Source organism: Parabacteroides sp. MSK.9.14 (assembly GCF_019041495.1).
Classification (GTDB): Bacteria; Bacteroidota; Bacteroidia; order Bacteroidales; family Tannerellaceae; genus Parabacteroides; species Parabacteroides merdae.
Genome location: NZ_JAHPXO010000001.1, coordinates 57672 through 115342 on the forward strand (window position 1 = coordinate 57672; position 57671 = coordinate 115342).

Here is a 57671-nt window from a genome sequence, read left to right on the forward strand (position 1 = left end):
TGTCTTAGGTGGCTCTTTAGCTCCGGGAAAAGGATTAGGTAATTTAGGGAACAATGCTCTTACTTGGGAAGAAACAAAGCAACTGGACTTAGGTGTCGATATCGGTTTCCTAAACGATCGTATCTATTTGATGTATGACTATTATAATAAAAAAGTCGATGGACTTTTGTATCAAGTCGATATTCCAAGAGCTTCCGGCTTTTCCAACATTTATTCCAATATCGGTGATTACAAAGCATGGGGACATGAAATCACTTTGCAATCTCGTAATCTTGTCGGTGATTTCAAATGGACTACCAACTTGAATATAGCCTTCAACCGGAATGAAATAACCAAAATGGGAACAAACAACACCCCAAAAGGTGGATATTCCAATCAGGAAGATTTCAACCGTTTAGCAGTAGGAGAACCTATCGGTATATTCATGGGATATGTATTTGACGGCGTATATATGACCGAAGAAGAGTTTAATTCCCAACCAAAGCACGCCTCATCTGAGATCGGAACGGTCCGCATGAAAGATGTCAGTGGTCCTAACGGTGTTCCTGACGGTATAATCGACAACAATGACCGTGTAAAAATTGGTGATCCGAATCCGGATTTTATTTATGGTATGACAAATGAATTTTCCTGGAAGAACTTCGATCTGAGCATTCTGATCAGTGGACAAGTAGGTGGTGACATTATCAATTCAAACTACGAACATACCTTGAATATCGACGGTTGTTTCAATGTATTGAAAAAAGTTGCCAATCGTTGGCGCTCTCCGGAAAATCCGGGTGACGGACAGGTTCCGAGAACAAAAGCCGGTACCACGGAATTATTCCGCTTCAATAATAGCAGTTGGGTATATGATGCTTCTTATTTGACCATAAAGAATATCACTCTGGGCTATACAATTCCGATTAAACCGAGTCAATACCTCTCTAAACTCCGGGTATATGTAACAGCTCAGCAATTAGTCACATTCACTAAATACCCAGGTATGAATCCGGAAATAGCCATGAATGAAGATATGGGATGGAACGGTTTAGGAGTAGATCGTACAACTTACCCGGTTCCAAGAACATTCAGTATCGGATGTAACATTTCATTCTGAAAGAAAAACAAATTATAAATTTAAAGCGAAAGATCATGAAAAAGATATTTAGTTTAGTTGTTGCATTGTTGACTTTGGTTTCTTGTTCGGAAGATTTTCTGAATCTGACGCCTCAATATTATCCGAATGATGCGACATTCTTTAAAACTCAAGAGCAATTCACTCAAGCAGTGAACGGAGCCTATTCCGCTCTACGGGGAGTATCGGCAAGACAAGGATACCTGATGGGAGAAATGCGTTCCGACAATACACATTACACCCGCTATAAAGCAGACCGTGGTCTACACATCTTGTATCGTGAAAATATCGCGGATTTTGTTGTAGATGACCAGAACCAATGGACAAATGAAATGTATTATGCATGTTATACGGGCATTTCAAGAGCCAACACCATTCTGAACCGCATTGAAGGGACGACTTTTCCCGATGATTTCAAAAATAAAACGATCGGAGAAGCTAAATTCATCCGTGCTTTCATGTATTTCCAATTGGTGCAATGCTACGGAGACGTCCCTTTGCATCTGGAAGAAGTGACAGGAGCAGACAACGCATTCTTACCTCGTTCATCTGTTAACGATATCTATACAGCCATCGTTGATGATGTGAAAGATGCCATAGAGAAACTTCCTACGGTCAAATTCCCGCAAAATGGTGCTGCAACCAAAGGAGCTGCCAAAATGCTCTACGCTTATGTATTAATGACAAAGCCAGATCGAGATTATGCAACAGCGGAAACGCAGTTAAAAGATATCATGAATATGGGATATGAATTACTTCCCAATTATGCCGATATATATGACACATCCAAAAAGAACGGAAAAGAATCGATTTTCGAAATCCAGTATCAAATGGGAGATCAGGGACAGCAAAGTGATTGGTTATACTACTTTATTCCCAAAACAACGAATGCAGAAATTATTACAGGTGTTCCGGATTGTAGTACGTTACTGACAGGAGGCTGGAATGTTCCGACACCGGAAATGATCGCTTCTTACGAACCTGGAGACCTGCGTGTCGACCCATCTATCGCTGTTGCAGTCGGTACACTGGATGCAGCAAACGCCTTAGTCGTAGCTGATGTACTAAAAGTCGGTGATCCCAAGATCAATGATTATCAAGTTAATTATCCATTTATCAATAAATACCGTCACGCACACTCCAAAATAGAAAATACAGACGATAACTGGCCTGTTTACCGCTATGCGGACTGCCTGTTATTGTTAGCTGAATGTCTGGTGGAGCAAGGACGTGCAGGAGACGCAGCACCCTATGTCAATCAAGTACGTGCGCGTGCAGGTTTACCTGCTGTTACAACAATCAATGCCGAGGTAGTTGCCAATGAGCGACGTCACGAACTCGCATTTGAGAACCATCGTTGGTATGATTTATTGAGAACAGGAAAAGCTATTGAAGTAATGACTGCCTACGGAAAATATATCAAAACGATTGATACGGAACTTCCTGAACGTACCTATCAGATAAAGCCGGAATATTTGCTTTATCCGATACCTTATAACGAGTTGCAATTAAATGACCAGCTCAAACAAAATCCAGGTTATTAATTATCATATTAACAAAAAGACCTTTACTTTTGTAGTAGAGGTCTTTTTACTATTAGCACCATGAATACACAACGTATTATCAAAAACTTTATATATACCGTCGCAGGAGGTATCCTGTCTCTCGGAACGACTGGTTGCAGTGGCAACAAAGCGGAAACGACAGACAGTTTTTCCACTTTGGAAGCCCAGTTTTCCAACCCTTCACCCGAGTACCGTACAGCCCCTTTTATGGTTTGGAACGGAAAAGTTACAGAAATTGAAATCGACCGTATGCTGAAAGACTTTAAAGATGCAGGCTGCGGAGGTGCGTTTATCCATCCCCGTCCGGGCATGATCACGGAATATATGTCGGACGAATGGTATTCCCTCTACCGTTATGCCGTCGATAAAGGAAAAGAGATGGGACTGGACATCTGGATTTACGATGAAAACTCCTATCCCAGCGGCTTTGCCGGAGGACATGTTCCCGAAGATATGCCCGAATCCTACAACCAAGGACAAGGACTTGAGTTGACAAAAACAGATCTTCTGCCTGACAAGACAGACGAATATTTCATCATCCTTAAAAAAGAAGGGGACAAATGGGCAGATATCACGAACGCCCTGAGCCAGCATAAAAAAGCAAAAGGAGAATATTACCTCTACAAAAAGACCTATTTAGGCAAATCAGACTGGTACGGAGGGTATTCTTACGTAGACCTGCTCGTACCCGGTGTGACTGAAAAGTTCATCGACCTCACGATGAAAGGATACGAAAAAACAATAAAGGACGAATTTGGCAAATCTGTTTTCGGTATCTTCACAGATGAGCCCAACATCAGCAGTCCCGGAGGCTTGCGCTGGACACCAGACTTGTTCGAAGTATTCCGGAAACAGTGGGGATACGATCTAAAACCACTACTTCCCCTTCTGGACGAAGAGACGGGCAATTGGAAACAGGTACGTCATAACTATATGGAAACCCTGTTGCAAATGTTTGTCGACCGCTGGTCCAAACCTTGGCACCACTACTGCGAGACGAACAACCTGAAATGGACCGGACACTATTGGGAACACGGTTGGCCGCAAATGAACGACGGACCGGACAATATGGCAATGTACGCCTGGCATCAGGTACCCGCTATCGACATGCTGTTCAACCAGTTCGACGAAACCAACCCGCAAGCACAGTTCGGCAATATCCGTGCAGTAAAAGAATTGCGCAGTGCCGCCAACCAAACAGGTTGTAACCGTACCCTCAGCGAAACTTATGGTGGTGGAGGTTGGGACGAAACTTTTAAAGATTTCAAACGGTTAGGCGATTGGGAGTATGCACTCGGGGTCAACTTCATGAACCAACATTTAGCCCATATGACACTAACAGGAGCACGCAAATACGACTATCCGCCGGTATTCACCTATCATTCTCCCTGGTGGCCCGACTATCGCGAACTGAATGACTATTACGGACGCCTTTCATTTGTTATGAGCAAAGGCATCCAGAAAAACGATATTTTGGTTCTGGAACCCAACTCGACTTTATGGAGCTATTACGTCCATGCAGGAAGTTCCCCGAAACTCATGGAGATAGGAACCAATTTCCAAGCTTTTGTTACAACTTTGGAAAAGAACCAGGTAGAATATGACCTCGGTTCCGAAAACATCATCAAAGACCTCGGAAAGGTAGAAAACGGGCGTTTCATCGTCGGCAATGCCTCCTACTCGACTGTCGTTCTGCCTCCCATGATGGAGACCTTAAACAAGCCTACCTTCAACCTCTTGCAACAATTTGTAGAACAAGGTGGACAGATCATAACCTTCTCCGCTCCCACCCGGATAGACGGGGCTGTCAATGACGAACTGGCCGGACTGTTGACCGGTACAACCGTCACATCACTCCCGGAACTATCCAAAGATGTAATCGCCCGGTATTTCTCTTCCGATAACTTCAGGATTACTTTCAACAGTGGTAACCTGTATCACCATCGTCGCCGGTTTGCAGACGGAGAATTGGTTTTTCTCGTCAACTCTTCTATGGATGAAGTTGTTGATGGCACCCTTTCGACGCAGGGAAAAGCCATGTTGGAAATGGATGCTCTGAACGGGGAAATCTATACGTATCCGTCTTCAAAAGAAAAAGGCATACTAAGTACATCTTTCCGGATCGAACCGGCAGGAAGCCTCTTGCTTTACTGTTCTGACAAGAACCCTAAAAACTATCCGGAACGCCCCGGAAAAGCGGGAAGCAGCCCGGTGACGGCAACAAGCCGGACCACCGTCAGCCGTTTACGCGACAATGCTCTGACAATTGACTTTTGCGATGTTACGGTTAAAGGAAAGACTTACAAGAAACAACATTTCTCCCGTGCCGCCGATATCGCCTTCAAAGCGCACGGATTCACCAACGGCAATCCTTGGAATACCTCCGTACAATACAAACGGAATATCCTCGACCGCGACCACTTTAAGGATGGCGGCTTCACGGCCTCCTATCATTTTACGGTAAACGATGCTTTCGACTATTCCGGTATCAAACTGGTTTCCGAACGCCCCGAACTATTTACCGTAAAAATCAACGGAAATCTCGTGAACGCTCTTCCAGGTGAATGGTGGCTGGACCGTTCTTTCGGCGTTTATCCGATAGGCGGACAGGTGAAAAAAGGTAGCAATACGGTAGAACTCAGCATCAACCCGATGCGTATTTTTGCAGAGATAGAACCGGTCTACATCATCGGAAACTTCTCGGTCGTACCCGAACAAGAGGGATGGAGCATCGGTGCACCACAGGAATCGTTCACACTGGGTAGCTGGAAAGAACAAAAGCAACCGTTCTACTCATGGGATATGAGCTATAGCAAAGAATATACCCTCGATGACCTTACAGGCAGATATGCCGTCAAACTGAACAAATGGAACGGGACGGTAGCAGAAGTATACGTCAACGGACAGAAAGCCGGTATGATCGCCTTCGACCCCTGGCAACTGGATGTAACATCCTACCTGAAAGAAGGCAGCAACACGATCGATGTACATGTGATCGGCAGTTTGAAGAACCTGTTAGGCCCGCATTACCGGAATCCGGCTCCCGGCCTGGCATCTCCCTGGCATTGGAAAAACGTAGACAAACCAATATCCGGAAAAGAATACCAGATGATGGATTACGGGCTGATGGAAGATTTTGAATTAATTCATTAAACATACACGAAAAGAGGGTGCGTGCTTTTCCGGAAAAGCATGGCACCTTTTTCAAAAAAGGACGGCAGCATGAAAAATAGACTTTTAAACATTTGTATCTTATGTATGGTTTTTCCTTTCTTTCTACAGGCAGCGGACACACATTCCGTTTATAACCTGCGATGCGAACAGGAAGAAAACCCGTTAGGAATCGAAACAGGACAACCTTGTTTCAGCTGGCAGATACAGGCACAACAACGGAACTTCGAACAATCGGCCTGGCAGATATTAGTGGCCGATTCTCCGGAAAAACTACAGGCCGGCAATGGAAATATCTGGGACAGCGGAAAAACGCTTTCTTCCGCCTCGATCCTTGTTCCTTTCAAAGGAAAAGAATTGAAAGCAGGACAGACCTACTACTGGAAAGTAAGGAGTTGGGATAAGGAGGACAGCCCTTCCCGCTGGAGCTGTATCCATACCTTCGGCATGGGGCTTCTTTCGGAAAAAGACTGGAGCAATGCCAAATGGATTGCACTGGAAAAAGACAGGAAAGACGAAATCGTCACGATAGGGCTGCACGGACTGGCCAACGTGGACCGGGAACTCAAAGGCAAAAAGATCGGTATGTACCGCCTCCCCCAATTCCGAAAAGAATTTACGGTTCAAAAACCGGTAAAACGAGCGACCGCCTATGTCTCCGGACTCGGACATTTCGATATGTTCCTGAATGGAGAGAAGGTGGGTAACAACTTTCTCGATCCGGGATGGACAAAATATGATAAATGTGCGCTGTATGTCACTTTCGATCTGTCCGGACAGCTAAAGCAAGGCGGAAACGCAATAGGCGTCATGTTGGGAAACGGCTTTTTCAATATCCCGCGGGAACGTTATTTCAAACTGCTTGCTTCATATGGCGCTCCGCGCCTCTTGATGAAAATACAAATCGAATATGCAGACGGCAGTACGCAGGACATCGTAACCGGCACAGACTGGAAAACAACCGAAAGCCCCGTTACCTACAGCAGTATTTACGGCGGTGAAGATTACGATGCCACGAAAGAACAGACCGGATGGATGCAACCCGGTTTCGACGACCGTACCTGGAACAAAGCCCTCGACACAGGCTGGAAAACCCGGCTCCTCTCCCAACGCTCCGCACCGCTGACCGTACGTGACCGAATCCCCACCGTCCGTCTTTTCAAGACCCGGAAAGGACAATGGGTGTACGATTTGGGACAAAACTTTTCCGGCATCATACGGCTTTCCCTGCATTCAAAGGACACGCACCCGGTTAAGCTCTATCCGGCCGAACTGCTGAATCCGGACAGTACCGTAAACCAAAGCGCGTCCGGCGCTCCTTTCTGGTTCGGTTACACACCGAAAGGAAAAGGTATTGAAAGTTGGCAACCCCAGTTTACCTACTACGGTTTTCGTTACGTGCAGGTCGAAGGTGCTGTTCCCGCCGGACAATCCAATCCGGACGGACTACCTGAAATAACGGAAATCACCGGTCTTCATACTTGCTATTCGGCCGAAGATGTCGGCAGTTTCCATTGTTCCAAACCGTTGTTCAATCAGACATACGAACTGATCGACTGGGCGATCCGCAGCAATATGGCAAGCGTGCTAACCGACTGCCCGCATCGTGAGAAGTTGGGTTGGCTAGAAGAAGCGCACCTGATGCAATACTCCGTACAATACCGCTACAACCTGGCACGCCTGTACGAAAAGACATTCAACGATATGCGCTCCACACAAGCAGCCAACGGCATGATACCGACCATTGCTCCCGAACTAGTCGAATTCGAAGGAGGCTTCAAGGATACGCCGGAATGGGGAAGCACATTTGTCATCAGCCCTTGGTACATCTACCAATGGTATGGCGATACGCGCCCGATCGAAACCTATTATCCGGATATGCAACGCTACATCGACTACCTTTCCTCGAAAGCCGATAACCATATTATCGCCTACGGCTTGGGAGACTGGTTCGACATCGGTCCGGAAAGTCCGGGAGAATCGCAACTGACCTCCAATGGCGTAACGGCAACGGCTATCTACTATTACGACGTCACCCTGATGGAGAAAATGGCAAACCTTTTAGGGAAGCCGGACGATGCACGCAAGTACCAGGAACTGGCGGCCCGGATCAAACAAGCCTTCAACCGGACTTTCTGGAACCCGTCCACCCGTACCTACGACCGCAACAGCCAGGCGGCAAACGCCGTCGCACTCTACATGGGACTGACGACTCCGGAAAACAGGCAGCAGGTATTCGATAACCTGATAGCCGATATCCGCGGACGCAACAACGCCCTGACGGCAGGCGACGTCGGCTACCGCTATGTCTTGCGTGCCCTTGAAGCCGGTGGCGCTTCGGATGTCATTTACGATATGAACTGCAAGTACGACACACCGGGATACGGTTGGCAACTGGCACACGGAGCTACTGCTCTCACCGAATCCTGGCAGGCATACGGCTTCGTATCGAACAATCATTTTATGTTGGGTCATCTGATGGAATGGTTGTTCAGCGGCTTAGGAGGCATCCGTCAGAAAGAAGATTCCTTCGGGTTTAAGCATATTGTCATCAAACCCGAACCGGTCGGTGATGTCCGCGACGCACAGGTTTCCTACGAATCGCCTTACGGACAGATTGTTTCCGACTGGAAAGACAACGATAAAGAATTTATCATCCGAGTGGAAGTACCGGCAAACAGCAAAGCCTCCGTCTATCTCCCGTCTGCCGACACGAAACAAATAACCGAAAGCGGTGTACGATTGGAAGATGTCCCCGGAATCAGTTGCAAACAAGAAGGAAATCGGTATGTCGTAGCAACAACAGGTTCCGGTACTTATACTTTCAAAGTGAAGAAAAATAAATAATGAAGAATACCATGAATACAACAAAAAAGGAAGTTAAAGTCGGACTGATCGGAGTCGGATTGAACACCTATTGGAATCAATTCGAAGGGCTTCTCTCCCGATTGACGGATTACCAAAGAATGATAAAAGAACGTATGTCCGGCTTACAGGCAACCGTGATTGACGGGGGAATGGTAGACAGCCCGGAAAAGGCAGCCCGGACAGCAGAAGTTTTAAAAAGTGAAGACATAGAAATCCTCTTCATCTTTATTTCGACCTATGCCCTTTCCTCAACGATCCTTCCGATCGCCCAGCGCATCAAGATTCCGGTTATCCTGCTCAACATACAACCCGTAGCCGCCATAAATTACGATTATATCAACGGATTAGGCGACCGTGGAAAAATGACCGGCGAATGGCTGGCTCACTGCCAAGCCTGTTCCACTCCGGAATTTGCCTGCGTATTCAACCGTGCCGGCATCAAATACGACATCCTGACCGGTTACCTCGAAGAACCATACGTATGGAACGAAATCGAAAACTGGATCGATGCGGCAAGGGCCGTACAAGGGATGCGTAACAACCGGATGGGTATTCTCGGACACTATTATTGCGGTATGCTGGACGTTTACACCGACATTACCCGGCAATCCTTCACTTTCGGCACTCACATAGAGCTTCTCGAAATGTGCGAACTCAAAGCTTACCGGGATGCTGTAACGGAAGACGAACGAACAGCAAAACGTCTGGAATTTTCCATGAAGTTTGAAGTCGACCCGCATTGTGAAGAATACGAATTGGATCGTGCTGCCCGCACCTCTGTCGCACTCGATAAACTGGCCGAAGCCCACAACCTCAGTTCAATGGCCTACTACTACGAAGGTTGGAAAGGAAACGATTATGAAAATATCGTGACTTCCGTAATAGCCGGCAATACCCTGCTTACAGGACGCGGCATCCCGGTAGCAGGCGAGTGCGAAGTAAAGAACGTACAAGCCATGAAGCTCCTTTCTCTTTTAGATGCCGGAGGTTCATTCTCTGAACCGTATGCCATAGACTTCAATGACGATGTTGTTTTATGGGGACATGACGGGCCAGCTCATTTCGCCATTGCTGAGGGAAAGGTCAGCCTCGTACCGCTACCCGTATATCACGGTAAACCGGGCAAAGGATTGTCCATTCAGATGCGCGTCAAACAGGGACCTGTCACTTTTCTTTCCGTATGTGAAAATAATGATGGCGTATTTTTACTTATCGCAGAGGGAGAATCGACCGACGGACCCACCCTGCACATAGGAAACACGAACAGCCGCTACAGGTTCAGTTGCGGAGCCCGCACCTTTATGAACCGATGGAGTAAGGCGGGTCCTTCACACCACTGTGCAATCGGTATCGGACATGTTGCGGATAAACTAAAAAAGATAGCTTTCCTGTTAGACATACCTGTTATCCAGGTTTGTTAAAAGATAAGAAAAAAAGAGAGAGGCTCTTTATCTATCACGATCTTTTAGACACGGATTTCACGGATAAATTATTTTACTTCCGTGTAATCCGTACTTAAATTATGGCTATCAGTATGCAGGATTTTGTTTCGACATACCTCTCAGATAAATACCCTATGCGACATAAGAGAGACCTTATCTTTTATGGTGAGAAGATCCCCAGATAAACACCAGTAGTCGTTTTTATTTCCCAGTAATAATCCTTCGTATCTCACTCAGCTTATTCAACGCTTCCAGAGGTGTCAGGTTGTTGACGTCCAGGTTCTTGATCTCATCCCGCACCTGGCTGAGTACCGGATCATCCAATTGGAAGAAGCTGAGCTGATAGCCGTCTGCCGATGAAGCGATTCCTTTTACAGGCTTGCTTTTGATACTGCCTTTGCGTTTTTCCGTGACAATCCCCTCCTGACGGTTTTCCGTTTCCAACTGTTTCAGGATTTCGTTGGAACGCTTTACGATGCTTTTCGGCATACCCGCCATCTTGGCCACATGGATACCGAAACTGTGTTCACTGCCTCCGGGAACCAGTTTGCGCAAGAAGATCACTTTGTTATTGACCTCCTTCACCGAAACATTGTAGTTCTTGATACGCTTGAAAGAAGCCTCCATCTCGTTCAACTCATGATAATGCGTGGCAAACAGTGTCTTCGCACGGGCATTGGGATGTTCGTGGATATATTCGACAATCGCCCAGGCAATAGAAATACCGTCGTATGTGCTTGTCCCGCGTCCCAATTCGTCAAACAGGACAAGACTGCGGGAAGACATGTTGTTGAGGATATCCGAAGCCTCGTTCATCTCCACCATGAAAGTGGATTCTCCGACCGAAATGTTATCCGAAGCTCCCACACGTGTAAATATCTTATCCACAATCCCGATACGAGCGCATTCGGCTGGGACGAAACAACCGATCTGCGCCATCAGCGTAATCAGAGCCGTCTGGCGAAGCAAAGCGGACTTACCGGCCATGTTCGGTCCGGTGATAATGATAATCTGCTGCTTTTCATCGTCCAGATAGACATCATTGGCAATATAAGGTTCGCCGATAGGCAATTGTTTTTCAATCACCGGATGGCGGCCAGCCTTAATATCGATCACCTGCGAATCATTCACATCCGGACGGATATAACGGTTGCTTTCAGCTACCTTGGCAAACGAGAGCAAACAATCCAGACGGCCGATCAGGTTCGCATTCATCTGGATAGGCGGAATATATTCGGAAAGACAAAGCACCAGTTCGTTAAAGAGACGGGCTTCCAACGAAAGTATCTTCTCTTCCGCTCCCAATATCTTCTCTTCGTATTCTTTCAGTTCTTCAGTAATATAACGTTCGGCATTCACCAAAGTCTGTTTGCGTATCCATCCGGCAGGGACTTTGTCCTTGTAGGCGTTACGCACTTCGATATAATACCCAAAAACATTGTTGAAACCGATTTTAAGGCTCGATATACCCGTCTGTTCTATTTCCCGCTGTTGTACCTTCAAAAGATAATCTTTACCCGAATAAGCGATTGCACGCAACTCGTCAAGCTCGGCGTTCACGCCTGTCGCAATCACGCCGCCCCGGTTCAGCAAGGAAGGCGGATCGTTGTTGATCTCTTTTTCTATCCGGTCACGGATCAGGGCACAGGCATTCAACTGTTCGCCGATACGGCAAAGGCTCGGCTCATCGCTTGCCGTACAAGCCTCCTTGATCGGCTCGATGGCACGAAGGGCGACTTTCAACTGTACCACTTCGCGGGGAGAGACGCGACCGACCGCTACTTTGGAAATAATACGTTCCAGATCACCGATCTGTTCCAGTTTCTCTTCCAGCAGCTCCTTCACTTCGGGATGGCGGAAGAAATATTCCACTACGTCCTGACGCTCATGGATCGGTTTCACATCCTTCAAAGGGAACAATATCCAACGGCGCAACATACGCGATCCCATCGGGGAAACGGTCTTGTCCAGCACATCCAGCAAGCTCGTCCCCTCCTCGTTCATCGTGCTGACCAGCTCCAAGCTACGCACCGTAAACTTATCGAGGCGTACATAGCGGTCTTCTTCGATACGGGAAAGAGAGGTGATATGCGAAATATGGGTGTGTTGCGTCTGATCCAGATAATACAGGATGGCTCCCGAAGCTACGACTCCCAATTTCAAATGCTGGACACCGAAACCTTTCAGGTTCTTCGTTTCGAAATGTTTCAGAAGACGGTCGTTGGCAGCTTCCGAAGTAAACACCCAGTCATCCAGTTCAAAAATAAAGAACCGAGGACCGAAAGCCTCTTCAAAACGTTTACGGCTACCCCTTTCGACCAATACTTCTTTCGGTGAAAAATTATTCAGCAGTTTATCCACATAATCAACGGTTCCTTCGGCTGTCAGGAACTCGCCGGTAGAGATATCGAGAAATGCAATTCCACAGACATCCTTACCAAAATGAATGGCAGCAAGGAAGTTGTTTTCCTTATGGTTGAGTATATTGTCATTGATAGAAACACCCGGAGTTACCAATTCGGTGATACCGCGTTTCACTAATTTCTTTGTGAGTTTCGGATCTTCCAGCTGGTCGCAGATAGCTACGCGCTTACCGGCACGCACCAGTTTGGGCAGATAGCTGTCTAATGCATGGTGAGGGAAACCGGCCATCTCGATCGTTTGCCCCGGTCCGTTCGCTTTTTTCGTCTGTACGATACCCAGTATTTCGGCTCCGGTCACAGCGTCTTCGCCATACATTTCGTAAAAGTCGCCTACACGGAATAACAGGATTGCATCAGGATGTTTTGCCTTTATATCGAAATACTGCTTCATTAAAGGTGTTTCCACTATCTTTGCCACTGTTCTTTTCTTTTTATCTGTTCGACTGTACAAAGGTACGATTTTTCATCTTTCAAAAAATTCACGGATTGCTTTTTCATTTATTCCTTAGAAAAAATATAACTTTGTAAGCATCCTAACAAAAAACATATATCATGAAACAGGCAATTCTAATTTCGACCGGCCTTTTGCTGACAACTCCTTTCATTCACGCAGAGAAGAATAAGGACAAGAAACCGAATGTCGTTTTTATCCTTGCAGACGATTTGGGTTATGGCGATCTAAGTTGTTACGGACAAGAAAAGTTCGAGACGCCCAACATCGATAAGCTGGCACAAAGCGGAATGCGCTTTACGCAGTGTTATTCGGGGACAACTGTCAGTGCCCCTTCCCGCTCTTGTCTGCTGACAGGCACGCACAGCGGACATACCCCTGTACGTGGCAACCTCGAACTCGATCCGGAAGGGCAGTTTCCGCTTCCCGACGATGCCCGCACCATCTTCGAAGTAATGAAAGATGCAGGATATAAGACATCCGCTTTCGGCAAATGGGGACTGGGCTATATCGGTTCAACCGGCGATCCTAAAAATCAGGGTTGCGATACTTTCTACGGATACAATTGCCAATTGCTGGCACACAGTTATTACCCCGACCACCTCTGGGACAACGACAAACGAGTGGAACTCGAAGACAACAACCTGAATGTACAGTACGGAAAAGGGACTTACTCTCAAGATCTTATTCATGGAAAGGCACTAGAATATCTGGACAATATGAATCCGGACGAACCGTTCTTCATGTGGTATCCGACCATCATTCCGCATGCGGAGCTGATCGTTCCGGAAGACAGCATCATACAGAAATTTCGCGGTATGTACCCGGAAAAGCCTTACAAAGGAACCGAACCGGGCAGCCCGGCTTTCCGCAAGGGAGGTTACTGTTCGCAGTTCCATCCACATGCAACTTTCGCCGCTATGGTCTACCGTCTGGACGTCTATGTCGGGCAGATCATCCAAAAGTTAAAAGACAAAGGTTTATATGATAACACCATCATCATCTTTGCGAGCGATAACGGCCCTCATATGGAAGGGGGCGCCGATCCCGATTTCTTCAACAGCAACGGCATTTATCGCGGATATAAACGGGATCTGTACGAAGGCGGTATCCGTGTCCCGATGATCATTTCCTGGCCCGGACATGTCCAACCGAATACGGAAACCGACTTTATGTGCTCTTTCTGGGATGTATTACCGACCTTCGAAGAAATCATCCATCCGAAAGCCAAACAGAAGGAAATGGACGGCGTCAGCATGCTTCCCCTCCTGGAAAACCGGAAAGGACAGAAGGAACATGAATTCCTGTATTTCGAATTCCAGGAACTGAACGGTCGCCAAGCCGTACGCAAAGGACCGTGGAAATTGGTCCACATGAATATCCGCGGCGACAAGCCCTATTATGAACTGTATAACTTGGCGTCCGACCCGTCGGAACGGCACAATATATTGGACCAGTATCCTGAAAAAGTAGCAGAACTGAAAGATATCATGGTCCGTGAACACAGACCGGACCCGAACTGGCCGCTATTGAAAGAGGAAAAGGCGAAATAATAGGGAAAATTTATAGAAAAGGATGTCAAAATCCAAGACAACCGCATCAAAATTTTCCAAGGTTGTGATCTACATACGAAGTTTTCTGCAAATCTTCTATCACTCTATCACTACAAAAGTTTCAGATATTGATATTCAAGTGTTATAGCAGTGATACAGGATGTTTTCCTGTATCACTGCCTCTATCACTCCTGAAACAGGACATTTTATCATATGATTGGAAACCTACATATTACCTTCTGTTACTTTTGAAAAAGCATATAAAATAATCGAATAAACAAATGTAAAAACGAATATAATAGGTATTAAATTGACAAAATACGGTTCTTCATTCCACAAAAGCCTTCTCTTTTTTTAGCAGAAACAAGCAGATAATTCCGTAAACACCCCCATGTTGCCATCCTTTACATCCGGGTGTAGGGAGCCGGTACATCCGGGTGTAAAAGGGGGTAACATGGGGGTGTCCGGCAACTAAAGTGCCTTGCCGGACAATAAAAACTACCCGGTTTCACCTATTTTATAGCCGTTTTTACACAAAATAATCGAGTGGTTTGCAGGGATGGGAATCAAGTGTTTATTGTTTGTTTTATTTGTAATATACTAATATACAGATATGTATAAGCGGTATACCTGTTTCCCATCCAAGTTGCCAGTGATAGGGTTGTGATACCGTAGTGATAGAGAAAACGGGCATATATCACTAATCAAACAAGTTGAATATCAATTGGTAAAAAGAAATCAGTGATACAGTGACAGAGGAAATGGGAAAAACTTGAATCTTCGTCAATTTCGGAGCAGTTCAAGTGTTCAAGCTAATAAGTTTATTGACTAGCAAAGTAATGTTTGCCCTGTTGAACATTTGTCTTTTGATAGCTTTAGTTTTATTAACTGTCCTTTCCAATACTCCATTGTTCAGATAGATATCCATTGCATTTTGGACAGCCTCCTTGTCTCTCTTTATGCCTACGGCAAATTCTCTTAAGGTCTTCAGATCACTTTTTCAAATCATGTATCGCCTTTACAGAGGCGTGGTTTTTATTTTTTCTACCTGCCACACTTCTGTTGTATTCCCTTATTTTCCATTGTCCCTCTTTGATGTCATTACTGATTTCTTGAGTCGCACGCTCTACGTCACGATCGTCCATTATCCCCTTCCTCATACAGTCCTCTGCATCAATGAACCGTCTCAGTCTGCGCCGGTGCCTTTCGTCCCCCATATTATAAAAGGACTCCATTATGACGGACATTGGCACGTCTCAGGCAAGAGGACTGGCTGCAGACGATGTTTTGTTCATGCAGCAGATTACCGGCGATACGGGAAGTGGTCTTCAAGGATATGCTCCGGATGCGTTCCTCCACTTTCCGGGTATTTCGCGCGTGCGAAGAAGCCAGCGGGGGAGAGGGGTTCGCTGAAGACTTTTCTTTGACACGCGATATTTCTGCAGCGGAACTTACGCACATTGACCATAAGCGTAAGCGGATGCCCCGCTATTTCAAGCCCTTGCAGGGAACATAGATAATGGCCCTTCACATGATTACTAAACTGACCGCAGACCGGACAGCGGACTCCTTAATGCGTACCGGACAATGTTACATAATAAAATGTGTATGGATTGTGAACTGTTCCGTTATTTAAACTATTGATTTGTAAATTTTATCAATTTGGGAATTGAGTTTCCTGACTATCTCTCTCAAATTCTATCCTGGATACTGAATTCCGAAATGGTCAATAGGGAATGTATGCATGAAAAGGCAAAAACAATTTATTTTGTAATATGCACACTGAATATACAATAGGCATTTCTCTTCCAATCTTATTTTTCATGTGGGATAATTTAAAAGAGGTATTATGTTCATTGTCTATGCCCTTGCTTATTTGAGTGATATAGAATTATGTTATGTGCAGATTAGAATTAAAATGTCTGAGAGAATATATAATATTAGAAAGTGGTATTGTTTTTAACGAGCAAAGTTAAAGTCAAGAATCATAGTTCTATGGGAACTATGTCTTTATGGATATTTCATGTCTGGGTCAAAGATATGATTTTTTTTATTTCGTTACACGTTTTTACGAGAAAAATCACATTGATCTTATTTTTAACAGTTGAATTGTAAAATTCTTAGCGATTATTGGATAATACTATCAGCGATAATCAGGCTATAAGCCTGATTATCGCTATGTCGATTGCAAAAGTTTTAAATTTATCACAGGTCATATTTTAGAAAATGCCATAGTTCCCATAGGACTATGGTTGATTGTTGGTATTCCGACAAGTTATTCTAAAGAGTGATGTTATTGTAATGCAGATATAAATCTAATAATTCAAATTTATGAACAACGCTTTACTGAAAGACAATCTTGCTGCAAGAGCAGTGGATTCTCAGACGCGGAAGGTGTTTTCAAGGTCCGGTCTTATAGCTGGATTATGTTTATCTTCCCTCGTTTCTTCGTATGCTATTCCAGGTGGAGTGGATGCAACGAAAGCAAAGAATGAAAGTGTTATGATCACTCAACAGGCTAAAAGGGTGTCGGGGGTTGTAACGGATAGTGCCGGAGAACCTATACCTGGTGCTAATGTCGTGCAGAAAGAAACCACAAATGGTACAGTTACCGATATGAACGGTAAGTATACCCTGGATGTACCTAACAATGCAACTTTGGTTATTTCTTTTATTGGTTATACTACGAAAGAAATTAAAGTAGGTAGCCAGTCTGTGTTGAATGTCAGTTTAGTAGAAGAGGCAATCGGTCTGAATGAGGTGGTTGCCATTGGTTATGGTTATGTAAAGAAGAAAGACCTGACCGGTGCTGTTTCGACTGTATCGGCAGATGACATGGTGCTGGGTGGTACGGTGAGTAACGCAGCCCAGGCATTGCAAGGTAAAACGGCCGGTGTGCAGGTATCGCAAAGTTCAAAAGCACCGGGTGGTACTATTGCGGTACGTGTCCGTGGCAATAACTCAATCTCGTCTACTAACGAACCGCTTTATGTGGTGGATGGTTTCCCTTCTTCTGAAGGCTTGAATCTGAATCCGAATGATATTGAATCCATGCAAATCTTAAAGGATGCGTCGGCCACGGCTATTTATGGAGCACGTGGTGCGAATGGGGTCGTATTGATTACGACGAAACGAGGAAAAGCAGGCGAAAACAAGATTTCTTACAGTGGTTACTTGGGAACTCAGAAGGTGGATAATCCGTTTGAGTTTCTCAATGCAAAGGATTATATGAACTTGCAAAATGCATTGTATCAGGAAATTGATGGCCAAGAAGGCAACCCTAACGGAGTTTATACGCCCTCTCAATTACAGTCTACCGTAGATACCGATTGGTTGGATGTTTGTACACGCCTAGCTTTGGTACAAGATCATAATATCCAGTTCCGTGGAGGTTCTGAAAAGACAAAGGTATTGACCAGTTTAGGATATTATAAGCAAGAGGGTGTTTTGAAGAATACGGATTTTAACCGTATTTCAGGACGTGTGAATGTAGATCAAACCATTAACGATTTCATTAAAGCCGGTGCTACGATGTATGCCCACCGCGAACGTTCGAATGCTCAAACCTATAGCGGAAATATTTTGGGTGAGAACGTCATGTTGAGCGTGATGGAGTATGATCCTACGGTAAAACCTTATAATGAAGATGGTACGTATGGACGTGTTCCAGGTGGTCGTGGGGATAATCCATTGGCCAATTTGCTGGAACGTAAAAAAGAAATGGTAAATGACAAGTTCAACGGAACAGCTTTCCTTGAAGTCAATCCATTTGATGGATTTACGGCTAAGGCTACAGCCGGTGTCGAATTGTTGCATAATTTCAAAGGTTCTTATTTGCCGAAATCTACTACTTATGCAGGAGAAATAGAAGGGGGTATTGCTTCTACGTATGATTTCAGGTCAACTCGACAGGTGTTTGAAGGTATTTTAAATTATATGAAAACTTTCAACAATATACACGACTTGAATGTAATGTTGGGGTATTCGTATGAGAAGTACAGTGCGGAGTCTCGTTCGGCAAACGGAAAAGGTTTCTCTACCGACTTGTTTGAATGGAACAATTTGGGGGCAGCTTCGATTAAAGGAGTCTCTTCTTCTAAGACAGAGAATTTGTTGGCCTCATTCTTTGGTCGTGTAAATTATACGTTCAATGATAAGTATTTGGCAACGGTAACAGTTCGTCGAGATGGTTCTTCTCGGTTTGGAGCTAACAATCATTGGGGAACATTTCCTTCAGGATCTTTGGCATGGCGTGCCAGCGAAGAAGATTTTGTGAAGAATTGGGGTGTTTTCAGCAACTTGAAAGTACGTGCCGGCTATGGTGTTACTGGGAACGAACGTATTGGCGATTATGCATCGTATGCGTTGGTTTCTACCAATCATGTCACTTTAGATGGTTCAAACAATATGCCGGGTACGCATCTTAACCAAAGCAGTCCTGAAAATGCCAGTTTGAAGTGGGAAACGACAACTCAGTATAATGTCGGTTTCGATATGGGCTTTTTTAACAATCGTTTGTCTGTTACTTTAGATGGTTACTGGAAAAAAACAAAAGATTTGTTACTGAAAGTTTCCTTACCTTATTATACCGGTTTTACTTCCGGTCAGCAGAATGTTGGTGAGATATCGAATCGCGGTTTTGAATTGGATATTACTTCTCATAATTTGACTGGTGATTTCGTTTGGGACACAAAGTTTAATTTAGCACTCAACCGGAATAAGGTATTAGACTTAGGAAGTAGTGGTGACATACGTATCACTTCTTCAAAACCGATGGGAACTGTATCGGAAAATGATTATGCTATCGTACGTGAAGGAGAGCCTCTGGGCTCTTTGTATGGATGGAAGTATATAGGTGTATTGCAAGAAGGTGAATCGTATGCTGCTCAACCGAATTCAAAACCAGGTGATCCGAAATTCGAGGATGTGAATAATGATGGTAAAATCGATGCAGATGACCGTACAATTATAGGCAATGCCAATCCTGATTTGATTTTTGGTTTGACCAATAACTTTGCCTGGAAAGGATTTGACTTGTCAATTTTCTTCCAGGGATCTATTGGCAATGATCTGTTAAACATGACACGTATGAATTTGGAGTGGAAACGTACTACAGACGCATTGAATCGTTGGACACCTTCAAACAAGAATACAGATATCCCGCGTAACGGTTTCTACTATTCGCAGTATGGCGGATATGTGAACGACCATTTTATCGAAGATGCTTCATTCCTTCGTTTGAAGAATTTGACATTGGGTTATACGATTCCGTTTAAAAAGATAGTAAGTTCTTGCCGGGTTTATTTCTCAGCCGAGAACTTGTTTACAATCACAGGTTATTCCGGTTGGGATCCGGAAGTGGATACAAAAGCTAACGAGGCTGCCCAGTCAGGTGGAAGCCAACAAACGGCAAATGCTGGTGCAGGTATGGATTTCAATGCTTATCCTGCTATGCGTACTTATACGGTAGGTTTGAATATTACGTTCTAATGGAAAGGAGAATTTGAAAATGAATTGTAAGAAATATTTATTAGGTCTGGTTACGATGGGGTTGGTTACGGCTTGTACCGATCTGGATCCTGAAATATATAGTAATTTGACGACAACGAATGCTTATAGTACGGAGTCGGATATTGAAGCAGCCGTCGTGGGTTTATATTCGGATATGAATCCTTATCCGGGAGATGCTTGGTTATATTACGGGGGGTATATGATTATGATTACCGATTATGCTACCGATATAGGTTATTCTACAGCGGCTGGCGACCCGACTAAACTGAGTAATATGACGTATGATGCCAGCAACCGCTATTTCAGTAACAACTGGAGGGATATGTATAATGTGGTATCGAATGCCAATACGATTTTAGATAATGTGGATGCTGTCAATATGTCGGAAGAAAAGAAGAATCTGGTGAAGGGGCAGGCTAAATTTTTGCGTGCAATGGCTTATCGTGATTTGACAGATGCATGGGGAGCAGTTCCTTTTATCACTTCGTTGGTGAAGAATCCTTTTACAATGAATGATGCGACATTGACTCCGGTATCCGAAATTGAAGCGACATTGATTTCTGATTTGAAAGAATGTATCAACCTTTTACCTGCTAGCTGGAGTGGTCAGGATTTGGCTCGTGCCACGAGTGGAGCCGCCGCTACGTTGCTGGGAAAGATCTACTTGCGTAATCATGATTATGCGAATGCGAAAACATATATCGACATGGTGTTGAACAGTGGCCAGTATGAATTGGAAAGTGATTTCAAATATGTATGGTCGGAAAACAACAAATATGGAAAGGAAATGATTTTTGCTTTATTGCATGAAACGGGAAATAATGCTGCCGAGATTGCCTGTCACTTTGGTCCTTCGGATCATCCGGAAGTACCGGGGCGTTGGCAATATTATGGCGTATCCCTTCCGTTTTGGCGTAGTTATGACAAAGAAGATCCACGCCGTGAGTTCTTTTATTATGATTATACGGGAGATGCAAAACGGGATGATCAATCTGATTACGGTTTCCATTACATGGTTCCGGAAGAGGGGGTAACGGTTGTTCCGAATGATACGACCAAGTATATGCAAAATGTAGCTACCATGAAATATACGTACGACATGATTTCAGATGCTTATTATGATGGGCGTACGATTTGTATTTTCCGCTTGTCGGATGTGATCCTTTGTAAGGCGGAAATCGAGAATAACTTGAATGGTCCGGCTGCAGCTCTTCCTTACTTGAATCAGATTCGTGCTCGTGCCGGTGCTCCGGAATATGGAAAGCATAATCGTTTCCCAGCTCCTTCAACAAAAGAAGCAATGAATGATGCTATTCTTAAAGAACGTGGTTATGAACTTGTGTTTGAATTCCAGCGTCGTGCAGACTTGATTCGTTTTGGAAAATATGAGGAAGTCGTAAATGCGCATTTAAAGAAGCTGGGTATCGCTCAGCCGACAAATGTAACTTCTAGCTTGCGGTATTTCCCGTATCCGTTGAATGATGCTCAATTGAATCCGAATTTGGCAGCAGAGAATCCTTCACGGTTGCCGAAATAAATAATCTTCAAGGGGGGGGTCTGTGTTCCTTAATTCCGACTTTTGACATGCCCCCCTTACATTTAATTAATACATAAGATCGATATGAAGCGTTTGATAGGAATTGTTGTTGCCATCTGTTTGTTGTCAGCAATTTTTATATGGATTGAAAAGAATACATTGAGATCCATAACTCTGACTTCACCTCGTAATACAGCCATGTATAATAAGGTAGATGTTTCAATAGCCAAGCCAGCTCCTGTATATATTGAATATACGGAAAAAAAGACCGGGAAGTCTTATCGGACCCGAACTTCTCCGGCGGATACGCTTCATCATTTGGATTTGTTACTTTTGAAGGCTAATACCGAATATACTTATCGAGTGGTTATCGATAACCTTTTTAAGCAAAAATCAAAAGAACTGACTTTTAAAACTCGTGAGCAGTCTTCTTGGTTGGTCAATCATTGGTTTAATGAACTACATCCGCATGACACAACGGCTTTGGGGGATGGGATGATATTAATTTGTTTTGGTCGTTTGCCTGGCTACATGGCATTGATTGACAATGAGGGTGAAGTACGTTGGGTTTGGCAGGTGGATGATATTGGAGTACGTGCAGCTTCTATTACGCCGAGAGGTACATTCCTGGCAATGCTGCGTCCGTTTGTGAAGGACGTAATAGATGATTATACGATGACTCCGGAGCAAGTACGCAACGATGAACATAAAAAACCGATGCGTCGAGGTTCGATTGGGTTTGCCGGCGGAACCGGGCTGGCGGAAGTATCTCTGACGGGCGAAACGATGTGGCGCCTAGACTTGGATAAGATAGAAAAGGAATCGGATTATCAGGTGATTCATCATGATGTATTAATGGATAAAGACCATCATATACATACATTGTACCGTCCGAAGAAGATTGCTACAATATCCGTAAACGGTAAAATGGAGACGGATACGTTAGGGGGCGATGGCATTATGGTTATCGATACACTGGGGAATGTGTTAAAGACATGGTCTGCCTGGGATGTATGGGATATAGAGAATGATCCGTATATCGGAGAATACCGATACGATCGTTTTCATATCAATGGGCTTTGTTTTGATAGAGACGATAATTATTTATTATCGGCCCCTATTGAAGATCAGATTTGGAAGGTGGATGCCAAAAGCGGTGAACTGGTCTGGCGTTTTGGGAGGGACGGAGACTTTAGAATGGATACAACGGCTTATTTCTCTTTCCAACATTCACCTTATATTATGGAGAATGGCGATCTGATGCTTTTCGATAATGGTTTACATAATCAACGTTCCGGAGGTAAGGCTTTCCGGTTGGATGAAGAGAACCGTACGGCCCAAATAACAATCAATGCTTTATTACCTGCCGATAAATATACTTCGCGGATGGGCAATGCCTCTATTTTGCCGAATGGGAACTTACTGCAATGTAGCTCGAAGACCGGTTCGGTGATGGTTACGGATAAGGAAGGAAAGGTTCTTTGGGAAAGTGTCCTGCATTTTGCTCCTTATCGGGCAGTGTATGTTCCGGTAGAAACCTGGGATAAATATTTTAAAGAAATCAAGTAATATGGAACGTGCATCGCTATCCTATATCTTCTTTACATTCCTGAAATTGGGAGCTACGGCATTTGGCGGTTATATGTCGCTAGTGGCTATCGTACAGAAGCAGTTAGTGGAAGTAGACAAGAAACTGAAAGAAGAAGATCTGCTGGATGGGATTTTCCTGACCTCCGTACTGCCAGGACCCGTAGCCGTAAATACGATTGCCTATGTCGGGTACCATTTAAGGGGGATACCGGGGGCGGTTGTGACTTTTGCCGGAATCATTATTCCCTCGTTCTTACTGGTTATATTTCTTTCGTGGTTGTATTTCTCCTACGGAAATATACCTGCGGTAAAGAATGTGTTCAGCGGAATCACTCCGGCTATTACTGCTTTGATCGTTACGGTGGCTATCGGGATGACACGTAAGACGATCAAATTACCTGCCCAATGGGTTCTTTGCCTGCTGGCGGCTTTGTTGCTGATTTTTATCGGTGGTTTTACGGTTACTTTTCTGTTGATTATCGGTAGCGGGATAGTCGGCGGTTTCTTGTTTCGCCAGTCTGTGGGACAAGAGTTGATATCAGATGGGGAGAAGCGGACGGGTAGCAGGCAGCTGATGACTTCCGGGATTGTTCTTTTGCTATTACTCTGTATCTTACTTTGGGGAGGACAATATCCGGGTGCTCCAGAAGGTATTCAGATTGTATCGACCTTCTCCGGTATCAGCCTGACTTTGTTCGGAGGAGGATATGTTGTTATTCCGGCTTTGCATGAGTTGTTCGTGGATAACTTGAACTGGCTGACCTCGGCTGAGTTTGCCGACGGGATAGCGATAGGGCAGATCACTCCCGGACCGATATTTATTACAGCGACCTTCATCGGGTATAAAGTGGCAGGTATCACGGGGGCGTTGCTGGCAACGTTGGCGATGTTCACTCCGCCGGCTGTATTAACCGTCTTATTATCCCGTTTTGTAAAAATACTGAATCAGTCATCCGTTGTAAAAGCAGCCATGAAAGGGGTACGGGCGGCTGTTATCGGAATGATCTTTGCTTCAGCCGTTACGATCGGACAGACGATTATGCTGTCGGTTGTTTCGGTTATTATCTTCCTGGTTACATTTTTTATTTCACTAAAATACACAATCAGTCCGGTTTACCTGATCATCGGAGCAGGTGTGGCGGGCTTTATCTTATTCTAATTCTATGAATACAATACAAGGTATACAAATGATTGGAACCCAGCGATCCGGATCCAATCTGTTGCGTGTCATGCTAGATGGAATCCGGGAGATCGCTGCTCCCCATCCTCCGCATATTCTTCAGCGTTTCTTACCATTGCTTCCCAAATATGGCGATTTGACGGATCAGTCTAATTTTTATCGGTTGGCACAGGATGTGTGCGAGTTAGTCACAGTGAATCCGGTTCCCTGGGAAGGTATTACGATTCGTGCAGATGAAGTGGTAGCAGCCTGCAGGCAACAAACGTTGTATGAGTTGTTCCGGGTGATTTATGAATCAGCAGCCCGTCAGACCGGAGCTTCTTTCTGGCTATGTAAAAGCATGAAAAATATGCTGTATGCAGAAGGCATTGAATCTACCGGGATTTCTCCTTATTATATCTATCTATACCGGGACGGTCGTGATGTCGCTCTTTCGTTTAAAAAGGCTATTGTCGGAGAGAAACATATTTATGCACTGGCTGAAAATTGGAAAAAGGATCAGGAAGCTGCTCTCCGTTTGAAGGACAGGACGGCGGCCGATCATTTCTTTATGCTGAATTACGAAACACTTATTGCCAGTCCGGAAAAAATGATGCGGCAGCTTTGCAATTTCCTGCATCTTCCTTATTCTGATAGGGTGATGGATTATTATAAGAGCCGCGAGTCTGAAAATACAGCGGTTGCAGGCAAAATGTGGGCAAATGTAACCAAACCGATCCTGAAAGACAATACAAAAAAGTTTCTGCGTGAATTATCTTCCGAAGATATTGCTATCTTTGAATCCGTAGCCGGAGATCTATTGCAGCAACTGGGGTATTCCTTATATACTCCCCTTGATCTGTTAAAAGGCAGTTTCTCTGACGAGGAAATAGTGTTTTTTAATGAGGAAAACATACGTTTGAAGAATGTCTTTATCCAGCAGGCTGATCCGGCCGATCTGGCGAAAAGACGTCCGCAGGATGAATTGATCAATCGTATAAAGCAATATTAAAGATAAATACTAGTACACATGAAACAATTGCTATTTACACTTTTTTGCCTGTTTGCCTATAGTAGTTTGCAGGCACAGGCTGTACCCACAGACGAACTTTATGGGGTAGGTATATGGAATGCCGATTCATTGGGAAACCATCGGGTAATTGTCTCTGTAGATAAACCGGCCGATGCTGTATTGGCAACGATCGACTGGCGTCGCCGCGATCTGAACCCGGAAGCAAAAAATCTGATCGTTGTGGATGCTGCAACCGGTGAACGTATTACGAATGTATGCCGCTTTACTATCGACCGGGAGCGGGGAGAGGTGGTTTTCCAGCCGCAGACTGTTCCGGGAGAATATTATATCTATTATCTGAAGAATGTAATGAGCGGTAGTCCTTACTATCCGACCGTTAATTATCCGGCTTTCGAGAATACGGCTTCGGCTGACTGGGTAAAGAAAAATAAACTGTCTGGGAAGAAAGCACCTGCCCTTCCGGCGGCTAAAGTCGTACAGTTCCAGGCAATCAATGAGTTGAACAGCTTCTATCCGATGGAAGTGATCGCTACATCGAACGAGACTGCCCGATTATTAAAAGAACATCCCGGGGAGAAATATATTCTCTTTACGGAAGACCGCAAATTCCCCATCCGTATGACAACGGATATTCCTTATAAATGGATTGCTGACAATCGGCATGATTTCTTTTACGGGCAGGCGGATAAGGGAGAGTATTATGTCTTTCAGTTAGGTGTTTGGGCGGCACGTTCGAATGTAGAGAATCTGCATGTCGATTTCTCTGCCCTTACGAATAAAGCGACCGGCGAGCAGATACCAGCCTCCTCATTTACCTGTTTCAATACGGAAGGAACGGATGTGACCGGTACCGTCTTTGAAAAGAATTGCTCTGTGGATAAGGGTAAAGTGCAGGCATTATGGGTTGGAACCCAGTTGCCGGAGCATCTTTCTGCAGGTACTTATCAAGGAACAGTGACTGTCTCTGCCGCCAATGCCGAAAGCAAGACCGTACAGGTCTCTCTGAATGTTTCGGAAAATGTAATTGCCAATCATGGAGATAATGAACCTTGGCGTCATTCTCGTCTGCGTTGGCTGAACTCGCAGATCGGTTTTGATGATGAGGTGATTGCCCCTTATACGCCGCTAGTGATGAAGGATAAAACGATCAGCTGCCTAGGACGCGAGATTAAACTCTCTGACTTAGGTTTGCCGGAACATATTACCAGTTATTTCAAAGAGACTATGACGGGCATCGGTACGAATGGCCGTAGTGTATTGGCTGCTCCTATGGAACTGGCTGCCGATGGCGGTGCATGGGAAAACCTGAACTTCGAAATCACCAAACATAAACAAGGTGCAATCGCCTGGAAAGCCCTTAACCAAAACAGCCGTTTCCTGATGGACCTGGAAGGAGAGATGGAATCGGATGGAAACATAGCATATAAAGTGACATTGGTCGCCCGTGAAGATGCTTCTGTGGAGGATGTAGCGTTGCGGACACATTTAGCATCCGGTGTCGGACGTTATATGATGGGTTTGGGAGAGAAAGGCGGTTATTGTCCGAATGATCTTCGCTGGAAATGGGATGTAGAGAAAAACCAGGATGCTGTTTGGGTGGGTGATGTCAATGCCGGTATCCAGATCCGCCTGTATGATAATAAATACGAACGTCCGCTGAATACCAATTTCTATCATCAGAAACCGTTGCACATGCCGGTATCCTGGTGTAATGCCGGAAATGGAGGTATCGATATTCATAATGCTGCCGATGGAACACGTATTAATGCTTATTCCGGTAAGCGCAGCGTGAAAAAAGGAGACCGGCTGTATTATTATTTCAACCTGGCGTTGACTCCGTTCCGTCCGATTGATACGGATAAACAATGGCGCGAACGCTATCATCATAACTATGAGTTCCTGGATGGTATACAAAAGCGAGGTGCCAATGTCATCAATATCCATCATGCGAATGCTATCAATCCGTTCATCAACTATCCGTTCCTGCGTACCAAAGAGATGAAAGCGTACATCGATGGTGCTCACGCCCGCGACATGAAGGTGAAAATTTACAATACCGTTCGTGAGTTGTCCAACAGCTGTGTGGAAATGTTTGCTTTGCGTAGTCTGGGGAACGAGATCTTCTCGGAAGGTCCCGGTGGCGGCTTCTCCTGGTTACAGGAACATTTGGACCAGAATTATATCGGCGCCTGGTTTGTACCCGGACTGAAAGATGCAGCGATTGTGAACAGTGGCATTTCCCGCTGGCATAACTATTATCTGGAAGGTCTCGACTGGCTGATGAAGAACGTCGGTATCGACGGGCTGTATATCGATGACCTGGCTTTCGACCGGATGACGATGAAACGTATCCGCAAAGTGATGAACCGTACGAATCCGGGAGCTATGATCGACCTGCATTCTGCCAATCAGTATAACCCGAAAGACGGTTTTGCCAATAGTGCCAATCTGTATCTGGAACATTTCCCCTACCTCGACCGTCTGTGGTTCGGTGAATATTTCAATTATGATTTCCCGCCGGAGTTCTGGCTGGTTGAAGTTTCCGGTATTCCTTATGGTTTGATGGGCGAGATGCTGGAAGGAGGCGGTAATCCGTGGCGCGGCATGCTGTATGGCATGACAGGACGTAGTCCTCGTGTGGATAACGGACCGCTGTGGAAACTGTGGGATTCTTTCGGTATGCAGAATAGTGAAATGATCGGTTACTGGGTGAAAGACAATCCGGTGAAGACGGGTAGCGAAAAGACGTTAGCGACCGTTTACAGCCACATGGGTGATAAAGCACTGATCTCATTGGCTACCTGGGAAGATACGGATGCCAAAGTGAAGCTTTCCATCGACTGGGCTAAACTGGGTCTCGATCCTTCGAAAGTGACATTGCATGCCCCGGCTATCGAGAATTTCCAACAGGAAACAACCTGGAAACCCAGCGATGAGATTGTTGTTCCGAAAGGGAAAGGCTTGTTAATTATTGCAAAATAACCTCTTCCGATATAGTATAATTTACCGGAAATATACTCTTTAATCGTATATAAGGAGGATTAAACTCCTTATATACATTATTGTCCATATAAATGAATTACCATGAAAAAGATGCTCATCCTTCTTTGTGCAACCTCTTTGTTGCAACCCTTGTTTGCACAGCAAGCGACTGTAACCGAGACAGTAGAGACAGTTAAAACCTATCCTTTCTCTGATCCTGATCCGGTGGCTGATCCCTCCGATCTGTTTTATCCTTATTTCCGTTTTGATGGTTTTTCTGCTAAAGGAACCGACCGGCAATGGAAAGTAGTCTCTCTTGAAAATGATTATATCAAACTGACCCTCTTCCCCGAGATAGGTGGAAAGATCTGGGGAGCCGTAGATAAAACGACGGGTAAGGAGTTTATCTACAACAACCACGTCGTGAAATTCCGTGATATTGCGATGCGTGGTCCGTGGACATCAGGCGGTATCGAGTTCAACTTCGGTATCATCGGTCATGCACCGACTTCCAGTACGCCGGTCGACTATGTGACCCGACAGAAACCGGATGGAAGCGTGAGTTGTTATGTATCTTCCTATGAACTGGTTACCCGGACACTGTGGACTGTGGAGGTGAATCTTCCGAAAGATAAGGCTTACTTTACGACGACAACGACCTGGCATAACAGTTCATCCATTGACCAGCCTTACTATCAATGGATGAATGCCGGCTACCCGGCAGCGGGGAATGTCGAGTTCTGCTATCCCGGAACCAATTATATCGGACACGGAGGCGAACTCCATTCGTTTCCTTTGGATGAACAGGGCCGGGATATCTCCTGGTATGAAAAGAACGACTTCGGTAATTCCAAATCGTATCATATTGTAGGGAAGTATAACGATTTCTACGGTGCTTACTGGCACGACAACGATTTCGGCTCTATCCATCATGCGGATTATGACGAGAAACTGGGAATGAAAATTTTCCTTTGGGGACTTTCCCGGGAGGGAGGTATCTGGGAAGATTTGTTGACGGATACGAACGGGCAGTATATCGAACTGCAATCGGGTCGCATGTATAACCAGCCGGCTTCCAATAGTAGCTTAACTCCTTATAAACATACGGCATTCGGTCCACAGGCGACCGACAGGTGGACTGAGTACTGGTTTCCGGTAAAAGGAATAAAAGGAGTCTCAAAGGCGAGCCGTATCGGAGCGCTTAACGTGTTGAGGGAAGATGGCTTTCTGAAGTTATATTTCTCTCCTTTGCAGAAATTATCTACAACCATAAAACTCTATGAAGGAGAAAAGGAAATGAACTCCATCCCGTTGAACTGCGGTGTACTGGAAACCTGGAAAGATTCTATCCCATTGAATAAGGCTGTTGCCGCCGGTCGACTGAAAGTCGTGGTAGGCGAAGACTTGTTGGTGTATTCGGAAGTACCTTCGGATAACATCACCAGTCGCCCAAAACAACTGCCTGCCGATTTTGACTGGAGTTCGGCATATGGTCTTTATACGCAGGGAGAGCAATGGATGAATCAGAAAGTACTCGACAAGGCAGAAAAGTTTTTACTGGCTTCCCTCGAAAAAGATCCTTATTTCGTGCCTGCACTGACTGATCTGGCTTCCCTCTATTATCGTCAGGGACGTTATGACGAAGCGCTTGCCCGTTGTGAAACAGCGTTAAGCATTAACACGTACGATGGAGATGTCAACTATCTGTATGGATTATGCAACATGGCATTGGGAAATCATACGGATGCCAAAGACGGCTTTTCTGTAGCTTCTTATTCTCCGGGAGTCCGTAGTGCAGCCTATGAGAAATTAGCTGAAATGTACCTGATGGATAGGAACTGGACAAAGGCTGAACATTATGCCTTGAGAAGTAAAGAGTTCAATCAAATGAATCTGAGTGCTGACCATGTTTTAATGGTGGTTTATCGTAAGACGAACCAGCCGGAGAAAGCTAAAGCGCTTATCGATCCGTTGCTGGAAGACCTCCCGCTGTATCATGCAGCACGTTTTGAACAGCTCTACCAGGGGGAAGGCTCCGGTCATCCTATCGATGATCTTCAGTCGTTGATTCGCAACGAACTACCTTTCGAAACCTATATGGAACTGGCTGAATGGTATGAATCGGTCGGTTGCACAGAAGAAGCATTGTCTCTCCTGTCATGTGCAGGTAACTATCCGATTGCTCTTTACAAACAGGCTTATTTATTGCATCAGGCTGGCAACGACGATGAAAGCCGCGGAATGTTGCAACGCGCCGGAGCTCTCTCTCCGGCAATGGTATTTCCTTTCCGTCCTTCTTCTTTAAAAGCGTTGGAATGGGCGAAGACGGTACAGCCGGACTGGAAGATCGATTATTATGAAGCTTTGATCCGGTGGGCTAACCAGGATAAGGCAAAGGCGTTGGAGCTGCTGGAGAATTGTGGTGAAGCCGACTATGCACCATTCTATTTAAGCCGTGCCTCTTTAAAAGAGGGCGAATCCCGGTTGGCTGACCTGTTGAAAGCAGAGCAGATCGAGATGTCATGGCGTACCGGATTTGCTTTGATCAACCACTATGTCGCCAATAACCAGTGGCAGAAAGCTGTTGAGACAGGAAAGAAGTATACGAAGAAGTATCCGTCGAACTATTATATTGGTTTGAAATATGCAAAGGCTTTATGTGAGACAGGCCAGTATCAACCTTGTATCTCTCTGTTGAGCCGGATGCAGGTTCTTCCGAATGAAGGTTCGTATGCAGGACGCGCTGTTTATCGCGAGGCTAATTTGTACCGGGCAATGGAACAACTGAGCCATAAGAATTATAAACAGGTAGTGAAGAGTGTGGAGACATCAAAAGAATGGCCGGAGAATTTGGGTGTCGGAAAACCATACGACAATATGATTGACAACCGTCTGGAGGATTATTTGGAAGCAAAAGCAGCGGCAGGGCAGGGAGATAGCCGAAAAACATCTGCTTTATTAGCTGCCGTAGCCGACTATACGATATCCCGTTCTCATTTTGAGTCTGGTAATCTGTTAAGTGCATTGGCTTTGCGCGAGTCAGGAAAAGTGCAGGAAGCAGATCATATGGTAGCTGCTTGGAGCACAGATTTCCCTGAAAATCGTGTAGTCCAATGGTGTACGGCTATTTATCGGGGAGAAAAAGAAAAGGCTGTGGGAATGCTTCAGTCGCGTAATGACCAAACGAATACGACACCCTGGGAGGCATCTTTCCGTGATTCTAATTTCGATTTGATCGTTCGTTTGTTTTCAACAGAACAGTGATATTTATATGATGGTCGTATAGAAATTGAATTAAATGAATATCATGTATAAAATAATTAATACATTATTTACTCTGCTGTTGATCTTGCCGGTAATGGGACAAACGTCTGATCTCAACAATTCTTTTAGGATAACAGCAAATCGTGAAGATGGTCGTTTCTCAAGTTCAAGAGGAGCTGTCCAATATATGTTGAAGCAGAAACCTGCGTTTACTTTCAATCCGGCATTTACGGCGACGGAGTTTAAGAAATGGCAGTTGGGCTTGTGTTCCACTATGAAAGAATTGATACGTTTTCCGGAGGTGAAAGACCAGCCCGCCCCAGTACGTATCAAAATGGTACAGAGGGATGGCTATCGGGTGGAGAAATGGGAGTCTTATCCGTTGCCAGGAAGTGTTGTTCCTTATCTGGTATTGATACCTAACGGGATCGATACTACTCAGGATAAGGTGCCTTCTGTGCTTTGTATACCGGGTTTTGGTGGCAGTAAAGAGGAACTGGCGGGTGAGACGGAGGGTGATTACGGTTTGACATCGTTGCCTGTTAAGCCGGTACGAAAGAATGCGATGGCTTTGCGTTATGTAAAGAAAGGTCTGGTTGCGGTTGCTGTAGATAACCCGTCGTGCGGCGAGCTTTCTGACAACGGGTATTTCGATTATCTCAATACTTCGCGTATCTTATTGGAAGTGGGATGGAGCTATCTAGGGCTGACTGCTTGGCAAGACTGGAATATTCTGAACTGGATGAAAGCACAGAGCTATATAGATAAAGAACGAGTCATTATCAGTGGCTTTTCTTTGGGGACCGAGCCGTTGATGGTCTTAGGAGTTTTGGATCCGTCTATCTATGCCTTTGTATATAACGATTTTCTGTGTCGTACACTTGAACGGATTTTGGTGATGACAAAACCAGATGAGAAGGGGAGGCGACCTTTTCCGAATTCTATCGAGCATTTGATACCTGGTTTCTTGACACAGTTTGATTTTCCTGATTTGGTCGCTGCCTTGGCTCCCCGCCCTGTTATTTGTACCGAAGGAGGACTTGACCGTGACTTTGAGCTGATAAAGGAAGCCTATCGGATAGTAGGTAAACCGGATAATTTTACGTTCTATCATTATAAGAAGTTTGCCAACCCGAAAGACCGACAGCAGATAGATCGAGTACCCGAGGGCATTGATCTGGATACATTCTTCCAAGTAGTTAATGTCGATCCAAAGAATCATTATTTTAAAGTAGAATTGGTGTTGCCATGGATAGACAAGGTGTTGAAATAGATTTTTTAATTTATTTTAGTTCTTCGTCACTTTCGGGGCAGCAAATATGCTAAAGGGCTTTATATATGGACTATGCCAGCATATTTAAGGGAATAAATATTCAGTGTTATAAAATGGAGTTAGGGACATTTACTGAATATCCCTAATTAATAATATGTTGTTTATGTGAATTATGCCCCCAAAAAACATATGAACAAACAGAAGCAGTTTTTGTTAAAAACGAAATATTTCCCCGAATAGAAAAACAGAGTATAAAATCCCTCCAAACAAGGCAGAAAAGCAGTCCGACATCCCTGTCACAGTTCCTTGACATCCGGATCTCCCACCTTCCAGCATCTGGATCTCAAAGCTCCGACATCCGGGTCTCAGGAAACTTTTCAAATTGTTTTCCCAAAAAGGCTTGATTATGTGACAAAATAAATGGCTTTAGCATATTTTCCATCTAAGGAATACTGATCTTTAATTTGATATTTGACTGATCTATAGCTATTTTTCGTTTTAAATCATGATGGTATATGATGAATAATAGTTAAAAATTAAAACCATCATACCTTAACATGTTGTTTTCAAACAATATAACTTCATTTATGATCGTATAATAGTTATTGTTCCCGAAAACTTTTATTAATAAGAAATCTCGTTCACATAGGCACGTTGACCTTCCATATAGCTCACCCCAATCAAGTGCCCATCAAGGAAGAGAGCGATCTCTTCTATAACACATACCCTAAATCGTTCGTTATATGACGTAGACTATCAAAGGTTTCCACCGGGCTCGCAATCAAACAAACTTCTCCCTCTTCTGCAAGTTCAGAAGCCCGATCAGCATCCAGATGGTACTGGCGACCAGGAGGAAGATGCGACTTTTGATGATGATGCTTTCCCAGATGACCGGCAGGGAATTGCGGGGGATGGAGAAAGGATTGAGGAGGATATTCCAAAAAGAACGCTCAATAAGAGGCGTATTGCTGAAGATCAACAGGGCGATGCCGATGATAATCATCAAAACGGCAGTTCCGTTACCACTGCGGGTAATGGTGGAAAACATGAAGGCGAGGTTCCCGAAAAAAAGGATCGGGAACATCAGCTGAGCCGACATCTCAAGAAGGTTGACAGGATAAAGCAAGAGCGTAGCCAACCAGGAAAAGACGATCAGGATCACGAAGATCGCCACGTAGATCATCAGTAGACGGACACCCCATACCTTATATTTATAGTCGGGGATGCCGAAAAGGATTTCCAGTATCCGGCTATCCTCATCGTTCTGGATACCAAAAACAGCAGGATAGAACACCAACAGGACACAGGGGAACATCAGGAGGTTGTAGACCACCCCTTCATTGACCTCCGATCGGCTCCAAGCAATCTGAAACATGAAATAGGCAAAGAACAGAAATGCCGCCAGGAGAAACCAGATGAATTTCCCGGCAAAGATAATCTTCAGGTTATATTTAACCAAGCGAGGCAAGAGATATATGAATTGTTTCAGTGTCATAATGATTTATGATTTGAGATTTATGATTTATGATTTATCATCGACGCATAAATCATAAATTATAAATCATAACTTTTTAAAGTTCTTTCAACAAGCAAAGATAAGCATCTTCCAAGTTCGGTTCCACTTGTACCGCTCCATCATACGGAGAGGTGGTCGAGAGGTAACGGACCCGGATACGGTCGTCTTTTTGGATATGGTTGACGATCCGGGACTTATCCAATGCCTGTTCAAATTCTGTCTTACCGATATCGAACTGCCAGACCTTTCCGGCCGCCATGCCGACCATATCAACCGGATCGCCAAAATACTTTAGGCTGCCTTTGTTGATCACGACCACCTGGCTACATGAACTGGATATGTCTTCGATGATATGAGTAGAGAAGATCACGATACGATCCTTGCTCAACTCCACCAACAGGTTTCGGAAACGGATGCGTTCGCGCGGGTCGAGTCCGGCAGTAGGTTCGTCTACCACTAAAATACGTGGCAGGTGCAACAGAATCAGAGCGATACCGATACGTTGTTTCATACCGCCGGAGAAAGAACCGATTTTCTCATCTTTACGGTCGAACATATGGACGGCGCGGAGGACATACTCCAACCGCTCACGGCGCAGCTCGGGATTGACGAGGCCCTTCAAGATCGCCTGATAATCGAGAAATTCCCAAGATGACATATTCTCGTATGTCCCGAACTCCTGTGGCAGGAAACCGATCAGGCTCTGCAGTTCCTCCCGGTAGACACGCGTATCCAGTCCGTTGATCCAGATACTGCCGTAGCTCTGTTCCAAAATGCCGCAGATGATACGCATCAGGGTGGACTTACCTGCTCCGTTCGGTCCCAAGAGGCCGAACATACCTGTACGGATCTCGAACGATACGCCTCGGAGTGCCTTGAACGGCTGCCGACGTTTCCCGATCAGCGGAATACTTTTCACCATACGGAACCACGAACGACGCAGCCCGGCGAAACGTCCTTTTACACGCTCGATATTGATTTCCTTCTCATACAGATAGCCAGAAGTCACATAGATTGCTATGCAGAACGCCCACAACACCCCGATCGTCCCCACCAAGTTCGGATTATCCAATTTGCGGAACAGACCAAAAAGGATCAGTGGAGGAAGGCCCCAAAAGATGATCCGGTTAACGTATTTCACTGTCCGGCTTCCTGCAAACCGTCCATAGAGATATTCACGTACCTTGCGCCACAGGTAAAGCGTTGCGGCGTAGACTGCGAAAGAGAGAAGAAATATCCACAACCTGTTCCCGACAAAGAACCAGGTGAACCAGACGCCGAAACCTAACAGGACGAACTGCCAGCCCAGTTCCATAAAGAATCCTCTTTCTCGCGTCTGAAGCGGGATCGCAGAAGCACCAGTGGTATCCGCATAATCAGAGGAGGTATCAGGACTGATCTTTTGCGATCCCATGTCAGGCACGGGAACGGGACAGTCATCCGGCAATCCGGCAGGTATAAGGTAGTTTTTCTTCAAACCTAACCGTCGACGGATCAGCAGGCCACTCTTCCACTGGCGGCTGACACGTCCCGGCCAGTCGTATATCTTCACCAGGTTGCGGACGGATATATGGATGTCCGTCTCCGGATCGATCACCTTCGAACGGGCACGGCGGAGACTTGTCTGCATAAAATAGGTCACTCCCGGAATACCGGCCAACAACAACACCCCATAGACGGACTGCCACAGGAGGCCACCACCATAAAACCAGATACAGCCGGCTCCTGCCATAAAGAGCAAACCGTGCAGAACCCATACTTTCGCGGACAGCTCCTTGTACCATTGCAGCGTGTTTTCCAGTCCCATACAAACGGTAGGGATCAGGATCAGCGTCAACAATGCAGAGAAGGAAAGACCGCCGATCACAGTAATGGCAAACGGTGCACCGATCGCTCCGGCATACTCAGAGTTACCCATCGCCATCGGCAACATGGCTACGATCGTCGTGATGGAAGTAATTAGGATCGGGCGAATACGTGACAGCCCAGCCGTCATCAACGCCCTGTTGCGGCGATAACCTCGCCGGCGGAGAATGTTGGCATAATCGATCAGGATAATACCATTGTTCACCACTACTCCCAGTAGGATCAGAAACCCGATCATCACGTTCGCATTGTTCAGCAGGCTGTTGCCCGTCAGCAACAACGCCAGCAGCGAACCGATCGCAGCCAGCGGGATGGAGAACAGCAGGACGAACGGCGTCACAAAGGACTCGAACACCGAAGCCAGGATCATAAAGATCAGGATAAAGGCAGCCAACAGCAGAAACTTGAAGTCGGCAAACATATCTTCCTCGTGAAACACTTCGACCGCCACGCCCGAAGGCAGGTTATAACCCGACACCAACTGGTCGATATCCGACCGGTAGCCTTCGAGGAGGTCTCTCGACTCTTCAACGTCGCGCGAGAAAGAATAGAACAACTCAATCTGCTTGTCCTGGTTCACACGGGTGACACGGGCACGCCCGCGGCCATAATTGACGGAGGCGATATCTTCCAGCCTGTGCAGGCTGCCGGAAGCGCTTGGTATATGCACTTCGCGCAGGTCGTCCACCGTCTTGTCCCGATTCTTGCCAGCCTCTTCCTCCTCTACCGTCCGGTTACGGATGATGATATCGTAGGTATCCTCCCCCACCTTGAAAGAAGTCCCGGACGAAATCTCCGGGTTCAGAGACGTGAGGCCGGAAGCTATGTTCTGGCGAGAGATATCGTAGGAGGTCAGCAGGATCGGGTCGAAACCGAGACGAATCTCCGGCTGCGGGCGACTGTAGGAGACACGGGTATTGCGGATGAACTCCTGTTCGTCGAGGTAATAGCGGAAATCCTCCGCCACCCGCTGCATAAGGTCAAAATCAGAGCCTTTGATCACAATGCGTTCGCGGTTCTCACCGATACCCAAAAGACGCATGAAGCTCCCCATGCCACCCATCATATCCCCGGAGCCGCCTCCCCCTCTGCTCCCACCGCTTCCGGCTTCAGAAAGTGATATTTCGGCGCCGTTGATGGTACGGAGGCGAGTTTGCACATCGGATTTAATGTCAGTGATGCTGCGCTTCCCGATCTGGCGGTAATCTTTTTTGAGAACAAGTGTCAGCTCGGCGTCCGTTTCCCGGATACGGCTGATCAGATCTTGTTTCTCCGGAAACCCGGCAAGGCGTTCCTCGATGACACGAACGACCTGGTCGGCATTCTCCAGCGTGCTGCCGGTCGGCATCGTCACATAGATGCTGAAACGGTCGCTCTCCACCTCTTTTCGGTCCTGGATATTCAGGGAGACAGAAAGGATCAAGCAAAGGAACAGCAGGATGACGGCCCCAAAGACCGTCACACCGGGATTCCTCATGCAGGTCTTCAACAACACCAGATAGATTTGTACCGGCCGCTGCGTGACAGACACTTTTTCATAAAAGACCGTGCCCCTATCCGGCTTCCTCAGTACCGTATAGGTAGCCATCGGAATGAAAAGGAGGGCGACAGCGAGAGAGATCAGGAGAGTCGAGATGATGGAAACGCCGATATGGTGTCCCATCAGCTTGATCAAAAAATTATCGGAAAAGACGAATGGAAGGAAGACCGTAACCGTTGTTAGGGTAGCGGCAAGGATGGAGCGCCAGACCTCGCGCGTACCTTGCGTCACGGAACGTTCGGGTGTATTGCCGGTAGATGAGATGCGGTAGATATTCTCCAAGACCACCACACTGTTGTCCAGCAGCATACCAATCGCCAGCGCCATACCAACCAACGTAAGGCTGTTGATCGTAATCCCTGCCCCGTAGAAGAAATTGAATGCCGTATAAACGGAAATCGGGATGGACAGAGCGATGAAGAACACCAACCGTAGGTTCTTCAGGAAAAGCCAGAGAATGACGACGGCAAGTAGGCCACCCACGATCGCAAGGCGGATGATTTGGTCAATGTTATCCTCCATCGTCTCCGCTTGGTTATTCTCTACGACGATCGAGAGGTCGAGCGGGGCAAGCTGCTCGTTCAGACGGTCAATCACTCCGACCGTACGGTGAGAAAGCTGGATCAAGTTGGCCTGCGAGTCAGCAAGCAGGGAAACGGAAACGGCATCTTTGCCATTGACCCGACTGTAGCTTGTCTCCTCTTTCATGTCGAAGAAAACGGTGGCAACGTCTTTCAGCAACACGGGGCCAGAGGCAACGACGATGTTTTCGAGGTCGGAAACTTCGGTATAAGGAGAATTGACATGGACAAAGTATTTCCCGTCCGGCTCACTGGCATAGCCGACAAACGCCTTCTCTTGCGTATTCTGTGTTAAGAGGCTGCTAATAGCGGAAGGAGTCAAATTGAGGGCTTTGCAGGCATCAGGATCGAGTTGCACCTCTATGGCCTTCTCGCGACCACCATAGATATTGACGGAAGCGATGCCGTCAATGTTTTCCAGGTCGGGCCTTATCTCTTTCTCCACTAAGTTACGAACCCGGTCCGTACCACCCGATCCACGCACCTGGAGCGACATGAAGCCACCGGCAAGCATCGAAACATCGATCTTTTGTACCTGTACTGTAAAGCCTTCGGGAAGAGAAGAGGCGATTTCGTTAATCTTCTCCTGCAACTTCAGGGCAGTAATTTTGAAGTTGATATTTGACTTGAAGTCAATCTTGATGGAAGACTGGCGGCTATCGATCAGGGATTCGATTTGCTCTACTCCACCTATGGTCCCAATAGCCCCTTCGATAGGGATCACGACTTCCGACTCGACATACGACGGATCCATATCCTGTGCCGAGGTGACCTGTACAAACAGCATCGGAAGCTCCGCATTAGGCAACAGTTCTACCGGCAACTGCTTGTACGACACGTAGCCTAATCCTGTCAAGGCTATGAACAGCATACAGATCGCAATCTTCCTATGTAGTAAAAAATTCATTTTCCCCTTTTCATTTTTTCAAATACATAATATACACACGGGATTACCATCAGACTCATGACGGTCGAAGTCACCAACCCACCGATCACTGCGATCGCCATAGGTGAACGAAGTGAAGCACCTTCGCCGAAGCCGAACGTCATCGGCAGGAGAGCTAGGATCGTCGTGAGCGTCGTCATTAGGATCGGGCGAATACGTTGCTGGCCGGATTCCACGATGGCATCCGTCAGCTCCATGCCGGATTGTTTCAACTGGTTGATACGGTCGACTAGGATAATCGAGTTGTTCACCGCAATACCGACCAGCATCACGATGCCGATCACTCCCATCATATTGATCGTCGTCCCCGTCAGAAAGAACAGTAGAATCGCCCCTACCACCGCCAACGGGATCGTCAGCAAGATCGTGAAGGGATGCAACAGCGACTCAAACTGCGAAGCGAGTACCATATAGACCAGGATCACCGAAAGGGCCAAAGCAAACATCAAGCTGTTCATGGACTCCTGGCGCTTCTCTTCCTCGCCGGTAACGGTAATCAAATAGTTGGCAGGCAAGTCAATATCTTTCACTGCAAAGCGTATTTCGTCCGCCACCTTGTCAAGCGAATAGCCAACATCGAGATTGGCCGTTACCTTGCTGATGCGGTTCTGTCCACGACGGAAGATTTCTTTCGGAGCCTGCGAACAGGTGATCGTTGCGATCTCCTGCAAGCGGAATTCTTTCTCACCGTTTCGTATGACCAGTCCACCGAGGTCGTGCAAGGTGATATCGGGAACCTTGATCAGGATATCCCGCATCTCTCCCCGGTACTCCATCTTGCCGGATTCGAGGCCGCCGAGCTGCTGCTTCAACTGTTCGATAACGGTCGAGACGCTGACATTATGAATGCCGGCAACCGTGCGGTCGACGGAAATCGTTACCTCCGGGGCACCGTCTTCAACGGACGACTGGACATTGTAAAGTCCCGGCAGACCGGTGATCCGTCCTTTTACTTCTTCCGTGATAGACGCTATTTCGTCCAGTTCCTCTCCTTTTACCTCGACCACGATGGGGGCTCCTTCGCTTCCCAAAAGGGAGCTGAGGGAGTTCTCTTCCTGCTTCAGGGTGACCTCTAACCCTTCGGTATCTTCGGTAGTCTGTACAAACTGCGCCATCACCTCTTCGGGCGGAACGGGGCAGGAAGGCGAAAGGATCACTTTCATGACAGCCGTATTCTCCCCTTCGAATATATCATTCTCCGAACCGCTACCCGATCCGACATGGCTGTAGATCGTACACAGGGAGTCTTGCGAGATGGTGTGCATCAAATCCTCCAGGTTACCGACAGCCGAAGCGGTACGCTCCAACGGAGTCCCTTCCGGCAACTTGATAACGGCAGAGAACGCCTTGCTCCCGGCTCTCGGCATAAACTCCGTACCGATAAAGGGAACCAACAACCCCGCTATCACCAGCAACATCAAAGCGCAGCCGATCACCACCCAACGGCGGCGGAGCAGCGTGCGCAACAAGGGGCTGTAACCGGTAATCCGGATGCCGTTTCCCCCCCGTGTACCACCACCAGCACCACGATCCTGCCGTCCGGTAATCCGGTCATACAACATCGGGATCACCAAGATCGCCACAAACAACGACGATACCAACGAGAACGTCACCGTCCAGGCCTGATCTTTAAACAGTTCTCCAGAAGCGCCATGTAGATAGACAATCGGCAGAAAGACGACGATCGTCGTCAACGTCGAGGCAATGACCGCACCGGCCACTTCGGAGGTTCCCGCTATGGCAGCTTCACGTATCGTCATCCCTTTCTCCTGATTACGGAAAATACTTTCGATCACTACGATCGCATTATCCACCAACATACCGGCTCCGAGCGCCAATCCACCAAGCGTCATGATATTGAGGGTAAGATGATTAAAGAACATCAAGTTGAAAGTTGCGACAATGGAAATCGGGATAGCCAAGCTGACAATCAACGTCGTCCCCAAACGGCGAAGGAAGACGAACAAGATCACCACCGCAAGGATAATCCCTAAGACGGCGCTGCTCTTCACCTCTCCTATTGCATTCTTGATAAAGGTACCCTGATTCGTGATCACCTGAAAACGATAGCCGGGCAACGCCTGCTCAATAACCGCCAACCGGCGGATCACACCATCGACAACCTTCACCGTATTGAAACGCATTTCCTTGTAAACAGACAATCCGATACTGCGCTTGCCATTGATGCGGACAATATTTTCCGGACGATCATTCTCGAAGCTGACAGTAGCGACTTCACGTAGGAATATCGGAGCTTTGTCCATAGACGATGTGGAAACCGCACCGGAAGTCCCCGAAGCCGTAGCCTCGGCCGCAACCGGCTTATAACCGACAATCAGATTCTCAAAATCACTCTCCGTCGCAAACAAGCTCGAACTCTTGACCAAGTATTGCAGTCCCAACTCGCTGACACGACCGCCGGAAACGCTTTGGTTATTCGCCTCTATCTTGGAAGACAAATCATTTATCGTCAATTTAAAGGCATCCAGCTTATAAGGGTCCGTACGGATCATTAGCGTACTAACCTCATCGCCCGACAACGTAACATCCGCAACCCCTTCCAGACTGATCAACTCGTTACGAATATAGCTCTCCGCCACCTTCCGAAGCTCCGCCATATCGGTAATACTACGGTGCGAAAGTCCAATCAGAACGACAGGAGACTGATTCAGATCATGCTGCGTGATCTTGAGTTCGGTGATATCTTTATTTTGGGCAAAAGGGTTCATAGCTTTCTGCAAGTCAAGAAAGGCCTCATCCATATCTTTCTTCCAAGTGTACTCGACCGTAATGCGGGCGGAACCGGCACGAATCACGGATGAAACCTGTATCACGTCACTCTGCCGAATCGCCATCGACTCCATGTTCTTGACAAACTGCTTCTCAATCTCCTCCGGCGGACGTTCGCCTGCCTTCAACTCGATAAAAAGACGGGGATTATTCAGGTCGGGCAACAGGTCAACCGCCAACTGGTCATAGGAAATCTTGCCCAACAGCAGGATCGCCAATACCAACATACAAATTGTGACCGGATTGCTTACCGCAAATTTGATAATACTTTTCATTTCTGAACTTTTACCTTTGCATTCTCTTTTAATGTCTCGAAACCTTTCACCACCAAGTTATCGTTCTCTTTCAGCCCTTCCAGAATCTGGATGTTTTTGTCGTCTTCCAGCCCGGTCTTGAGCTCGCGAAGCAGGGCCGTGTTCTTCTCGACGATATAAACGTATTTGACACGGCGGTTGGACTGAATCACATCTTTCGGTATGATGATAGCACTGTCCGCCTTATTCACCACGATATCAGCTTTGATAAACATGCCGGGACGGAGTTTCAAACCGTCATTCTGTATCAGTATCTTCCCTTTGAAAGTACGGGTTTCGGAACTAATGGCAGGCGACAATTCGCTAATCACCCCTCGGATCGTATCTTTGGGCAACGTATAATGGGTGATATAGACCGGCTGATCCGCTTTCACATACCCGATAGCACTTTCCGGCAGATTGATATCCATGTACATACGAGCATAGTCCATGATACCGACTATCGGTTTCCCTTGTTCGATACGGACATCAGACGTATAATGGGGCAAATCCACGATCACACCGTCGAAAGGAGCTTTGACATTCATCTTCTCCAAATTGAGCTTACCGTTCTCGTAATCATAGCGGGCGTTTGTCACTTTTACCTCCGTATTACGCATTTCACTAAGCGTCACACCGCCTTTCTCATACAAGGCTTTCTGCTTCACTTGCTCCTGCTCGGCTATTTCAAGACTCAACTCTTTGGCATCGATAGCGATACCGTTTTCGTATTCCCGGTCTTCGAGGCGGACGATCAGTTGTCCTTTGGAGACGATATCTCCCAGTTTAAAGGGCTTGCCTGTACGGGGATTGGTTTGCAGTTTGTACAAGCCACTCATTTCGGAATTGAGCGTTACTCCATAGGTAGGCTGTGCCGTACCGGTCGTATTGACCAGCTTGCTGATAGAACCTTTCTTCAATTTCGTTACCGACACGGGTGTAGCAATATCGTTCTGTGTATTCTGTGGCTGATTATTACAACCTGCCGTCAACAGGACAAACAATAAGAGAGATGTGATTGTATATTTCATATTCATATTATTTTTTCGTTACTAAATCTTCCATCGGGACAATAGGCACATCGTGCTCGAAATCGTAGAGGGAAAGTATCTTAAGGTTCAATAATTCGATCTTATAATTGATAAGCGCCTGCGTATAGGCGATCTTTTTATTTGAAAGCTGGGTCTGGAATTGGTTCATGTCCATACCAGTTATATCGCCCTCCCGGTAACGGGTCAGATTCAAATCATAGGTACGCTGTGCATTTGCAACATTCTGCTTGGCTATCTTGATCTGCGAAAGCAAGTTTTCCAGGCTACGCCAGGTCTGGCGGATGTTCAGTTCAATGTTGACTTTGTCTTCATGGAATTCCAGCCTGTTGATCTTCTGGGCTACTTCCTGCGCCTTGACACGGGCTTTCTTCTCTCCCCAATCAAAGATCGGGACACTGAAGCTGATGGCAACACGCGGATTCTGCGTCGGGTTATTATAAATCTTTTCCAGATGTCGGTTATCACCGATCAGACCGAAAGAGAGAGCAATATCTCCCTTGAACTCGTTCAGAGCCTTCGTCTTAATCATATCGAAAGCTAGTTCTTTGCTCTCAATCTCACGCTGACGCAGTTCCAGACGCGATTCAAGACCATGCTGTATCGCCTTTTCCAGATTCACTTCCACCGGCTTGATCTGTACTTCGGCAAAGACCATGATATCCTCGTTCAGATCCATCCCCAACGTCTGCTTTAACTGGTCTTTCGAGTTTTCAAGCGATACTTGCTGTTCTTCTAGAGAAGAACGCGCGGAAGCGAGATTCACTTCCGCTTGAAACAACTCATCGCGGGCAGCCAGGTCGGCTTCCACCTTATTCTTGATAATCTCATAGCTTTGCTGTGCATTGGTCAGTTCTTCCCTAGTAATAGCCAATTGGCTTTGTGCCATATAGACAGAATAGAACTGTTGGGTAATATCCTTTTCCGTACTCAATCGTTGCAATGCGTAGCTGATATTGGCATTCTCATAATCGTATTCGATCTGTTGCAGTTCCATCTTACGCTTGTTATAAGTAAAGATGGGTTGCGAAAGCTGCAGGTAAAGGTCGTTGCTGAACGCCTTGTTACTGGTCTTCGTACCGTCGATATTGGAGTTATTATCCTGCCAGCCGAAACGGTTGATCAATGAGAGAACACCATCCGTCCACAAGATCGGTTGATCCACTTGGAATGTTCCAGTCGCACTGAACCTCTCATTCGTATACCACTGAGACAGGCGGTTATCGAAACTGCGGCTCTTGCTGTAATCCACCGGATTAAGGTTCAACGAGAACTTCGATTTCAGGGAAGCCCGCTGTGCAACCAAGTTCTGCTGATAACGTTCCAGATTCATGTGGGAACGGCGCAGGGAAGGACTATGCTCTTCCGCTATATCCATCGCCTTCTCGATCGTCAGCGAGACCTGCCCCTGCAACGGGACATACCCACCTAGGCAGACGGCAGCCGTCAGTATTATCTTTTTCATGGATAGTAACTCTCTTCGTATCATGTATCTAATTCTATTAATATCGTTTTACTATTTTGACCGCATCTGCCGTCACGCTTCGTAGCTTGCACTCGTTCGTCAGGGTGATCCGGACCGTATCGGAACTGAAGTAGTAGGCGCCTATAGGTTCCCAGCCTTCATTCGCTTTTTTCAGATCTATATAAGCATCTTCGTTTTCTTCGTCATACTCCACCTTAAAATGGTATTCACCGCCAGCCTGCTTATTATATTTCAGCTCATTGTCTTTGGAAACATAATAGTAGACATCATATTGTCCGGCAGAAAGAATCGGAACTTTCCAGGTTGCCGTTTGGCTGCCGTTACCACTCTTGATCACATAGGCTGACCGGATATAGCGGCCATAGTAGGCGGCATTCGTCGTAGCCGTCCACTGCAACGGGGCACGCCAGGGAGAGACACCGGCATATTTAAAAGAAGTATTTTCGACCTTATCGAGCCACTTGGGCAGAAGCCCAACCACGGCTGGTTCGGACAGGAAAAAAAGAGAATCTTCATTATCGACGATCACCTCTCCTTCCACTACGGGAGAAAAGTCTGTAACAATGAAATCTCCTTCGGTATCGACCGCCCTCTCTCGTTCTTCCCGGATGTTAGTAACAGGCAGGTTCAGTATACTCGGCAGATTTCCGGCTATCAGCGTATTCACATCCACTTGGCGAGGCGCTTCCTCCCAGACCGTTACCAGCAACTTGGTCTGTCGGGCGGCAAGAGGCAGTTTACGGCTCACACGCGGATCGATACTCGGACCATAGCCTCCGATCTGTATATTGAGTTGAAGCATACCGTCATTATCAGAATTATTGCTGACCAATTGCTTCAGCACGAAACTCTCCTGTCCCTTGTTCGTGATCTTGGTCACTTCGGGCTGCCCGATCGTATAGAAAGGAAGAGGCGTCGGACGATCCCATCCGGAAATACCTGCACGGATATCGGCCCCGCTGATCATCTCCAACGTATCTAACAGGTTCTCGAAGCGCATATTACGAAATTCGTTCCGTTCCAACAGGGCATACAGGGAATCCCTGAACAGACTTATCCCCATATTCACTTCGGCAGGAGCAAACAAGCAATACCCTTTCAGACTGATCGTGTTATTCAGCAAATCGAGATGTTTCACATCAGACAGAAGCTCTTTAAACGAATATCTCTCCATCAGCCGGTTCGCTTTCTCATTATTGCTGATCCCGTTTATCTCGCGTTCCCACCCATTATTATCGGATTTCCTCTGCAGATAAAGTTCGACCAATCGGTTCGTAACAGACCATTCGGAAGAATAGATATTATACCGGAAATTATAGAGTTCGGGAAACAGGAAATATGGATTGCTTTGGGAAGAGATATTGAACTTGCCTCGACTGCCAGAAGAGAAATTATAATTACCTTCCGTCTGCGAAAAAATCCACAGGAAACTGTTCATCACCCGAATCTCCGCCTCTTCTTCACTGATCTCACGCCCTCCCCGCTTCGACCATTTCAACTGGTTTTTCTTGCTTCTGACAAAATCCATCTGATTGAACATACAGCCCAGTTCCGGGAAAAGAACCATTTCCGGCTGCACCACTTCCTGCGCTTGCGACCAGGAACGGACATAGCTATAGAACTGTGCCGGAACTTCCACCACTGAAAACCGGTCGAACGGGTAACTCAACTTATACGTACGTTCGAGATTCTCCCGCAGGTTGCGGATCAATCCCGGAATCGTATCACGGATCGAATCGAACGCCGCCTCGTAATAATCGTGCCCTTTTATATGCCAGATGCTATAGAGCGTACTATCACTTTCCACACTCTTCTGTTCGTATTTTCCGATAATAAGGGAAATGGACTGATAGGGATTGTTTGCTGACTGCGAAATAGAAACCAGTCCGGGAAGCGGCTTCACATCCAACCGAAAACGACTGAAATAGGTCTGTTGCCAATCAGGACTCTTGTCGCTATACCCCGTTCCGGGACGCGGATACCAATAGGTTTCGGGCGTAAACAGCACATAATCTGATGTCTGAAAACTATATTTCTTATCGAGCTTAAGCATTTCCTTATCATGCGGTTGCTGCAAGACCTCCTCCGGGATATCCAGATAACAAAAATCATCTTTTATCCTCCCTTCATAACTGACCGAAAACGAAATGGTATCACCCTTTTCTATCTTCCTTCCGAAATCCACCGCTAAAATCTGTTCCTCCCGCTTAAAATTCAACGACTTCTCTCCATCCTTTACCTCCTCGACCCTCAATCCGGGATTCAGGCAAAAGATAAATACTTCCGATGCAGCAAGCGCCGTTCCCTCCATCCCGACAACGGAACGGATTGTTTCAGACTTCTGTTCCACCGAAATATCGTAGTAATCAATCGCCATCTTTGGCTCATATACATATTTATTGTTAATACTTGTGTATAAAGCACGCATCTCCCCTTCCCAGAGAATCGAACGTACATGTCGAAAACCCGCCGTCACCATTAGCAAGAACATGCAGAACGAAAGGAACAACCACGGATAATGGCTTCTCCTAGCATTCGGCAACCGCTTGAACAAGAAGATCGTAAAGAAGATGAATCCCAAACCGGCAAAGAAATAAATCGCTCGGTGGTTTAAGATCAGCTCCAGGTTACTGAACCCGACGATCGTCGATTTGAACAACGGCAGGTTATACACCATATAATCGAACAGATAGTAGAACTTATCCTGTATATAAAACAAGGTCAGCCCAATATACCCTAACAAAAGTATAAAAGTGAGCGCCTGGTTCTTTAACAACAACATAAGGAAAATTGAAAGTCCGATGATAAATATCAAAGTAGGAATACTGATCAGAAAGAAATAAACCAGATAAGCCGGCAAATCGACCGTCACGCCCGATGCCATAAAGTTAAAAGCCAGCACAATCGCCAATACCAGCAGGTTCAGGAACAGGAACACCCTGAGGTTTCCCCATATCTTCCCGACCACATACTCGGCATTACTGAGCGGCCGGACATAAAAGACCTCGGAAGTATCGAGCTTCTTGTCCCTTTTCAGAAATTCGGAAGAAAGGAAAACTGCGACCACCGCCTGTCCCGTATTCAACAACAAAAGGTTCAGATAGGGTATATTGGATGAAACCGATTTTGCAAACCACAGGCCGAAATTGTCCTCCATCAACATCATGGCAAAGTTGAAAAATCCTAAAAACACCACGGCAAGCAGGGTGAAGATACGGAAAAACCAACTCCTCACCAATATCTTGCTTTCGTATTTAGCTACAGATCGTATGTTCATGATAAATGACATAGGCAAGTGATCTCTTTTAATCGTTTCTCCAACGGTTCAACTTGTTTTCCATATAATAGACATAGGCATGTTCCAGATTAGGCGGATAGGATTCCGCATCATATCCCTGTACCTCGTCAGCCACGACCTGCACTTCCCAGCCCGTACCGGAGGGAATCGTCGAGATAACCGGATACAGTTTATCCACCTCATGCAATTCGTCGCTAGTCACCCGTATACGCCACACTTTTCCTTCCGCCTGCCTCAACATATCTTGCGGGGAACCGTAAAAAGAAACTTCTCCCTTATTCATAAGCGCCATACAGTTGCATGTACTCGATATATCGCCCACGATATGGGTGGAAAGGATAATTGTCACGTCGTTTTCGCTGACTTCCGACAGGAGATTGCGAAAACGAATCCGCTCCTCAGGATCGAGCCCCGTCGTGGGTTCGTCTACAATAATCACTTTCGGATGATGAATCAATGCCTGCGCAATCCCCAAACGGCGCTTCATACCTCCCGACAACTTATTGGCATACCGGTCGCGTACATCGAAAAGTCCGACATTCTCCAGCATCTCGTCCACTGCATTTTTCCGCAAAGACTTACAGTTCATACCGGAAAGACGCGCAGCATAATCTAAAAACTCATACGTTTTATATTTGGCGAAAAAACGGAAATCCTGTGGTAGATATCCCAATACCCCCCGTATCTCCTTGCGCTGCCGCATCAGATCGTACCCGCAGATATTCACCTCACCCGAAGTAGGTTCCATAAGAGCCACTAAAATACGCATCAAAGTAGATTTGCCAGCCCCGTTCGGGCCCAAAAGTCCGAACATACCAGTCGGTATTTCTAGACAGACATCTTTCAATGCGTGGTTTCCGTTCGGATACACTTTATTGAGTTTTCTAATCGATATGCTCATCAACAAGTAAATTCAAATTCATATAAATAGAGAGTCTAAAGATAATAGTTATAATATAAAAACAGGCACGGATTACATGGATTTCACAGTTTTAAATCAAATTAAACCGTGCAATCCGTGTAATCCGTGCCCGAAAAACAGATAAAACTATGTAAATCTATCGATTAATAGTTCTGTTTCATCGGTTCGAAGTAAGCCTGAGGATGTTCGCATGCCGGACATTTCTGCGGAGCTTTCTTTGATTCGATAACGAAACCGCAATTACGACACTGCCATAAAATAGCTTCGGCTTTTTCAAACACCGTACCTGTTTCGATGTTAGACAACAGCTTGCGATACCGTTTTTCGTGTTCAGCCTCAACCTTGGCAATCATACGGAAAGCAACAGCAATAGTTTTAAATCCTTCTTCTTCAGCAATATCAGCGAAAGCAGGGTAAAGGTCAGCCCACTCTTCGTTTTCTCCGGTAGCAGCAGCAGCCAGGTTTTCAGCAGTTGTTCCGATCACGCCTGCCGGATAAGCTGCTGTGATTTCAACCATACCACCTTCGAGGAATTTGAAGAAACGTTTGGCGTGTTCCTTTTCCTGTTCAGCTGTTTCCATAAATACACCTGCAATTTGTTCGTAACCTTCTTTTTTGGCCACGCTTGCGAAGAACGTGTAACGACTTCTTGCCTGAGATTCACCGGCAAATGATTTCAGCAGATTCTGCTCGGTACGAGTACCCTTAATACTTTTTTCCATAATGCTAATTTATGTATATATAAAATAAGTTCATATAATCACCCCTAAATAAATAACGTTCAAAGGTAGGAAAATGTTCAAGCAAACAGCAAATTTACATATACAAAATATTTCTATAACCCAATAGATAATATTTATGCTAACCCGAAAATAAATTATTTAAGTATCTAACTGCAGATTCCTTTGCAGGAGACAGAAGGTTTCATTGCAACAACAGATTCATACAAGCTTATAAAAAAGATTAAAAACATATTTACTTTTTTTGTAACTTTGCAGCACTTTTAATCAATCAGGCAGAAAGATGAAGAACAAGTTTGATTTTCAGCCCAAGCTAGTATCAGCGCTGAAAAACTACTCTAAAGAGAAATTTATGACCGACCTGATGGCCGGTATTATTGTTGGGATCGTAGCATTACCACTCGCTATCGCTTTCGGTATCGCTTCGGGAGTAAGCCCGGAAAAAGGGTTGATCACCGCTATTCTCGGTGGATTTTTCGTATCGTTGTTAGGAGGATGCAACGTACAAATCGGCGGACCGACAGGTGCGTTTATCGTAATCGTATACGGCATTATCCAAAATTTCGGAATCGAAGGACTGGCTATCGCCACTGTTGTCGCCGGTATTATTCTAGTAATCATGGGGGCGTTGAAACTAGGAACAGTTATCAAGTTTATCCCCTACCCGATCGTTGTCGGTTTCACCAGTGGTATCGCCCTCACCATTTTCACCACGCAGATGAAAGACCTTTTTGGGCTGACAATGGATAAGGTCCCTGCGGATTTCATTTCCAAATGGATCGCCTATTTCGAACATTTCGATACGATGAACCTCTGGTCGTTACTGATCGGGCTTACCAGTATCGTGATTATCGCCATCACACCGAAGTTTTCCAAAAAGATTCCGGGTTCGTTGATTGCCATTATCCTGATGACAGTTGTCGTCTACGTCATGCGCTATCATTTAGGGATCACGGGAATCGAAACGATCGGAGACCGTTTTACGATCAATGCTTCCCTGCCCGGTCCCGAAACGATCAACTTCAATATGGAAACGATCAATCTTTTGCTTCCTTCCGCATTCACTATCGCAATGTTAGGAGCGATCGAATCGTTACTGTCCGCTACGGTAGCTGACGGTGTGACAGGAGACAAGCATAACTCCAATACCGAATTGATTGCACAAGGGGCCGCTAATATCATCGTACCTGTCTTCGGCGGTATTCCCGTTACCGGTGCGATTGCCCGTACCATGACGAATATCAACAACGGCGGACGCACTCCGGTTGCCGGCATCATCCATGCAATCGTATTGTTGCTGATTTTACTCTTTTTGGGTCCGTTGACCAAACATATTCCGATGGCTTGCCTGGCAGGCGTGTTGATTATCGTTTCGTATAATATGAGTGAATGGCGTACGTTCCGTTCGCTGATGAAGAACCCGAAAAGCGATGTGTCGGTGTTGCTGGTAACTTTCTTTCTGACGGTTATCTTCGACCTGACGATCGCAATCGAAGTAGGATTGCTTATCGCCATGTTCCTCTTTATGAAGCGTGTAGCTGAAACGACTCATGTATCGGTAGTAAAAGACGAGATCGATCTATCGGACGATGGAGAAATCCACCATGACGAAGAAGTCCTTTCCCTTCCTAAAGGTGTGGAAGTATATGAAATCGACGGTCCGTTTTTCTTCGGGGTGGCAAGTAAGTTCGACGATATCATGCACAATATGGGAGATAAACCGAAGATCCGTATCATCCGCATGCGTAAGGTTCCCTTTATGGACTCGACAGGATTGCATAACTTAGAGAACCTGTTCCGCCTGTCACAAGCCGAACACATACATATGATTCTTTCAGGGGTGAACGAGCATGTACGTCGTGTACTTGTCAAATCTGGTTTCGACAAAAAGATCGGAACGGAAAATATTTGCAGCAATATAAACGAAGCTGTAGCAAAAGCACACGAAGCAATAAGATAAATAAAAAATAGCTCCCGTCCTCCTTTTTTCAGATGGGAGCTATTTTTTCAGATTGGAGAAAAGATAATTCCGTACGACTCAAACATCACACAAACGCTATATGAAGAAAACGGTCTCCCGATTTATCCTCCCTTGCCTCAAACACAAACTCTTTTGCAATCGTCTCTGCATCTTCAAAACTAAACCCATTCTCCGGCTGGCTCCAATACCAGAGCTGCGGGACATTTTTTTTGCTATTCGATGATTCCATTATTTTATATATTTATCCAACTTTATCCATAAGACACAGAATATGAAAAAACCCCTATCCAAATCAGAAATAAATATTACATTTGTCAATTCTGTCTATACCTTTAAATTGGATACCAGGATATTGGTTATACAAAAACAGATTTATATCCAATTATAAAATATATGAACAAAAAGGCCCTACTCCCGCTAATCGGTTTATTCCTGTTGGTAACAGGAATAGTTCTTCCCGGATCTGCCTATGCACAAATCAGCGAAGGTGGAACACCCACTTCCTTCAAGTATCAAAACACACTGAAAAGCGATCTGCCAACCGTTCAGATCCCCATCAATTTCAGCGTAGAGGACCTGAAAACAGTAGACAGATGGCAGGTCAGCCAAGGGGCACCGCTGAAAGTAGGAGTTTTACTCCCGACAGACCTGACAATAGACAATGCTGGTAGCTGGAATACCCTACCTGATGGCAAAAGAGTATGGCGACTACAAGTACAGGCAAAAGACGCCATAGCTTTAATGCTCAGTTTCAGAGATTTTTATATTCCGGAAAATGGGAAACTCTTTATTTACAGCTCCGATAAAACACACCTGATTGGTGCCTTTACCCATCATACCAATCCACCAACGAAAGAATATGCCACCGAATTTTTAGCCGGTGACAAGATCATACTCGAATATGAAGCAGGCATATCGGAAAACGAACATCCCCGCATCGCAATAGATGCTGTAGGATACGGATATAACCATTTGCATGTTTCACGTACGATGGCCGATACAGGCCCTGGCACTTCTGGATCTTGTATGGTAAATATCAATTGCGAAGAGGGGGAAGCTTGGCAAACAGAGAAAAACGGTGTTTGCCAAATGACATTGCCTATTGGAAACTACATCTATATCTGCTCCGGAGCTTTGGTAAACAACACAGCTGAAGATTTGAAACCTTACATCCTTTCTGCTTTCCATTGCATTGACTTGGATATACCAGTCACAGAAAAAAACTTAAACAAATATACTTTCTATTTCCATTTCGAACATACCGGATGTGAAAATAACTCCAGTATCGCATCTTATAGAACAATAACCGGATGCAAGAAAATAGCCGGAATCCCATTAGATGGCGGTTCAGACGGTCTGCTTCTTTTATTGAACCAAACTATCCCGGAACACTACAATGCCTACTACAACGGTTGGGATCGGAGCAACACAGCCGCCCAATCAGGAGTAGGTATCCATCATCCGTCAGGGGATTATATGAAGATATCGACTTTCAACAAGGTGGCAAGGACCTCTACTTGGTATGGTATAGACAACATCAAAGGCGCACCAAACGCACATTGGAACGTCGTGTTCGAACAAACAGCCAATGGGCATGCTGTAACGGAAGGAGGATCCTCAGGTTCTCCATTGTTCAATCAAAACAAACAGATTGTCGGTACATTGAGTGGCGGTTCATCTTCTTGCGAAAAACCGAACGGAGCCAATACTTATGGTAAACTTTATTATCACTGAGATCAATATCCAAACAAAGACAATACATCTCGTATGGATATATATTTAGATCCCAATCATACCGGCAAAACACAACTGGCCGGCCGATACGCGACAGCTCCGAAAGCAATGCCAACTGATCTGACATCGGTCTACCAAAACGGAGAGGTTCTATTGAAATGGAAAGCACCCGTCTCTGCCAGCGAAAAACCGGAACAGTATAACGTTTATCGAAACAATATATTGATCGGACGTACCTTTTCTACATCTTATATTGACAAAGAACCTGAAACCGGTATCCAATCTTACAGCGTTTCCGCATCGTATACAGACAACAAAGAGTCTGCTGTAGCCACCACATCTATTTATGTCTATGAACTGAAGATCCCAACCGATGTAACCACCTCAACTGATGGCAAGAATATCCTCGTCAAATGGAAGGAACCTATTTACCAGCAAATGATCTACTGGGGAAATGGGACAGCTTATCTTTCGTTAGGTTTCAAACAACCTTTCTATTTCGGACAAAGATGGAATAAGGAAGATCTGAAACCTCTGCACGGGCACCTTGTTGAATCTGTTTCCTTCATACCAACCTCAGGTTCATCTTATACGCTGAACATCATACAAGGAAAACGAAAATATGTACAAAAGTTGACTAATTTACCTTTTGATAAATTAATTGAAATCCCGCTTAAAGAACCATTTGTCATTGATGCTTCCCAAGAACTAATCATCGCTTTCCACGCTGAAGCTAAACTATCCACCGCCTATCCAGCAGTCATGGACGAAGGACCAGCAGTCAATGGAAAAGGTAATTTGATTTCATTCGATGGAGAAACGTGGGAATATCTGTATGAACCTTCTGAAAATGAAAATGAAAATTATGATTTCAACTTCTTTCTTGCCGCCACCGTCAGTTCAAAAACAAAGGATATACCAACTATAAAAACTGCATCCAACGACACAACATTGTTAAGTAAGTCATCAGCAATGCCCATACTCACTCGGATATCCGAAGTCGGTTCTTCACTCCGGAGCAGCCAGGCAAGTGCATTTCCGACAATAACAGGTTATAACATTTATCGTAATGGAAGCAAAATCGGCAACGTCCCCAATAAGTTTATCACCCAATATATAGACAAGCAAGCACCGACAGGTAGTATCTTGTATCAGGTTTCCACTCTATACGGAAAAGACGAAAGCAAGAAAGCGGATGCCGACAAAGAAGTAAATGTAGGAAATGAAAAGATCATCCTTTCGGAAACAACGATCTCTCCCACTGTGTTTACAGATCAGGTAGAACTATTCGGAAATGAAAAAGTGGATTTGCTAGAAGTCATCACGTTAGACGGTAAAACGGTCATTCGCCAAAAGAACCCTGGAAAGATCGTTTACACCGGCTCTCTTTCTTCCGGTATTTATATCTTCCGCATCCATACAGATGGAAAAGCTAAGACAATGAAAGCACAAAAAATAAATTGAGAATTAAAAATGGAGAATTGAAAAGCATTGTGACTTCTTACAATGCTTTTCAATTCTCCATTTTTTAATTTTTCAAGCTGACACCGTTACATCAAACCCTTCTTGACGGGCACGGTCGGCAATAGCTTCCAATTCATCTTTTGTCACCTTTTTCAAGTTTTTTACGGGAGTTTCACGGTCGATTGTATAGATCATAACCTGTCTAGGCTTGATTTGTTTTAAAGCTTCCAACCAACCGGAAATTTCGTGTTCGGTTGTATTCGTCACGCTTTCTCCATCCACTTCCCCTTTCAGAAACATGGTTTGTATAATCAGATTGCCATTAAAACGGCAAAGTTGTTCCAACAACCCATCGAAAGTAAAAGCCGGGGAATTGGGAACATTCAACTGCCCGATACGACTATCCGAAATGGAGTCGAGTTTCAATATATTATCTTCAATCTTATTCAATGCCAAGAAGACATCCTCCTTATGGAGCATGGTCGAGTTCGAGAGCACGGCAATCTTAGCCTTCGGGAAAAAACGGTTACGGGTTTCAATCGTATCATCGATAATATCGGCAAATTCAGGGTGCATGGTAGGTTCACCATTCCCAGCAAAAGTGATTACATCGGGAGCAATACCCTCTGTCTGCATGGAAGACAATTTATTTATCAAAGCCTCCTTTACCTCTGCACGGGTTGGCAGTTTACTGCGCGTACGGTGATTCTCGTTTAGTCCGCATTCACAATAAATGCAATTGAATGAACAAAGTTTCCCGTCTGTAGGAAGCAGGTTCATACCTAAAGAAATACCTAACCGACGGCTATGTATCGGTCCGAATACTATTTTATCAAAAAGAATTGTAGACATAATAATTTATATTTGAGTGCAAAGCTACAAAAGCTATCAAAATGGAGATATGAATTTCCCCAGCTTTAGGACTATTTAGCAAACCGTCAAAATTTCCAGCGCAGTAACGTATATATATCTGCTTTAATATTTCCTTCGATCTCTTCTAAGTCAGTACCGACCACGTCACGATCAGCATAATATGTGTATCCTAATTTAGCAGACACAGAAAGTTGCTTCACAATATCCCACCGGAAAGAAAGCGCCAACCGAACACCTTTTCCATAAAAGGAAGGCATATTGAAAGCATACAAGATATTTTTTTCATAAGAAGATATACGGGTCCGATAATTATCCGTATGAAATCCGGCTATATGAAAATCTGTTTGAACAGGAACATCAACCGGTTTCCAACCTACGCTTTGGGCAATCATCCACCCTCTGCTTTTTTCGTTCGCTTCTGTATAACAAATACCGTCTGCAGATGTCCGCAGCGAGACGGATGAAGAAATCGTATATAAGGCCTGCATACGCAAACGCTGTTGATGGTAAGGTGTTATATTTTCCCTTTGTTTGTATTTATAACGGACATATACGGACAAATTCCGGCTCGGCGTATAATCAAGTTGAAGCATATATTCCTTTCCCGTCGACGGCGCATCCACTCCATATTTCAGCCAGGGAAACCGGAATACATCCGCATACGCGGACAACTTCCAGCGGGCAAAAGGCGTCCATTGCATCCCTATATACATTCCCTGTTCATTCCGGACAGCCGAGTTTTGTGAAAAAGCATTCCCGAAAAAAGCCTGGTAACGTTTATCATAATAACGATACAATAACAGCAAGGAAAAATAAGAAGCAGGTGTCAACTGCAAGGCATTCAGGGAAGCAACCGCCCCATTCCGGCTTAAAGCCGTTTCACCATAAAACTTGATCAACTTATTTTTCAACAAGTAATCCACACTGATATTCAGATTCCGGTTACCGCGAAAATAGAAAAGATTATAAGGTTTCGGATCGGGCTGTATCGAATAATTTCCGAAAGAATAAGAAAGGGCAGTCAGACCTATACATAAACCGGGAGTTGCATATCGTACATTCCCACCATATGTCTGCATGGAAACTTTATGCATCTTCTCCCTGTCTCGTACCAAACGATGTAAACCGTCCGTTTTAAACGAAGTAACGATCGTACTGTCCACACCTCCATCCAACTTCCGATACGAATAGAAGAGGTTGATATCTAAATTTTTCCAATTGACAGTAGCAGCAGCTCCCCGGAAAAAGTCATTTTCATTGGTTGAAAAATGACGGCGAAATCCGTTTGTCCTTCTTTCCGTTTGTGAAACAAGAGCACTTCGGCCTGGAGAAAAGTCATTGCTGATCACCAAGCCTTGTCCAAAAGATATTTTATAATCACCTATGGCAAGACTTTTCAACCATTTATTCATTTCTTTGAGAAAAAGATGCACCGAATAATAGTCATACCCTTTATGATATTCATTCCAGAAAGGTTCTCCTGCATCTTTTTCTGTAACCAGACCGAATTGGATACGTTCATCAAATTCATACGAATAACGGACAGAATGATAGAACGGCTCTCCCAGATACTTCCGATTCGGATATTGTTGTAGTACACTATCGGGATATGAACAATAGCCTTTCTTTTGTTGAAAACATCTGTCATATCTG

General features: G+C 45.4%; 31 protein-coding genes and 1 pseudogene (2 of these 32 cut by a window edge). 18 read left to right on the forward strand and 14 right to left on the reverse strand.

Going from position 1 to position 57671, the window contains the following annotated elements:
• The 5 genes from KTG12_RS00240 to KTG12_RS00260 form a co-directional block, all read left to right on the forward strand.
• Positions 1-1099, forward strand: the 3' end of a protein-coding gene (locus KTG12_RS00240) for a TonB-dependent receptor (protein ID WP_005633876.1). Its footprint begins 2012 nt before the window's first position; 1099 of the gene's 3111 nt are visible here — the last part of the coding sequence; the start codon falls outside the window, past its left edge; its stop codon occupies positions 1097-1099.
• A gap of 35 nt (positions 1100-1134) precedes the next feature.
• On the forward strand, positions 1135-2661 hold the full coding sequence (locus KTG12_RS00245) for a RagB/SusD family nutrient uptake outer membrane protein (protein WP_005633878.1): 1527 nt from the start codon (positions 1135-1137) through the stop codon (positions 2659-2661).
• A gap of 60 nt (positions 2662-2721) precedes the next feature.
• The gene (locus tag KTG12_RS00250; RefSeq protein WP_138272584.1) at positions 2722-5835 is read left to right on the forward strand and encodes a glycosyl hydrolase; all 3114 of its coding nucleotides are present in this window, start codon (positions 2722-2724) and stop codon (positions 5833-5835) included.
• Positions 5836-5904: 69 nt separating this feature from the next.
• Positions 5905-8700, forward strand: a complete 2796-nt coding sequence (locus tag KTG12_RS00255) for a family 78 glycoside hydrolase catalytic domain (protein WP_138272585.1) — start codon at positions 5905-5907, stop codon at positions 8698-8700.
• Positions 8701-8711: 11 nt separating this feature from the next.
• Positions 8712-10142 (forward strand): L-fucose/L-arabinose isomerase family protein, encoded by a 1431-nt coding sequence (locus tag KTG12_RS00260; RefSeq protein WP_138272586.1) that lies wholly within the window; start codon positions 8712-8714, stop codon positions 10140-10142.
• Positions 10143-10364: 222 nt separating this feature from the next.
• Here the strand turns inward: KTG12_RS00260 and mutS are convergent, their stop codons facing one another.
• Positions 10365-13004: a DNA mismatch repair protein MutS gene (mutS, locus tag KTG12_RS00265; RefSeq protein ID WP_138272587.1), complete on the reverse strand. Its 2640-nt coding sequence runs from the start codon at positions 13002-13004 to the stop codon at positions 10365-10367.
• A gap of 134 nt (positions 13005-13138) precedes the next feature.
• Here mutS and KTG12_RS00270 point away from each other — a divergent pair, with 134 nt between their 5' ends.
• Positions 13139-14590 carry an arylsulfatase gene (locus tag KTG12_RS00270; RefSeq protein WP_005639561.1) on the forward strand — a complete coding sequence of 484 codons (1452 nt, stop codon included), beginning with the start codon at positions 13139-13141 and terminating at the stop codon, positions 14588-14590.
• A gap of 992 nt (positions 14591-15582) precedes the next feature.
• On the opposite strand, the gene KTG12_RS00275 is transcribed toward KTG12_RS00270, so the two are convergent.
• Positions 15583-15750, reverse strand: coding sequence for a hypothetical protein (locus KTG12_RS00275; RefSeq protein WP_155144267.1), 168 nt, complete (start codon positions 15748-15750; stop codon positions 15583-15585).
• 76 nt (positions 15751-15826) lie between these two features.
• Here KTG12_RS00275 and KTG12_RS21570 point away from each other — a divergent pair, with 76 nt between their 5' ends.
• Positions 15827-16003, forward strand: a complete 177-nt coding sequence (locus KTG12_RS21570) for a hypothetical protein (RefSeq protein ID WP_227225792.1) — start codon at positions 15827-15829, stop codon at positions 16001-16003.
• 34 nt (positions 16004-16037) lie between these two features.
• Here KTG12_RS21570 and KTG12_RS22185 read toward each other — a convergent pair.
• Positions 16038-16145 (reverse strand): annotated as a pseudogene (locus KTG12_RS22185) (hypothetical protein); the annotation flags it as partial.
• Positions 16146-16921: 776 nt separating this feature from the next.
• Between KTG12_RS22185 and KTG12_RS00285 the strand changes: the two are divergent.
• From KTG12_RS00285 to KTG12_RS00320, 8 genes are all read left to right on the forward strand, one after another.
• Positions 16922-20080, forward strand: a complete 3159-nt coding sequence (locus tag KTG12_RS00285) for a TonB-dependent receptor (protein ID WP_046452493.1) — start codon at positions 16922-16924, stop codon at positions 20078-20080.
• Between the two features lie 19 nt (positions 20081-20099).
• Positions 20100-21638: a RagB/SusD family nutrient uptake outer membrane protein gene (locus tag KTG12_RS00290; RefSeq protein WP_046452492.1), complete on the forward strand. Its 1539-nt coding sequence runs from the start codon at positions 20100-20102 to the stop codon at positions 21636-21638.
• Positions 21639-21722: 84 nt separating this feature from the next.
• The gene (locus KTG12_RS00295) at positions 21723-23207 is read left to right on the forward strand and encodes an aryl-sulfate sulfotransferase (RefSeq protein WP_122121810.1); all 1485 of its coding nucleotides are present in this window, start codon (positions 21723-21725) and stop codon (positions 23205-23207) included.
• Between the two features lies 1 nt (position 23208).
• The gene (gene chrA / locus KTG12_RS00300) at positions 23209-24387 is read left to right on the forward strand and encodes a chromate efflux transporter (RefSeq protein ID WP_122121809.1); all 1179 of its coding nucleotides are present in this window, start codon (positions 23209-23211) and stop codon (positions 24385-24387) included.
• Between the two features lie 4 nt (positions 24388-24391).
• Entirely contained in the window at positions 24392-25399 is a 1008-nt protein-coding gene (locus KTG12_RS00305; RefSeq protein WP_122121808.1) for a sulfotransferase, read from the forward strand.
• A gap of 18 nt (positions 25400-25417) precedes the next feature.
• On the forward strand, positions 25418-28402 hold the full coding sequence (locus KTG12_RS00310) for a glycoside hydrolase domain-containing protein (protein ID WP_122121807.1): 2985 nt from the start codon (positions 25418-25420) through the stop codon (positions 28400-28402).
• A 102-nt stretch (positions 28403-28504) separates the two neighbouring features.
• Complete coding sequence (locus KTG12_RS00315; RefSeq protein ID WP_122131166.1) at positions 28505-31666, forward strand: DUF5107 domain-containing protein; 3162 nt, start codon at positions 28505-28507, stop codon at positions 31664-31666.
• 43 nt (positions 31667-31709) lie between these two features.
• A complete protein-coding gene (locus KTG12_RS00320; RefSeq protein ID WP_138272588.1) occupies positions 31710-32939 on the forward strand; it encodes an alpha/beta hydrolase family protein in 1230 nt (409 codons plus the stop codon).
• Positions 32940-33720: 781 nt separating this feature from the next.
• Here KTG12_RS00320 and KTG12_RS00325 read toward each other — a convergent pair.
• The 8 genes from KTG12_RS00325 to rbr all read right to left on the reverse strand — a co-directional run bounded on the left by KTG12_RS00325 (position 33721) and on the right by rbr (position 49948).
• Positions 33721-34434 (reverse strand): hypothetical protein, encoded by a 714-nt coding sequence (locus KTG12_RS00325; RefSeq protein WP_005639576.1) that lies wholly within the window; start codon positions 34432-34434, stop codon positions 33721-33723.
• A gap of 76 nt (positions 34435-34510) precedes the next feature.
• A complete protein-coding gene (locus KTG12_RS00330; RefSeq protein WP_046452485.1) occupies positions 34511-39349 on the reverse strand; it encodes an efflux RND transporter permease subunit in 4839 nt (1612 codons plus the stop codon).
• Entirely contained in the window at positions 39346-42453 is a 3108-nt protein-coding gene (locus tag KTG12_RS00335; protein ID WP_138272589.1) for an efflux RND transporter permease subunit, read from the reverse strand. Before KTG12_RS00335 ends, KTG12_RS00330 begins: the two co-directional genes overlap by 4 nt.
• Positions 42450-43508 carry an efflux RND transporter periplasmic adaptor subunit gene (locus tag KTG12_RS00340; protein WP_371744980.1) on the reverse strand — a complete coding sequence of 353 codons (1059 nt, stop codon included), beginning with the start codon at positions 43506-43508 and terminating at the stop codon, positions 42450-42452. Before KTG12_RS00340 ends, KTG12_RS00335 begins: the two co-directional genes overlap by 4 nt.
• A gap of 1 nt (position 43509) precedes the next feature.
• Complete coding sequence (locus KTG12_RS00345; protein ID WP_370853079.1) at positions 43510-44985, reverse strand: TolC family protein; 1476 nt, start codon at positions 44983-44985, stop codon at positions 43510-43512.
• A gap of 37 nt (positions 44986-45022) precedes the next feature.
• Positions 45023-48295, reverse strand: a complete 3273-nt coding sequence (locus tag KTG12_RS00350) for a hypothetical protein (protein ID WP_022321641.1) — start codon at positions 48293-48295, stop codon at positions 45023-45025.
• 16 nt (positions 48296-48311) lie between these two features.
• Positions 48312-49205, reverse strand: a complete 894-nt coding sequence (locus tag KTG12_RS00355) for an ABC transporter ATP-binding protein (protein WP_005639588.1) — start codon at positions 49203-49205, stop codon at positions 48312-48314.
• Between the two features lie 164 nt (positions 49206-49369).
• Entirely contained in the window at positions 49370-49948 is a 579-nt protein-coding gene (rbr, locus tag KTG12_RS00360; RefSeq protein ID WP_138272591.1) for a rubrerythrin, read from the reverse strand.
• Between the two features lie 301 nt (positions 49949-50249).
• Here rbr and KTG12_RS00365 point away from each other — a divergent pair, with 301 nt between their 5' ends.
• Positions 50250-51926 carry a SulP family inorganic anion transporter gene (locus tag KTG12_RS00365; protein ID WP_005639592.1) on the forward strand — a complete coding sequence of 559 codons (1677 nt, stop codon included), beginning with the start codon at positions 50250-50252 and terminating at the stop codon, positions 51924-51926.
• 85 nt (positions 51927-52011) lie between these two features.
• On the opposite strand, the gene KTG12_RS00370 is transcribed toward KTG12_RS00365, so the two are convergent.
• On the reverse strand, positions 52012-52176 hold the full coding sequence (locus KTG12_RS00370) for a hypothetical protein (RefSeq protein ID WP_005639595.1): 165 nt from the start codon (positions 52174-52176) through the stop codon (positions 52012-52014).
• Positions 52177-52340: 164 nt separating this feature from the next.
• Here KTG12_RS00370 and KTG12_RS21575 point away from each other — a divergent pair, with 164 nt between their 5' ends.
• Both KTG12_RS21575 and KTG12_RS21580 read left to right on the forward strand, forming a co-directional pair.
• Complete coding sequence (locus KTG12_RS21575; protein ID WP_254189036.1) at positions 52341-53681, forward strand: trypsin-like serine protease; 1341 nt, start codon at positions 52341-52343, stop codon at positions 53679-53681.
• A 33-nt stretch (positions 53682-53714) separates the two neighbouring features.
• Positions 53715-55145: a T9SS type A sorting domain-containing protein gene (locus KTG12_RS21580; RefSeq protein WP_240141745.1), complete on the forward strand. Its 1431-nt coding sequence runs from the start codon at positions 53715-53717 to the stop codon at positions 55143-55145.
• A gap of 72 nt (positions 55146-55217) precedes the next feature.
• Here the strand turns inward: KTG12_RS21580 and KTG12_RS00380 are convergent, their stop codons facing one another.
• Both KTG12_RS00380 and KTG12_RS00385 read right to left on the reverse strand, forming a co-directional pair.
• Positions 55218-55997 carry a radical SAM protein gene (locus tag KTG12_RS00380; RefSeq protein ID WP_216945401.1) on the reverse strand — a complete coding sequence of 260 codons (780 nt, stop codon included), beginning with the start codon at positions 55995-55997 and terminating at the stop codon, positions 55218-55220.
• Between the two features lie 86 nt (positions 55998-56083).
• Positions 56084-57671, reverse strand: the 3' portion of a protein-coding gene (locus tag KTG12_RS00385; protein ID WP_005639602.1) for a helix-hairpin-helix domain-containing protein. Its footprint extends 440 nt past the window's final position; the window shows 1588 of its 2028 coding nt (coding positions 441-2028); the start codon falls outside the window, past its right edge — the gene reads right to left on this strand; its stop codon occupies positions 56084-56086.

What these genes read in the sequence shown, in the direction of transcription:
- KTG12_RS00245 (WP_005633878.1), top strand. Translation starts at nt 1,135, where the DNA reads ATGAAAAAGATATTTAGTTTAGTTGTTGCATTGTTGACTTTGGTTTCT.
- KTG12_RS00250 (WP_138272584.1), top strand. Translation starts at nt 2,722, where the DNA reads ATGAATACACAACGTATTATCAAAAACTTTATATATACCGTCGCAGGA.
- KTG12_RS00255 (WP_138272585.1), top strand. Translation starts at nt 5,905, where the DNA reads ATGAAAAATAGACTTTTAAACATTTGTATCTTATGTATGGTTTTTCCT.
- KTG12_RS00260 (WP_138272586.1), top strand. Translation starts at nt 8,712, where the DNA reads ATGAATACAACAAAAAAGGAAGTTAAAGTCGGACTGATCGGAGTCGGA.
- KTG12_RS00270 (WP_005639561.1), top strand. Translation starts at nt 13,139, where the DNA reads ATGAAACAGGCAATTCTAATTTCGACCGGCCTTTTGCTGACAACTCCT.
- KTG12_RS00275 (WP_155144267.1), bottom strand. Translation starts at nt 15,750, where the DNA reads ATGAGGAAGGGGATAATGGACGATCGTGACGTAGAGCGTGCGACTCAA.
- KTG12_RS21570 (WP_227225792.1), top strand. Translation starts at nt 15,827, where the DNA reads ATGACGGACATTGGCACGTCTCAGGCAAGAGGACTGGCTGCAGACGAT.
- KTG12_RS00285 (WP_046452493.1), top strand. Translation starts at nt 16,922, where the DNA reads ATGAACAACGCTTTACTGAAAGACAATCTTGCTGCAAGAGCAGTGGAT.
- KTG12_RS00290 (WP_046452492.1), top strand. Translation starts at nt 20,100, where the DNA reads ATGAATTGTAAGAAATATTTATTAGGTCTGGTTACGATGGGGTTGGTT.
- KTG12_RS00295 (WP_122121810.1), top strand. Translation starts at nt 21,723, where the DNA reads ATGAAGCGTTTGATAGGAATTGTTGTTGCCATCTGTTTGTTGTCAGCA.
- chrA (WP_122121809.1), top strand. Translation starts at nt 23,209, where the DNA reads ATGGAACGTGCATCGCTATCCTATATCTTCTTTACATTCCTGAAATTG.
- KTG12_RS00305 (WP_122121808.1), top strand. Translation starts at nt 24,392, where the DNA reads ATGAATACAATACAAGGTATACAAATGATTGGAACCCAGCGATCCGGA.
- KTG12_RS00310 (WP_122121807.1), top strand. Translation starts at nt 25,418, where the DNA reads ATGAAACAATTGCTATTTACACTTTTTTGCCTGTTTGCCTATAGTAGT.
- KTG12_RS00315 (WP_122131166.1), top strand. Translation starts at nt 28,505, where the DNA reads ATGAAAAAGATGCTCATCCTTCTTTGTGCAACCTCTTTGTTGCAACCC.
- KTG12_RS00320 (WP_138272588.1), top strand. Translation starts at nt 31,710, where the DNA reads ATGTATAAAATAATTAATACATTATTTACTCTGCTGTTGATCTTGCCG.
- KTG12_RS00325 (WP_005639576.1), bottom strand. Translation starts at nt 34,434, where the DNA reads ATGACACTGAAACAATTCATATATCTCTTGCCTCGCTTGGTTAAATAT.
- KTG12_RS00330 (WP_046452485.1), bottom strand. Translation starts at nt 39,349, where the DNA reads ATGAATTTTTTACTACATAGGAAGATTGCGATCTGTATGCTGTTCATA.
- KTG12_RS00335 (WP_138272589.1), bottom strand. Translation starts at nt 42,453, where the DNA reads ATGAAAAGTATTATCAAATTTGCGGTAAGCAATCCGGTCACAATTTGT.
- KTG12_RS00340 (WP_371744980.1), bottom strand. Translation starts at nt 43,508, where the DNA reads ATGAATATGAAATATACAATCACATCTCTCTTATTGTTTGTCCTGTTG.
- KTG12_RS00345 (WP_370853079.1), bottom strand. Translation starts at nt 44,985, where the DNA reads ATGAAAAAGATAATACTGACGGCTGCCGTCTGCCTAGGTGGGTATGTC.
- KTG12_RS00350 (WP_022321641.1), bottom strand. Translation starts at nt 48,295, where the DNA reads ATGTCATTTATCATGAACATACGATCTGTAGCTAAATACGAAAGCAAG.
- KTG12_RS00355 (WP_005639588.1), bottom strand. Translation starts at nt 49,205, where the DNA reads ATGAGCATATCGATTAGAAAACTCAATAAAGTGTATCCGAACGGAAAC.
- rbr (WP_138272591.1), bottom strand. Translation starts at nt 49,948, where the DNA reads ATGGAAAAAAGTATTAAGGGTACTCGTACCGAGCAGAATCTGCTGAAA.
- KTG12_RS00365 (WP_005639592.1), top strand. Translation starts at nt 50,250, where the DNA reads ATGAAGAACAAGTTTGATTTTCAGCCCAAGCTAGTATCAGCGCTGAAA.
- KTG12_RS00370 (WP_005639595.1), bottom strand. Translation starts at nt 52,176, where the DNA reads ATGGAATCATCGAATAGCAAAAAAAATGTCCCGCAGCTCTGGTATTGG.
- KTG12_RS21575 (WP_254189036.1), top strand. Translation starts at nt 52,341, where the DNA reads ATGAACAAAAAGGCCCTACTCCCGCTAATCGGTTTATTCCTGTTGGTA.
- KTG12_RS21580 (WP_240141745.1), top strand. Translation starts at nt 53,715, where the DNA reads ATGGATATATATTTAGATCCCAATCATACCGGCAAAACACAACTGGCC.
- KTG12_RS00380 (WP_216945401.1), bottom strand. Translation starts at nt 55,997, where the DNA reads ATGTCTACAATTCTTTTTGATAAAATAGTATTCGGACCGATACATAGC.